The 54272-nt window shown below is 64.1% G+C and carries 58 protein-coding genes, 2 tRNA genes and 1 pseudogene (2 of these 61 only partly in view); 21 read left to right on the top strand and 40 right to left on the bottom strand.

The features are described 5' to 3' along the window. Positions 1-779, bottom strand: partial view of a TAXI family TRAP transporter solute-binding subunit gene (locus ACNJX8_RS03920; RefSeq protein WP_091895128.1) — the 5' portion only. The gene continues 169 nt to the left of window position 1, outside the view; only the first 779 of its 948 coding nucleotides appear in the window; the start codon lies at positions 777-779; its stop codon lies off the left edge, out of view. Between the two features lie 295 nt (positions 780-1074). Beyond that, positions 1075-1554, bottom strand: a complete 480-nt coding sequence (locus tag ACNJX8_RS03915) for a hypothetical protein (protein WP_091895130.1) — start codon at positions 1552-1554, stop codon at positions 1075-1077. Positions 1555-1747: 193 nt separating this feature from the next. On the opposite strand from ACNJX8_RS03915, the gene ACNJX8_RS03910 reads away from it, so the two are divergent. Then, positions 1748-2065 (top strand): hypothetical protein, encoded by a 318-nt coding sequence (locus tag ACNJX8_RS03910; RefSeq protein WP_439361805.1) that lies wholly within the window; start codon positions 1748-1750, stop codon positions 2063-2065. A gap of 141 nt (positions 2066-2206) precedes the next feature. Here the strand turns inward: ACNJX8_RS03910 and ACNJX8_RS03905 are convergent, their stop codons facing one another. Both ACNJX8_RS03905 and ACNJX8_RS03900 read right to left on the bottom strand, forming a co-directional pair. Continuing rightward, entirely contained in the window at positions 2207-3457 is a 1251-nt protein-coding gene (locus ACNJX8_RS03905; protein WP_439359683.1) for a hypothetical protein, read from the bottom strand. Between the two features lie 56 nt (positions 3458-3513). Then, positions 3514-4142: pseudogene (locus ACNJX8_RS03900) on the bottom strand (NUDIX hydrolase). A 67-nt stretch (positions 4143-4209) separates the two neighbouring features. Here ACNJX8_RS03900 and ACNJX8_RS03895 point away from each other — a divergent pair. The 5 genes from ACNJX8_RS03895 (at position 4210) to ACNJX8_RS03875 (ending at position 8595) form a co-directional block, all read left to right on the top strand. Next, positions 4210-4635: a PaaI family thioesterase gene (locus ACNJX8_RS03895; RefSeq protein ID WP_439361804.1), complete on the top strand. Its 426-nt coding sequence runs from the start codon at positions 4210-4212 to the stop codon at positions 4633-4635. A gap of 299 nt (positions 4636-4934) precedes the next feature. After that, positions 4935-5957, top strand: coding sequence for an aldo/keto reductase (locus ACNJX8_RS03890; RefSeq protein WP_439359682.1), 1023 nt, complete (start codon positions 4935-4937; stop codon positions 5955-5957). A 15-nt stretch (positions 5958-5972) separates the two neighbouring features. Continuing rightward, positions 5973-7286 carry a tetratricopeptide repeat protein gene (locus ACNJX8_RS03885; protein ID WP_439359681.1) on the top strand — a complete coding sequence of 438 codons (1314 nt, stop codon included), beginning with the start codon at positions 5973-5975 and terminating at the stop codon, positions 7284-7286. A 195-nt stretch (positions 7287-7481) separates the two neighbouring features. Beyond that, on the top strand, positions 7482-8060 hold the full coding sequence (locus tag ACNJX8_RS03880) for a hypothetical protein (protein ID WP_249759374.1): 579 nt from the start codon (positions 7482-7484) through the stop codon (positions 8058-8060). Between the two features lie 229 nt (positions 8061-8289). After that, positions 8290-8595 (top strand): hypothetical protein, encoded by a 306-nt coding sequence (locus ACNJX8_RS03875; protein WP_164935144.1) that lies wholly within the window; start codon positions 8290-8292, stop codon positions 8593-8595. Between the two features lie 33 nt (positions 8596-8628). Here ACNJX8_RS03875 and ACNJX8_RS03870 read toward each other — a convergent pair whose 3' ends face one another. The 6 genes from ACNJX8_RS03870 to ACNJX8_RS03845 all read right to left on the bottom strand — a co-directional run bounded on the left by ACNJX8_RS03870 (position 8629) and on the right by ACNJX8_RS03845 (position 15895). Then, positions 8629-9900 (bottom strand): flavin monoamine oxidase family protein, encoded by a 1272-nt coding sequence (locus ACNJX8_RS03870; RefSeq protein WP_439359680.1) that lies wholly within the window; start codon positions 9898-9900, stop codon positions 8629-8631. A gap of 9 nt (positions 9901-9909) precedes the next feature. Beyond that, complete coding sequence (locus ACNJX8_RS03865) at positions 9910-10620, bottom strand: RibD family protein (RefSeq protein WP_439359679.1); 711 nt, start codon at positions 10618-10620, stop codon at positions 9910-9912. 14 nt (positions 10621-10634) lie between these two features. Continuing rightward, a complete protein-coding gene (locus tag ACNJX8_RS03860) occupies positions 10635-11297 on the bottom strand; it encodes an FABP family protein (protein ID WP_128931135.1) in 663 nt (220 codons plus the stop codon). Between the two features lie 212 nt (positions 11298-11509). Next, positions 11510-14080 (bottom strand): bifunctional diguanylate cyclase/phosphodiesterase, encoded by a 2571-nt coding sequence (locus ACNJX8_RS03855; protein ID WP_439359678.1) that lies wholly within the window; start codon positions 14078-14080, stop codon positions 11510-11512. Positions 14081-14419: 339 nt separating this feature from the next. After that, positions 14420-15184 carry a DUF2182 domain-containing protein gene (locus ACNJX8_RS03850; protein WP_439359676.1) on the bottom strand — a complete coding sequence of 255 codons (765 nt, stop codon included), beginning with the start codon at positions 15182-15184 and terminating at the stop codon, positions 14420-14422. A gap of 78 nt (positions 15185-15262) precedes the next feature. After that, positions 15263-15895, bottom strand: a complete 633-nt coding sequence (locus ACNJX8_RS03845; RefSeq protein ID WP_128942358.1) for a DUF1326 domain-containing protein — start codon at positions 15893-15895, stop codon at positions 15263-15265. A 627-nt stretch (positions 15896-16522) separates the two neighbouring features. Between ACNJX8_RS03845 and ACNJX8_RS03840 the strand changes: the two genes are divergently transcribed. From ACNJX8_RS03840 to ACNJX8_RS03820, 5 genes are all read left to right on the top strand, one after another. Continuing rightward, positions 16523-16993, top strand: coding sequence for an aminoacyl-tRNA deacylase (locus ACNJX8_RS03840; RefSeq protein WP_128947201.1), 471 nt, complete (start codon positions 16523-16525; stop codon positions 16991-16993). 114 nt (positions 16994-17107) lie between these two features. Next, positions 17108-17530: a CBS domain-containing protein gene (locus ACNJX8_RS03835; protein ID WP_439359675.1), complete on the top strand. Its 423-nt coding sequence runs from the start codon at positions 17108-17110 to the stop codon at positions 17528-17530. A 277-nt stretch (positions 17531-17807) separates the two neighbouring features. Continuing rightward, a complete protein-coding gene (locus tag ACNJX8_RS03830; protein WP_128931130.1) occupies positions 17808-18947 on the top strand; it encodes a TRAP transporter substrate-binding protein in 1140 nt (379 codons plus the stop codon). Positions 18948-19042: 95 nt separating this feature from the next. Continuing rightward, complete coding sequence (locus tag ACNJX8_RS03825; RefSeq protein ID WP_128931129.1) at positions 19043-19711, top strand: TRAP transporter small permease subunit; 669 nt, start codon at positions 19043-19045, stop codon at positions 19709-19711. Continuing rightward, entirely contained in the window at positions 19708-21456 is a 1749-nt protein-coding gene (locus ACNJX8_RS03820; protein ID WP_439359674.1) for a TRAP transporter large permease, read from the top strand. Before ACNJX8_RS03825 ends, ACNJX8_RS03820 begins: the two co-directional genes overlap by 4 nt. 64 nt (positions 21457-21520) lie before the next feature. On the opposite strand, the gene ACNJX8_RS03815 is transcribed toward ACNJX8_RS03820, so the two are convergent. The 7 genes from ACNJX8_RS03815 to ACNJX8_RS03785 form a co-directional block, all read right to left on the bottom strand. Further along, positions 21521-22276 (bottom strand): alpha/beta fold hydrolase, encoded by a 756-nt coding sequence (locus ACNJX8_RS03815; protein ID WP_439361803.1) that lies wholly within the window; start codon positions 22274-22276, stop codon positions 21521-21523. A gap of 298 nt (positions 22277-22574) precedes the next feature. Continuing rightward, a complete protein-coding gene (locus ACNJX8_RS03810) occupies positions 22575-23039 on the bottom strand; it encodes a nuclear transport factor 2 family protein (RefSeq protein WP_439359673.1) in 465 nt (154 codons plus the stop codon). Positions 23040-23078: 39 nt separating this feature from the next. After that, positions 23079-24518 (bottom strand): MFS transporter, encoded by a 1440-nt coding sequence (locus tag ACNJX8_RS03805; RefSeq protein ID WP_439359672.1) that lies wholly within the window; start codon positions 24516-24518, stop codon positions 23079-23081. A 52-nt stretch (positions 24519-24570) separates the two neighbouring features. Beyond that, complete coding sequence (locus ACNJX8_RS03800) at positions 24571-25104, bottom strand: TetR/AcrR family transcriptional regulator (RefSeq protein WP_439359671.1); 534 nt, start codon at positions 25102-25104, stop codon at positions 24571-24573. A 369-nt stretch (positions 25105-25473) separates the two neighbouring features. Beyond that, entirely contained in the window at positions 25474-25875 is a 402-nt protein-coding gene (locus tag ACNJX8_RS03795) for a nuclear transport factor 2 family protein (protein WP_439359670.1), read from the bottom strand. A gap of 16 nt (positions 25876-25891) precedes the next feature. Next, the gene (locus ACNJX8_RS03790; RefSeq protein WP_206734367.1) at positions 25892-26608 is read right to left on the bottom strand and encodes a glutathione S-transferase family protein; all 717 of its coding nucleotides are present in this window, start codon (positions 26606-26608) and stop codon (positions 25892-25894) included. A gap of 57 nt (positions 26609-26665) precedes the next feature. Further along, on the bottom strand, positions 26666-27511 hold the full coding sequence (locus ACNJX8_RS03785) for an NIPSNAP family protein (protein WP_439359669.1): 846 nt from the start codon (positions 27509-27511) through the stop codon (positions 26666-26668). A 95-nt stretch (positions 27512-27606) separates the two neighbouring features. Here ACNJX8_RS03785 and ACNJX8_RS03780 point away from each other — a divergent pair, with 95 nt between their 5' ends. Then, entirely contained in the window at positions 27607-28197 is a 591-nt protein-coding gene (locus tag ACNJX8_RS03780) for a TetR/AcrR family transcriptional regulator (RefSeq protein WP_245508756.1), read from the top strand. A 177-nt stretch (positions 28198-28374) separates the two neighbouring features. On the opposite strand, the gene ACNJX8_RS03775 is transcribed toward ACNJX8_RS03780, so the two are convergent. From ACNJX8_RS03775 to ACNJX8_RS03720, 12 genes are all read right to left on the bottom strand, one after another. After that, a tRNA-Phe gene (locus ACNJX8_RS03775) sits at positions 28375-28450 on the bottom strand. A 184-nt stretch (positions 28451-28634) separates the two neighbouring features. Next, positions 28635-28817 (bottom strand): DNA gyrase inhibitor YacG, encoded by a 183-nt coding sequence (yacG, locus tag ACNJX8_RS03770; protein ID WP_130215572.1) that lies wholly within the window; start codon positions 28815-28817, stop codon positions 28635-28637. Positions 28818-28971: 154 nt separating this feature from the next. Next, positions 28972-29601 carry a Maf-like protein gene (locus tag ACNJX8_RS03765; protein ID WP_128931120.1) on the bottom strand — a complete coding sequence of 210 codons (630 nt, stop codon included), beginning with the start codon at positions 29599-29601 and terminating at the stop codon, positions 28972-28974. Between the two features lie 155 nt (positions 29602-29756). Then, a complete protein-coding gene (locus tag ACNJX8_RS03760) occupies positions 29757-30224 on the bottom strand; it encodes an arsenate-mycothiol transferase ArsC (RefSeq protein WP_128942888.1) in 468 nt (155 codons plus the stop codon). 6 nt (positions 30225-30230) lie between these two features. After that, on the bottom strand, positions 30231-30728 hold the full coding sequence (locus tag ACNJX8_RS03755; protein ID WP_091895172.1) for a UPF0262 family protein: 498 nt from the start codon (positions 30726-30728) through the stop codon (positions 30231-30233). Continuing rightward, the gene (gene hisD, locus ACNJX8_RS03750; RefSeq protein WP_439359668.1) at positions 30725-32020 is read right to left on the bottom strand and encodes a histidinol dehydrogenase; all 1296 of its coding nucleotides are present in this window, start codon (positions 32018-32020) and stop codon (positions 30725-30727) included. Before hisD ends, ACNJX8_RS03755 begins: the two co-directional genes overlap by 4 nt. Positions 32021-32283: 263 nt before the next feature. Beyond that, on the bottom strand, positions 32284-32733 hold the full coding sequence (locus ACNJX8_RS03745) for a DUF2948 family protein (protein ID WP_439359667.1): 450 nt from the start codon (positions 32731-32733) through the stop codon (positions 32284-32286). Between the two features lie 269 nt (positions 32734-33002). Then, on the bottom strand, positions 33003-33827 hold the full coding sequence (locus tag ACNJX8_RS03740) for an alpha/beta fold hydrolase (RefSeq protein ID WP_128947211.1): 825 nt from the start codon (positions 33825-33827) through the stop codon (positions 33003-33005). Positions 33828-33956: 129 nt separating this feature from the next. After that, positions 33957-34466, bottom strand: a complete 510-nt coding sequence (locus ACNJX8_RS03735; protein WP_439359666.1) for a hypothetical protein — start codon at positions 34464-34466, stop codon at positions 33957-33959. A gap of 313 nt (positions 34467-34779) precedes the next feature. After that, positions 34780-35088 carry an EthD family reductase gene (locus ACNJX8_RS03730; protein ID WP_128947213.1) on the bottom strand — a complete coding sequence of 103 codons (309 nt, stop codon included), beginning with the start codon at positions 35086-35088 and terminating at the stop codon, positions 34780-34782. Positions 35089-35324: 236 nt separating this feature from the next. Then, positions 35325-37031 carry an FAD-dependent oxidoreductase gene (locus ACNJX8_RS03725; RefSeq protein ID WP_439359665.1) on the bottom strand — a complete coding sequence of 569 codons (1707 nt, stop codon included), beginning with the start codon at positions 37029-37031 and terminating at the stop codon, positions 35325-35327. A 25-nt stretch (positions 37032-37056) separates the two neighbouring features. Beyond that, on the bottom strand, positions 37057-37245 hold the full coding sequence (locus ACNJX8_RS03720) for a hypothetical protein (RefSeq protein WP_091895228.1): 189 nt from the start codon (positions 37243-37245) through the stop codon (positions 37057-37059). Between the two features lie 328 nt (positions 37246-37573). Here ACNJX8_RS03720 and ACNJX8_RS03715 point away from each other — a divergent pair. Further along, a tRNA-Thr gene (locus ACNJX8_RS03715) sits at positions 37574-37648 on the top strand. A gap of 817 nt (positions 37649-38465) precedes the next feature. Continuing rightward, positions 38466-38933: a YybH family protein gene (locus tag ACNJX8_RS03710; RefSeq protein WP_439359664.1), complete on the top strand. Its 468-nt coding sequence runs from the start codon at positions 38466-38468 to the stop codon at positions 38931-38933. Positions 38934-39317: 384 nt separating this feature from the next. Here ACNJX8_RS03710 and ACNJX8_RS03705 read toward each other — a convergent pair whose 3' ends face one another. After that, positions 39318-39806: a Crp/Fnr family transcriptional regulator gene (locus tag ACNJX8_RS03705; RefSeq protein ID WP_439361802.1), complete on the bottom strand. Its 489-nt coding sequence runs from the start codon at positions 39804-39806 to the stop codon at positions 39318-39320. A 195-nt stretch (positions 39807-40001) separates the two neighbouring features. Between ACNJX8_RS03705 and ACNJX8_RS03700 the strand changes: the two genes are divergently transcribed. Together ACNJX8_RS03700 and ACNJX8_RS03695 are read left to right on the top strand one after the other, a co-directional pair. Further along, positions 40002-41009 (top strand): LLM class flavin-dependent oxidoreductase, encoded by a 1008-nt coding sequence (locus ACNJX8_RS03700; RefSeq protein WP_439359663.1) that lies wholly within the window; start codon positions 40002-40004, stop codon positions 41007-41009. Between the two features lie 123 nt (positions 41010-41132). Further along, positions 41133-41861, top strand: a complete 729-nt coding sequence (locus tag ACNJX8_RS03695; RefSeq protein ID WP_439359662.1) for a helix-turn-helix transcriptional regulator — start codon at positions 41133-41135, stop codon at positions 41859-41861. A gap of 73 nt (positions 41862-41934) precedes the next feature. On the opposite strand, the gene ACNJX8_RS03690 is transcribed toward ACNJX8_RS03695, so the two are convergent. From ACNJX8_RS03690 to ACNJX8_RS03665, 6 genes are read right to left on the bottom strand one after another with little or no spacing between them, the layout of a single operon-like run. After that, positions 41935-42810 (bottom strand): amidohydrolase family protein, encoded by an 876-nt coding sequence (locus ACNJX8_RS03690; RefSeq protein ID WP_439359661.1) that lies wholly within the window; start codon positions 42808-42810, stop codon positions 41935-41937. Between the two features lie 13 nt (positions 42811-42823). Then, positions 42824-43216, bottom strand: coding sequence for a RidA family protein (locus tag ACNJX8_RS03685; RefSeq protein ID WP_128947218.1), 393 nt, complete (start codon positions 43214-43216; stop codon positions 42824-42826). Between the two features lie 25 nt (positions 43217-43241). Further along, entirely contained in the window at positions 43242-44045 is an 804-nt protein-coding gene (hpaH, locus tag ACNJX8_RS03680; protein WP_439359660.1) for a 2-oxo-hept-4-ene-1,7-dioate hydratase, read from the bottom strand. A 3-nt stretch (positions 44046-44048) separates the two neighbouring features. Continuing rightward, on the bottom strand, positions 44049-44909 hold the full coding sequence (locus tag ACNJX8_RS03675) for a fumarylacetoacetate hydrolase family protein (RefSeq protein WP_439359659.1): 861 nt from the start codon (positions 44907-44909) through the stop codon (positions 44049-44051). A gap of 45 nt (positions 44910-44954) precedes the next feature. Further along, positions 44955-45572 carry a flavin reductase family protein gene (locus tag ACNJX8_RS03670; RefSeq protein WP_128931105.1) on the bottom strand — a complete coding sequence of 206 codons (618 nt, stop codon included), beginning with the start codon at positions 45570-45572 and terminating at the stop codon, positions 44955-44957. Positions 45573-45575: 3 nt separating this feature from the next. Then, on the bottom strand, positions 45576-46541 hold the full coding sequence (locus tag ACNJX8_RS03665; RefSeq protein WP_439359658.1) for a Bug family tripartite tricarboxylate transporter substrate binding protein: 966 nt from the start codon (positions 46539-46541) through the stop codon (positions 45576-45578). Positions 46542-46681: 140 nt separating this feature from the next. Here ACNJX8_RS03665 and ACNJX8_RS03660 point away from each other — a divergent pair, with 140 nt between their 5' ends. From ACNJX8_RS03660 to ACNJX8_RS03645, 4 genes are all read left to right on the top strand, one after another. Beyond that, positions 46682-47473 (top strand): IclR family transcriptional regulator, encoded by a 792-nt coding sequence (locus tag ACNJX8_RS03660; RefSeq protein WP_439359657.1) that lies wholly within the window; start codon positions 46682-46684, stop codon positions 47471-47473. A 294-nt stretch (positions 47474-47767) separates the two neighbouring features. Beyond that, the gene (locus ACNJX8_RS03655; protein ID WP_439359656.1) at positions 47768-49063 is read left to right on the top strand and encodes an O-acetylhomoserine aminocarboxypropyltransferase; all 1296 of its coding nucleotides are present in this window, start codon (positions 47768-47770) and stop codon (positions 49061-49063) included. Positions 49064-49067: 4 nt separating this feature from the next. Continuing rightward, positions 49068-49850 (top strand): alpha/beta fold hydrolase, encoded by a 783-nt coding sequence (locus ACNJX8_RS03650; RefSeq protein ID WP_128931102.1) that lies wholly within the window; start codon positions 49068-49070, stop codon positions 49848-49850. Between the two features lie 61 nt (positions 49851-49911). Next, positions 49912-50412: a DUF6496 domain-containing protein gene (locus ACNJX8_RS03645; protein ID WP_128931101.1), complete on the top strand. Its 501-nt coding sequence runs from the start codon at positions 49912-49914 to the stop codon at positions 50410-50412. Here the strand turns inward: ACNJX8_RS03645 and ACNJX8_RS03640 are convergent, their stop codons facing one another. Then, a complete protein-coding gene (locus ACNJX8_RS03640; protein WP_439359655.1) occupies positions 50413-50616 on the bottom strand; it encodes a hypothetical protein in 204 nt (67 codons plus the stop codon). 387 nt (positions 50617-51003) lie between these two features. Between ACNJX8_RS03640 and ACNJX8_RS03635 the strand changes: the two genes are divergently transcribed. Then, complete coding sequence (locus ACNJX8_RS03635) at positions 51004-51735, top strand: SDR family NAD(P)-dependent oxidoreductase (protein ID WP_439359654.1); 732 nt, start codon at positions 51004-51006, stop codon at positions 51733-51735. A 171-nt stretch (positions 51736-51906) separates the two neighbouring features. Here the strand turns inward: ACNJX8_RS03635 and ACNJX8_RS03630 are convergent, their stop codons facing one another. The 3 genes in view from ACNJX8_RS03630 to ACNJX8_RS03620 are tightly spaced (at most 22 nt apart) and all read right to left on the bottom strand, a layout consistent with a single transcriptional unit that may run on beyond the window. After that, a complete protein-coding gene (locus ACNJX8_RS03630) occupies positions 51907-52518 on the bottom strand; it encodes a pyridoxamine 5'-phosphate oxidase family protein (RefSeq protein WP_128931098.1) in 612 nt (203 codons plus the stop codon). A gap of 22 nt (positions 52519-52540) precedes the next feature. Further along, on the bottom strand, positions 52541-53137 hold the full coding sequence (gene phnN, locus ACNJX8_RS03625; RefSeq protein ID WP_249759259.1) for a phosphonate metabolism protein/1,5-bisphosphokinase (PRPP-forming) PhnN: 597 nt from the start codon (positions 53135-53137) through the stop codon (positions 52541-52543). Then, positions 53134-54272 carry the 3' portion of an alpha-D-ribose 1-methylphosphonate 5-triphosphate diphosphatase gene (locus tag ACNJX8_RS03620; RefSeq protein ID WP_439359653.1) on the bottom strand. The gene runs 19 nt beyond the window's last position, so 1139 of the gene's 1158 nt are visible here — the last part of the coding sequence; its start codon lies beyond the right edge, outside the window; the stop codon is at positions 53134-53136. Before ACNJX8_RS03620 ends, phnN begins: the two co-directional genes overlap by 4 nt.

Below are 54272 nucleotides of genomic sequence, written 5' to 3'. Positions count from 1 at the left end.
TCAGATACAGCGGAACTCGTGACGAGATAATTGACCACGGCAGCCGTCGGCACGTCCTTGTCCTGCCCAGTATAGGTGTTGGCTGGAATGATCGCGGAGATGAAGGGCGGGCCGATCTTGTCGACGGTCTCCTTCGGCACCGACACCACCGTGATCGGGCTCGAGGTCGACAGGTCCTTCAGCGAGGCGACGCCGAGGCCCGCCGATTGCAGCGTGGCGGCGAGCTGGCGGTTCTTCATGAGATCGACGGATTCGGCGAAGGGCAGATATTCGACCTTGCCGAGATCCTTGTAGCTCATGCCGGCCGCCGCGAGGATCGCGCGGGAATTCAGCTCGGTGCCCGACTTCGGCGCCCCGACCGACAGGCTCTTGCCCTTGAGGTCGGCGAGCGTCTTGATGCCGGACTCAGTGGTCGCGACGATCTGGATGTAGTTCGGATAGATCGCGCCGATGGTCCTGAGCTTGTCGAGCTTGGTCTTGAAGCCCGCCTCCTCCTCGCCATTCCAGGCCGCTTTCAGCGAGTCACCCAGCGTGAACGCCAGTTCGCCGCGGCCCTGCTGCAGCAGGATGAGATTCTCGACCGACGCCTTGGTGGCCTGCACCTGCGTCTTCACGTTCGGGATCTTGTCGCCGTAGATCTTCCCGATCGCGACCCCGAGCGGATAGTAGACGCCGGAGGTGCCGCCGGTCAGCACGTTGATGAAGGATTGCGCATGTGCGCAAGGCGCCGACGCCGCCAGAGCAAGAGCCGCGGCCACGCCGAAGAACGTCCGTTTCATGGTTGTTGTACTCCCCAAACCGGCGGCGAAATTGGCCGGATGAGGGCAGCGGGTCAACCCATCCAAAAGGCAAAACAGGACTGCGGTAAATGGCCGTTCCGGCTGGATTTTTGGGAACCCGGCGGTGCGGCGAGGTGGCGCAGCGCTCACCTCTCCCGCTTGCGGGAGAGGTCGCGCCGAAGGCGCGGGTGAGAGCTTTCTCCTCTAGGGGATTATCCCGTTGTGGGAACACCCTCTCCCCGACCCTCCCCCGCAAGCGGGGGAGGGAGCGCAGCTTCTACGAGACGACGCCCCCTCACTGGAACGTCATGTCCAGGCATTTGGAGATGTCGGAGCCGAGGCCTGAGGAGATGATGATGCAGCCGCGCACCTTTTGCGCGCTGACGTCGGTGGCCCAGACCGAGTAGCCGCCGGGGCCGAAGAACGAGTTGGTGTTCGGCGGCTCGGTCTCGGTGGCGTCGAAATCGTATTTGCCATCGGTCTCGAAGATGCGCGGCTTCTTGGTGCAGCCGCCGTCGGTCTGCACGTTGATGACTTCCTTGTTGTCGCGGGTCAGCGCCAGCGAGACCTGGCAGCGGAAATATTCCGAGGTCTTGGTGTTGAAGAGATAGGTGTAGGACTTGCAGGTGGCCGTGTTCAGCTTGCCGGGGGCAAGGCCGCGGCTGCACGAAATGCGCTGGTTGTGGCTGAGCTGGTAGTCATCTGCCCGCGCGGCCGGCGCCAGCGCCGTCAACGACAATGCAGCAGCCCAGCAAAGTTTGATCACATGGCGCATCCGAATCATCCCCACCAATAATTTTGTCGAGTTGCGTTCTAGACGGAAAGCGGAACATAGTCGCGAGGGGACGAAGGGAAAATCACAAACTGCTGGGCAGGACGTGATGCGCTGCGGCGCTTTCGCAAATTGACCCGGAAATGCCGTTCGTGATTTGTTCAAGCCGGTACCCCAGCGACGGGGAGGATGGATGATGGCATTTTCAACGAAGACATTTGCACTTGCTTCAGCAGCACTCGTCACGGTGATCGGCGCGTTTGCCGTGCCCGCATTGGCGCAAGTCCCGGCAACGCCGTGGGAGCTCAAGCCCGACATGGGCTACGCCTATGACAGGGACGGCAAGACCTATTCCTACAAGATGGGTACCAGCAATGCCGGCGAGCTGCTCAAGGGCGCCAAGAAAGTGCCGAAGGGCACGCTGTTCTTCATCGGCCACAACGGCCAGCTCTACATGCGCACCGGGCCGTATCTCGAAGGCGACGGCAAGTTCAAGTTCGGGCCGGATCAGTAGGCGCAGAGCCGAGAAACTGTAGGGTGGGCAAAGGCGCGGCAGCGCCGTGCCCACCATCGGTCAGCGCATTCCGATCGAGAATGGTGGGCACGCTTCCGCCTTCGCTCTTCGAGCTACGGCGGACAAGTCGCTTTGCCCACCCTACGGCAGCTTCGCCGGGACGACATCTGATATCCAAAACACCCCTGCCAGCTCCCGCGCGCCGGCTTTGCTGCCGTTCGAATCCATGCGCTCATCCGTCACGGCCAGCAGCTTCGCCACCGTGTTGTGGCGGATGGCTACCGGGTTGCGCTCGTAGCCGCCGCGCTGGAAGAAGTTCGAAGTCGGCACCTGCTCGCGCATCGCCTGCGGCATCGTCACCATGTCGAGGCCGGTGCCGTCGCCGGTGAGGTTCATCATCTCGAGCTCGGCTGCGGTGAGCGGCCGTGTATAGCCCTTGGCGCGCGCGAACAGCACCGAGGTCAGCAGCTTGTGGGTCTGCAGCATCGGGCCGACGTCGACGTCGAGCACCATCGCATGCATGGCCCAGCCCTGCGCGGTGTTGCCGATCTTCTCGTGCTCCGACCAGGTGTCGGGCACCGACTTCGCATGCGCGACCATTTTCTTCAGAACAGCGAGCTTGTGCTCGAGCGACTGGCGCGCCGGCCCTGAGCTGCGCGCCACCTTGTCCGAAAGCGCGCGGACGAATTCATGGCCCTGCTCAGCCAGCAGCTCGACGCTGTTGGTGGTCAAGAGCTGATTGTAGCCCATCGCAGTCGAGATGGCGCGCTTGCCGCCGTGCTCGATGCCCGCCTGCACGTCGTAACTGCCGGTGCCGCCGGTCTCGAACGAATAGACCCGCACCGCTTGCTCGCGCGTCAGCCCCGAGGCGAGCGCGTAGCGCGCATAGGCGCGCTTGAACTCGACCTCACTGGTCGGGCGCTGCGGCGTGAACTGATAGAGCTCCTGCGCCGCGCGCAGGAAATCAGCGACCACCGGGATGGGTTTTCGGGGCGGACGCTCCGGCGCTTCCTCCGGCTCCGGGTTCACCGGCCGCTTCGGACCGGTATAAAGCGGCGGATGCTCCAGCACGTAATCATCGAGGGTCACCTGCTGCCCGCTGCGCCGCTTGGCGTTGCGGGTTTTCCGCTTCTCGGAGATCTGGCTCCAATAGGCGCCCGCCTCGGCGTCGAAGGCGGCGCGCGCCGCCTGGTATTCCGCGAGCTTGCGGCGATATTCGAGCACGGCCGGCGAGGCCCCGCCTTGCGCAAAAAACTGCGACAACAGCTGAGCATTGGCATTGCTGACGGCGGGCGGCAGCGCGTCGGCCTCACCGCCGCGCGCGGCGGGCGCGAGCAGCACGAGCGCGAATGGAACCAGCGTCAGGGCGCGTCGAATCGGTGTGTGATGCATGCTGCCCTCTTAGCAGGCATCCGGTAACCGTCACGTTAACGCGCCGTTTACCATCGTCACTTCCAGGCGAACACCGGCTGTTCCAGCTCGGTCACGCGGGTGTGCCGCCCCGCCAGCACCTCTCGGAACTGGTAGATCAGCGCCGCCGTCGGCGCGTGGATCAGGCTCATCTGATGATGGAAGCGGATCACGCGGCGCGCGCTTTCGGGGATCGCGATGAAATCGAAGGCGTCATCGCGCTCGATCGTGGTGAGCGTTATGCGATGGACGGACGCGACCTCGTCCGGGTTCGGCCTGATCGCGGCGCTCTCGGCGGCCCAGACCACGACCGGCGTGATCAGATAGCCGGAGCGTGTCGGATAGTCGTCGAGCGTGCCGAGCACGTCCGCGCCGGTGAGGCGGAGCCAAGCTCCTCGTCGAGCTCGCGCAGCGCCGCCTCGACCGGCGTCTCGCCGGCGTCGCAGCGTCCGCCCGGCAAGGCCCATTGGCCGCGATGGGCGCGTAAGTGCGATGCGCGCAGCGTGAGCAGCAGCGCAGTCTCGTCGCCCTCGCCTGCTGCGGTCAGCGCAACCGCCACAGCGGCACGCTTCAATGCCGGCTGCGCTTCTTCCTCAGGCAGGCGCGCGAAGGCCGCGCAGGCATCCGCGATATTCCGCCGTGTGGCATCGTCGAACGGTCTCATGATGCTTGACTACACCACGTCCGGCCTCGATGAAATGAGATCGAAGGTCCGCACAGGAATGGACGACGACATGACCAACAAGGCCGCCGCGAGGCTGAAATCAGACGGCTGGACCATCCTCGAGACCACGGGCTTCATGCACCTGATCGGCCCGTTGTGGGAGCGCAAGATCGACGGCCATTACGAGTTCGCCCTCGCGACCGAAGACAAGCACCACAACCGCCGCGGCATGATCCAGGGCGGCGTGATGATGACCTTCGCCGACCGCACCTGCGGCATGACCGCCCGCTACCTCTCCGGCAAGGAGTTCATGGCGACGGTGCAGCTCGACACCCATTTCGTCGAGGCCGGCCAGATCGGCGACATCCTGATCTCCCGCCCGCGCGTGGTGCGTTCGACCCGCAGCCTCATCTTCATGAGCACCGAGGTCACGGTAGACGATCGCTGCATCGTGATGGCCAATGGCGTGTTCAAGATTTTGAAGGGGCCGGGGTAGGGCGCGTCTCGTCGGACCGCCGCTGCGCACCACACCCGCCGCTGTCATTCCCCGCGAAAGCGGGGAATCCAGTACGCCGCGGCGTCTCGATCAATTGCAGGCGCCTCGGCGTACCGGATCGCCCGATCAAGTCGGGCGATGACAGCTGAGGTGTAGGGGGCAGTTTCCTCGTCATTGCGAGCGCAGCGAAGCAATCCAGCATGTTTCCGCGGACGCAGTTCTGGATTGCTTCGCTGCGCTCGCAATGACTGACGTAGCTGGCTATGCTGGCACCAACGCAAGCGTTGAGGAAGCAGCCCATGCAATACCGCCAGCTCGGCCGCAGCGGCCTGAAAGTGTCGCCGATTTGTCTCGGCACCATGATGTTCGGCGGGCCGACGGATGAAGCCGCATCCAAACGGATCATCGCGAAAGCGTTCGATGCCGGGATCAACTTCATCGACACGGCGGATGCCTATTCGAAGGGCGCGTCTGAAGAGGTCGTGGGCCGCGCCATTACCGGCAATCGTCACGCCTGGGTGCTCGCCACAAAGCTCGCTAACCCCATGAACAACGAAATGAGCGACGATCCCAATCGCGGCGGCCTGTCGCGGCGCTGGGTGCTGCAGGCCGCCGACGAAAGCTTGACGCGGCTCGGCACCGACCACATCGACATCTACTACCTGCACAAGGAAGATCATGCGACGCCGCTGGAGGAGACGGTACGCGCGATGGGCGACCTGATCCGCGCGGGCAAGGTGCGCTATTTCGGCGTCTCGAACTACCGCGCCTGGCGCGTCGCCGAGATCTGCAACATCTGCGACCGGCTTGGCATCGACCGGCCCGCGGTGAGCCAGCCCTATTACAACGCCATGAACCGCATGCCGGAGGTCGAGCATTTTCCGGCCTGCGCCTATTACGGCCTCGGCATCGTGCCCTACAGCCCGCTCGCGCGCGGCGTCCTCACCGGCAAGTACAAGCCCGATGCTGCGCCGGACAAGGAGACGCGCGCGGGCCGCAACGACACCCGCATGATGCAGACCGAATGGCGGCCGGAATCACTCCAGCTCGCGCAGGAGATCAAAGCCCATGCCGAGAAGAAAGGCATCACCGCCGGCCAGTTCGCGGTCGCCTGGGTGCTGAACTCCGCTTTCGTGACCTCCATCATCGCCGGCCCCCGCACCGAGCAGCAATGGGACGACTACATCCGCGCGCTCGACTATCGCTTCACCACGGAGGACGAGGCGCTGATCGACCGGCTGGTCGTGCCGGGCCATCCCTCGACGCCCGGATACAACGATCCGGCCTATCCGATCGAAGGACGCCGCGCGCGGACGGCTTGAACTCCGGAGACGACCATGGCGCTTGAAGACCGCTACGGCCTGCCGCTCTCCACCACATCCGATGCGGCAGCATCCGCTTATCGCGAGGGCGTCGACCTCATGCTCGCGGGGTGGACCGGCACGGCGGAGGCGCTGGAGCGCGCGATTGCGGCCGATCCGGATTTTGCGTTGGCCCATATCGCCCGCGCCCGCGTGCATGCCTTCTATCAGCAGGGCGATCTCGCGCGCAGCAAGGCGGCGGCCGCGCGCGAACGCGTTGCGAAACGCGGCACGGAGCGCGAGCGCTCCCATGTCGAGACGCTGGCGCTGGCGATCGAGGGCCGGCTGCCCGAGGCGATCGCAGCGATGCGCAAGCACATCGAGACATGGCCGCGCGATGCATTGGTGCTGTCGCTGCCGCTCGGCGCGTTCGGTCTGTTCGCATTCTCCGGCATGGCCGATCACGATCGCGCCCGGCATGAGCTCTGCGAGCGCGTCGCGCAGCACTATGGCGAGGATTGGTGGTTCCTCACCATGTATGGCTGGGCGATGACGGAGAACGGCGATGTCGCCCACGGCCGCGGCGTCACCGAGCGCGGATTCAATCTGCGCCGCGCCAACGCCCATGCCGCGCACGCCGTGCTGCATGCGATGTTCGAGGACGGCTCGATCGACGACGCCGATCGCCTCGTCGACGACTGGATCCCCGCTTACGACCGCGCCGGAATTCTGCACGGCCACATCCGCTGGCACCAGGCCCCCGGCGCGCTCGAGCACGGCGATGCAGCGCGGGCGCTGTCGATCTATGCCGACGTGCTTCAGCCGTCAGTCGCGCAGGCGCCTCCGCTCAACGCCGTCACCGACGGCGCCTCGCTGCTGTGGCGCCTGTCGGCCTACGGCCATGCCGTGCCCGAGGCGCTCTGGCGCGATGCCGACGCGGCCGCGCAAAAACTATTCCCGAAATCCGGCCTGCCGTTCGCCGACGTCCACATGGCGCTGTTCGCCGCCGCAACGCAGAACCGCGAGGCGCTTGCCGCGCGCCTTGCGGTGATCGAGCAGCGGCTCGCGGACGGCAAGCTGCCGGCCGGCCCGGTGGTGCCCGCGATCTGCCGCGCGCTTCTGGCCTTTGCGGATGAGAATTACAGGGCCTGCGTGCAAACGCTCGCGCCGGTTCTCGCCGACGTCGTGCGCATCGGCGGCAGTCACGCCCAGCGCGAATTGATCGAGGACACCTATATTGTCGCGCTCATGCGCAGCGGAGAGCTGCCGCGTGCCCGCGCCCTGCTCGAGGCTCGCCTGCACCGCCGCCCGTCCCTGCGCGACAGGGCCTGCCAGGCGGCGATGGGCTAGCGCTGCCACGAAAAAAACACCGGCCTGACGGCAAGTGCCACAGGATGGATTTGGGGCGATCTCGCGAATCGCCGTTGGGGTGGCGCGGTGGTATTCCGGTCGGGTTCGGCAAGACAAACGGGATCGCAACCAATTTGTGGTTCGATGGTTATCGGACGGAACTTCTCCGTGGTTCCCTGGCATGTGAGCCTTCCGATGCGCCTCCGCCGACCTGCCCTCGGTGCCGCTCTCATTGCCCTGGCAAGCCCTTGTTTTGCTGAGACTTCCGCCCCCGTCCCGGTCAACAATCCGCTGGTGCAGCAGAATTCCTTTATCGACCTGCTGGCGCTGATGTCGGGCAAGTGCAAGACGCTCAAGGTCGCCGGGCGCACCTATGCCTGCAAGACGGTGGCCTACGCCCATGGCGACAAGGGCCGGGTCAATTTCGCGGTCGCGGTCGACGATCCCGCCGACGCAAATCACGTGGTGTCGTTCTCTGGCGAGAACGGCAAGCGCGCCGACGACAATTCCTACGAATTGCCGATCGATCGCATGCTGCTCAACTCCAAGGACCGTCCGAAGGTCGATGGCCTGCCGGTGCCGGCCGAGCAGACCTCCACCGGGGTCTGCCGCCAGACCGGCAATTTCGCCGCCAGGAAGGTGAACGACGTCACCTGCTCCGCCACCGACAGCGAAGGCCGCAAATACGAGCTCCTGTTCGTCTCCGACGGCACGCCGGTCAGCGTGCGCCGCATCCGGCAGTCAGCGCCGTCGATCCAGGATCCGTTCAAGTAGCGGCAGCCTTGCCGCCCGCGCATCGTCATCAAAGATGTCGCCAATGCGTCAATCGAGGCGAGGTGATGGCAGCATCGCGATCGACGTCGGTGCTGCGGCGATAAATCTCACAACATGCGATCATTCGCGCGAACCGGACGTCGCATGCTGCGTCGTTTCGACGCCTGCGCTGGCCGGAACGCGCCGGATGCTCATCTGTTGTCACACGACGTTCAACTGGAGTGATGACATGAAGTATCTCATTGTCGCGATGGCCGTTAGTGCTGCGGCACTTGCCGGCGGATCGGCGGCGAACGCGGCCGGTGGTTCAAGCGCGGGGCAGACCGCGCACGAAAGCCAGTCCACCGACATTAGCGCGCACCGCAGGTACCACCGCTGGCATGGTCACCATCATTGGCGGCATCACGGCTACTATCGGCCCTACTATAGAAGCTACGGCTATTACCCCCGGCACAGCTATTATGGTGGTAGCCCCTACGGATATTACGGCGGCGGTCCCGGCGTGACATTCAGCTTCGGCGGCGGACGCTGGTGAGACAAAAGGCCCGCAGAGATGCGGGCCTTCTTCTTAGCTCCGCAAGATCGTCCTCGCCGTCTCCAGGCCGCTAGCCAGTGCCGCCTCGACCGTGCCCATGTCGCGGCCGCGATAGAGCGCTTCGCCGGACAACAGCACCAAGCCGTCGGCGCGGGCGAGAATCGCTTGCGCCTCGCGCGTCCGCGGCGTCGCCCAGGAATAGGCGCCGCGGGCGAAGGGGTCGTGCGCCCAATTGGTTGCAGCCGCCGCCACGAGATCGCGCGCGATATCATCGCGCGACCGCTTGAAGATGGCGGCGAGCGAATCGAGCCCGGCCTCGATCAGTCCTTGCGGCTCGAGATGCGACAGCTCCGCTGTCCGCGGGCCGCCGAACCAGCCGGTGAGCAGCGGATGCTGGTCCGGATATCGCGTCCACCACACCGGAATCACTTCGTTCGACAGCAGGAAGATCATGTCGGCGAGGTCGTCCTGTCGGTCGCGCCACCAGGTCCGCGCGAAGCGGAGCAGGATCTTGATGACGTTGCCGAAGCCGATGTCGTCGGCGGCAGCAAGCCTCGCGCCGACGTGTGCTGGCAGCGCGATCTTGCGCAGCAGCGGCAGCGGTACGGTGAGGATCGCCCGGTCGCAGGCAAGTCCATCGCCGCTGGCGCAGCGAACCACCACGGCGCCGCCCTCCTCCTCGATCGCCGATACGGCGCAACCGAGCCGGATCGCAACGCCGCGGGCGCGGCACTCGGCCGCTAGACAATCGATCAGCGCGCCATAGCCACCATTGATGCGCGCCTGCGGAGAGTGGCCGCCATCCATCCACTCCTCACGCAGCGCCAGCGTCGAGGCGCGCGCGGGGTCCGCCGCATCATAGCCCTCGACCATTCGCTCGATGGAATGGCGCAGCCGCGCATAGTCCGCTCCGGCAAAATGACGGCGCAGGAAGTCGGCGACAGCGAGATCGTCCTTCAAGTCCCGCAGCGCAGCTTGCAGCTTCGCCTCGTGCGGATCGTGGCGGTCCTCACGCGAGAGGCTTGCACCGTCAAAGCTCCATTGCGTGCCTCCGATCGCCTGAAGCGACAGCCCGGCCTCGCGCAGCAAAGCCCGCGTGACCGGCGCCTCACCATGGACGAACTCGGCGCCGCCATCGGCGGGGTAGCCGAACTGCGCCGCCGGCAGCGGATGGATGCGCCCGCCGCAGCGCTCGCGCGCCTCCAGGATGGTCACGCGTCTACCCGCACGCGCCAGCTCCCGCGCCGCCATCAGGCCGGCGGCGCCGGCACCGACGATGACGATGTGCTCCGATGGTCCCGACATGCCGGCGCGCTACTTTACCGCGGCCTGCGGATCGTTCTTGATCAGATAGCGCAGCAGCAGGACGCCGCCGCCGAGTTCCCGCGTGCTCTCCAGCGTCATCGCCGTGATCGGCGCGCGCTTGTCGCTGTCCGCTGCCGTCGAATCGAATACGAACGGTGCGCCGCTCGCGCCATCCACCGCGGGGCTAAGGATCAGGTTGAATTCGTCGATGAGGCCGGCGCGCAGGAACGCGCCATTGGCAACGCCGCCGCCCTCAACCAGCAGACGCTTCACGCCGAGCTCACGGCTGAGAATGTCCAGCGTCAGCGCCAGATCGATCTCGGACTTGCCGGCGAAGATGTAGGACACGCCTTCGCCGCGCAGCCCTGCGAGATGCGAATCCGGCACGCTCTCGGTCAGCACGACGACAATTGGATCGCCGCCGATATCGGAGCGGCCCCAGCCGATCTTGCCCTGCGCGTCGAGCACGACACCGTAGGTTTTTGCATCGCGTCGTGCGAACCAGTTCTCGCGCGGCAATTTCTCGCTCGTCCCGGTCGGGTACGACTTGCCCTTGGCGAATTCCGAGCCGGTGACGCGGCCGATCACCCAGGCATCGCCGCCGAGTTCGTCATGGATTTTCTCGAACCAGTCCGTGCCCGCGCCCTTCGGGCGCCAGCGGCTGGGATGCGTGCGGCCATCCAGGCTGGCGTGCATCAGGCAGATGACATAAGGCTTCATGTGATTCTCCGGTCTCAGGCCGCCGATCCGCCGCCCTTGGCGCGATCGTTCACGATCACCGCAAGCGGATTGAGCTTTGGCGGCGCGACGAGCTTGAGCGTGTTGGTGTCGTGGTGATTGAACGGCGCGCCGCGCACGAACAACTCGGTCTGGATCAGATAGGTCCAGCTGCCGTCGTCGTTGAAGCTGATGTCGCAGCGATAGGAATCGGTGCGGAAGGCCTGCTCCAGGAAGTCGGTCGAGCAGATCCCGTAAGCGGTATCGCCGCGCTTTGCCGTGACGGAGATCTTGCTGTCGTCCGGCCCGGCCTTGCCTGAGGCGAGCAGCACCTGCCCGCGCGGGATCGCCAGCGTCTGCATGATCAACCCGGTCGCGGGCTCCCACAGCCAGTAGCCGACCTGGTCGTGGAAGGTGATGTCCTCCTCGGGCGTGTTGATGTGGATGTGATAGCGCAGCCCGTAGAACAGCTGCGGCCCGTTGGCCTGCGGATCGATGGGATCCATGCGGATGCGCTCGATGAAGGTGCGCCGCTCCGGCCCCTCCGCCTTCGGATTGACGTCGATGCCCTTGTCCGCCTGCCAGCTGCCGGCGAGACGGCGGAGCGGACCGAGATTGGCAAGACCGTCGGGCGAGACGTCCTCGGGCTCGGTGAAGATGTCGGCAGGAAGGGGAAGCATGGGTGTCCTCGCGCAGATTGCGAGGGCAGCAATAGCACGGAGGCGGGAACGCGGCTCGTGCTCAAGTCTCACAATTGCGAATGGACATAGGCGCCACGCGCAGACGGTTGTGGGAAGGAGCTTGCCAAGTGAGCGAAGCCGGGAGGGTCAATTCCATCCCCGACGGGGAGGATAGCACGCGCGAATTTAAGATCCGCGCCCTGCCCTTCTCCTCACGCCGCCGCTCGCCGCCTCCGCCGCGTGGCGGGAGCTTGCCACGACAAGCCGGCGAGCGGCACGGGCTTGCTGAAGTAGTAGCCCTGGCCGAGCGGAATTCCGAGCGAATGGAGCTGTCTGACCTGTTCGGAGGTCTCGACACCCTCGGCGACGATCGAGAGCTTCAGGGTCTCGGCAAGCTGCACGATGGATTTCAGCACGGCGACGGTCTCGCGGCGGTCAATCCTGTCGATGAAGGATTTGTCGATCTTGACCTTGTCGAACGGAAAAGCCGTCAGATAGGACAATGACGAGTAACCGACACCGAAGTCGTCAAGCGCAATGGAGACGCCGAGCGCCTTGAGGCGCTGGAGCGTCTTGAGATTTTCCTGGGTATCGGCGAGGAAAACGCTCTCGGTGATCTCGAGCTCGAGCCGGGTTTGCGGAAGTCCACTCTGCGCCAGTGCGAACGTCACGGTGTCGACGAGGTTGGTGCTGGCGAACTGCAGGGCGGACAGGTTGATCGCGACCTTGACGTCGTCCGGCATGGTCATCGCATCCCGGCACGCCTTGGTCAGCACCTGATTGCCGAGTTCAACGATCAATCCACCCGCCTCTGCAACCGCAATGAACTCGGCGGGGGAAATGAAGCCCCTGGTGCCGTGATGCCAACGCGCGAGAGCCTCGACCGATTTCACACGGCCGGTGCCGAGCTCGGTCACAGGCTGATAGAACACTTCGATTTCCTCGCGCCAGATCGCCTCACGAAGCTCGATCTCGAGCACGTTGCGCTGATCCGCTTCGGCCTTGAGCTCCACCGAGTAGGTATGGAAGCAGTTCCGGCCGGCGTTCTTCGACTTGTAGAGTGCAAGGTCGGCGTTACGAAGAATCTCATCGACGCGGCTGCCATGCTCGGGAGCCACGGCGATGCCGATGCTGCAGCCGATCACGATGGGATGATCGTCGATCTGATAGGGCTCGGCAATGGCCTGAACCAGCCGCGCGGCGAGGCTGGCGGCGCCGTCGTGCATCGCGCCCCGGCCCGGCGCAACGATCACGGCAAACTCGTCGCCGCCGATCCGCGCCGCCGTGTCGGCGTCACGGATCTGCGCCTTGATCCGGCCCGCGACCTGCTTCAGCAAGGCATCGCCACATTGGTGACCAAGCACGTCGTTGACGGACTTGAACTTGTCGAGATCCAGCAGGAGTACGGCGAAGGGAGCTCCCGAGGCACCGGACGTCGCGAGTGCCTCGTCGATGCGCTCCTTGAACAGATTGCGATTGGCCAATCCGGTCAGACTGTCGTAATGCGCGAGTCTTTCGATCCGGTCCTCGGATGCCTTGCGTTCGGTGATGTCCTCATGGGTGGCGACCCAGCCACCGCCCTCGCGCCGTCCGTAGGAGACATAGACAACCCGCCCATCCGGAAACTGCACGGTGTTCGAGGTGTGCTCCGACTTGGCGAGCCGATTCTTCAGATCGACCAGGTAAGCCTCGACGTCGAGAACGGCGGTCTGTTTTGCAAACACCTCGCGGAAGTCCATGCCGATCCGAATCTCCTCCGGCACGAGACCATAGAGTTCGAGCCATTGTTGATTGAATGCGATCAGGCGGTCGCTGCCGTCGAACATGCTCAAGCCCTGGGGAAGGTTTCTGAGCGCGTCTTCGAACTTGCTGGCGAATTCGCGCAGCTCGCGCTGGGCGCGATCCAGCGCCTGTCGGCGCCGCCAGTGGAACATCGTCGCAGTCAGGATGATGAACGTGAGCAGCAGTGCGCCACCGAGATAGACCTTCTGCCTGGTATCCGCGCGCGAATAGATCTCGCGCTCCGAGATTCCTACGGTGAAGATGAGTGGAAACAGCCGCGATCTGCGCGCGGTCACCAGCCGGTCATCGCGGTTGGGATGGTTCTCGTTCCAATATTGGGCGTAGAAGCCGTCCCGAAGCTCGCCTTCGACGCGATTCGGCGCACGCTGCCCCAACACCGCGTCCTGGTTTATGCCCCGCGCGGCGAGCACGACCTGGTTTGCATTTCTGAGGACCAGCGTTCCTCCTGCGCCGAGCTTTGCGGTGTCGTAGAATCGACCGACGACATCGACGCTGATCGAGCCGACGACCACGCCCACGGGATTCCTGGCAAGATCGAAGAGCTTTCTTGCGAGCTGTATGGTCCATTTGTTGGACGCGCGGCCCAGAACCGGTTTCGCCACGTAGAGGCGATCGTCGGCCTGCGACATGGTTTGAATGAAGTGCTCGCGATCGCCGAGATAGAGCGGCGGACCGGAATAGCCCGTCGTCGTATCCGTCATGTAGCCATCCGCCCCGATCAGGGCGAACTGGACCACGTCGCCGGTGGCGATGCGAGCCTTCTCGGACCAGAACTTCAGGCTGAAGGTCAACGGATCCTGGGCGTAGAGCGCTCGCACCACCAGCAGCGACTGATCCACGCGCTCGAAGATGCGCTCGGTGTTCTCCTCGAACAATTCGGCGACGCTGTTGCCGTGCGACCGCGCCTGCTCGACCGCATCGGTCCGTTCCGATGACGTGATCGCGAAATAGCCGATCCAGACCAGGGGCAGGAAGAACAATGCGATCTGCAGCGGAGCATTCCGCAGGATCGTTCTTCCGGCTTTGCGGACGGAACTTGCGGGAATCACGACACGCGCCCTCGCCTCAGCCGCCAGGGCAGAACTGCGCTCGCCGCCAGTGATGGCATCGCCTGTCTCCGCCTCGATTGAGACCACCGCGGCCGAAAGTGGCGCGGGTGCTGTTCATAGCCCGAAGCTAGGCGGGACAGCCTTAAGTTTCTGTTTGGATAATGCTCAATTCTTTAGCTTACAACATCCGTATGACCACGGATGTCGGCTGTTTTTGAGCAACCACGCGGTATTGGCAGGGCGATACCTTTGGTCGTCTGTACCGGCCGCTCAGATCGCGCGCGCAAGAACGATCGTGCCGGACAGGATGAGGACCGCGCCTGCCGCATGACTCAATCGTTGGCCGAACGGCAGCAGCTTCTCAGCGGCGACATAGAGCGCGATGCCGATGATCCAGGCCAGATTCATCACGCCGCCGACGAACAGCAATACCATCAGAAACCAGCAGCAGCCGACGCAGTAGCTGCCATGGCGAAGTCCCATCCGGAATGCTCCGCGCGTGCCGGGCCGCCAATGCTGGCTGAGAAACAGCAGCGGGCTCTCGCAGTAGCGCAAGCAGGCATGTTTGAGCGGCGTGAACTGATAGAGGCCGGCGGCAAGCAGGATGATGCCGCCCAAAACCGCGCTGGTGCTGGCCATTGCCATCGACAACAACCCGAAATATTCGAGCGCCCATTGCGCCAGGACCGCAACGACACTGAACCCCGCCCATGTCATGAGATAGCCGGCGAGAAAGATCCAGGCATCGATTGCCGCCCGGGACGCAGTCTCCTGCTTGCGCTTGACGGTCGCATACAAAAGAACGGTCGGCGCCGCGCTCGGCGCCATCATCGCGATCATCATCACCCACCACATCACGAACAGCAGCGCGGCATAGAGCGGCGTCCACGGCATCGGCGCCATGTCCGGCATGTCGGCCATCATCTCGGTGTCCATGCCGGCGCCGCTGGCGAGATAGGCCCAGGCGAGTGCTACCACTGCGGCGGTCCCGATCGCGACGATCAGCCGGTCGCGATGGAGCAGGTGTTCCAGCATCAAGCGCCCCTGCATGGACTTGCCCAGGATAGTGATGAGGAGCTGACACCGAGATCTTGTCTCGATGTCAGCGCCGCATCATGCCGCAACGCCCTCGGGCGTCTGCACGACATTGGCGAGCGAGCTGTGCGTGCCCTTGGTCTCGAACGGGATCGCACCGGTCGAGCGGATGTTCGCGGACGCGACCTCGGCACCCCTGTGCTCGAACCCCTCGGGCATCACCACCTGGATGCGGTGCGGCTGACCCGTCACCGGATTCTTGATCGGCTCGACGTCGGTTTCGAGCACGCCCCTGACGACGAGTTTTGCGACGCGTCCGTCCTTGTCGAAGGAAAATTCGAAGGGCGCAAAAATCGGATCGTGAATGGTGGTCACGATCAGGCTGAAGATGTGGAATAGCGTGCCCTCGGCCGAATGCTTGCCCGACAGAATGTTGAACAGCGCCTGCTGTTGCTCCGGCGTGGCGCGCTCGTCGACGATGGGCTGCATCTTGCCGTTGCCTTCATGCAGCGCGCCGGGGAAATCTACGACCACGGCGAAACAGAGGCCATCGAGCTTGACGCCCTCAAAATGTCCCGCGGTGATCCGCATGCCGACCATGCCCTTGCAGTATCCGTGGGTGGGGGGAGCATTGAAATCGCAGGGGCAGCCAAACGCGCAGTTGCAATTCTTCATCCATTCGCCTTCGAGACGCCAGTCCGGTGCAGCCATGGCACATCTCCCAATGTGAGCGGGGAACGCGGCAGCCGTAGAGGATTTTGTTCAGCGTTATGTCGAGGCAATGCGAAAAAGCGCGAGCGGGATCGAGTCCGATCAGAAGGCCGGCATCGCGGGAAAGTCTGTGGCCAGCTGCCATTCACTGTCCCTATGGCCAAGAGCATATCAGCGGCAGCCGGGCGCGTACAGCGAACGGACGCGGCAGAGCAGCCGGGCTTTCAGGACGTCCGAAATCAGAAGAATGGAAAATAAAGCTGCGGACTCCCTATACGATTGAAATATCTATATAATTCCAACCCGCCGCTTTCCCGCTCATGGCCGTAGCGACGGCGAGTGCTTTCCATGAAGGCGGGATTGGCCTCGTCTTGCCATCACACCGAACCGTCCCTGGCAAAAAAGTCCGTGCAGCGGCGGCGTGCATGGATAGCGCTAGCCTAGCGCGTGCGTTGCGGCCGCCGCGCCTGGGATCACGGATGAGGTGAGCGTGCGCTTCGAACGTCCAACTCAGTTGCGGCATGCGAGGGCAAGGCCTATGCTGAAGGCCGGCAATCACGCAGCCGCCCATCGTGCGGCGGGGGCAGCCTCACGGTGGATGGTTGTATCCATCCGAAAGGCGAAGCCATGTCCATCGCCCCCACACTGCATCGGTATCTGGCTGCCGAGAACATCCAGTATGCCGAGATCCCGCACGATCTCACCATGTCATCCACGCGCACGGCGCAGGCTTGCCACGTCTCGGGCGATCGCCTCGCCAAGGCCGTCGTGCTGCGGCACGACGGCGGCTATATGCTCGCGGTCGTGCCAGCATCGCACCATCTCAACCTGCCGGACTTGAAGGAGAGGCTTGGCGAGGATCTCGCCATGGCCAACGAAACCGAGATCAACCAGCTGTTCATGGACTGCGCGCACGGAGCCATTCCGGCGGTCGGCCGGTGCTACGGGCTCGATCTCATCGTCGATGACAGCATCCGGGCCCAGCCCGAGGTCTATATCGAAGCCGGCGATCACGAGACGCTGCTCCAGCTCACCCATGCGCAGTTCGAGCGCCTGACGGCCAGTGCACCGCATGGACGCTTCAGCATGCATGACTGACGCGACATGGCGGCGAGATGCTCCCGGTACGCACCGTCACGGCGTGCGTGCGGCCGCGCTCGGTTCGATGTATAGTTAATTCAGCGGGGGCTGCGTTCGCAACGGAGGTCCTCCATGAAAGTCAGAGACGTGATGCACAAGGGCGTCGATTGGGTCAGCCCCGACACCCCGATCATCGAGATCGCGAAGTTGATGCAAGGGCACGACATCGGCTGCATTCCGATCGGCGAAGGCGACCATTTGGTCGGGATGGTGACCGATCGCGACATTGTCTGCAAAGGTCTTGCGAGCAGGGACTTCAACGCCGCGCGCATGACGGCGCGGGACGTGATGACCGAAGGTATCCATTGCTGCCGGGAAGACGATGATCTGGCGAAAGCCGTGCATCACATGGAGACGCTGAAAATCCGCAGGCTACCCGTGATCAACAAGAGCAAGCGGATGGTCGGCATGATCAGTCTCGGTGATATCGGCCAATCCGCCACCCCTGATCTGTTGACGCAATGCGTCAAGAGCGTGTCGGCCCATCATCATTGAGGCAAGGCCGGCTCGATTCCGAACCTTCGTCGGATCGCCCGCAGCCCCCCGCGGGCGCGGAGTGCTCTTGAGCGTGCATTGAGCGCACTGTTCACCGCAGTTCGGCTTCGCCGCACTCGGCGGCGAGCGCTGCGGCGCGTCATCACCGCAGTCCGCGTCGTAGCGTCGCATCATTCCGAACATTCTTGCCAAACCCCTGCGCAAGACTTTGACTTGTTCCAATAAAAAAGCAGCCGATCCGCAAGGGATCGCTATTTCCAAAGGGGAGGAGGCAACCATGACCAAATCAAAGAAGGGCAGCACTTCGAGTCGCCGCAGCTTTCTCAAGGTCGCTGCTGCGGGGGCCGCCGCGACGGTCGCCGCGCCGAGCGTCGTCAGCGCCCAGGGGCCGATCAGCATGCGCTGGCAAAGCACCTGGCCATCAAAGGACATTTTCCACGAATACGCCCTCGACTACGCCAAGAAGGTCAACGACATGACCGGCGGCGATCTCAAGATCGAAGTGCTGCCGGCAGGCGCTGTCGTGCCCGCCTTCGGCCTGCTCGATGCCGTGTCCAAGGGCGTGCTCGACGGCGGCCATGGCGTGCTGGTCTATCACTACGGCAAGCAGACCGCGCTGGCGCTCTGGGGCTCGGGACCGGGCTTTGCGATGGACGCCAACATGTTGCTGGCCTGGCACCGCTATGGCGGCGGCAAGGAGCTCCTGGAAAAGCTCTACGCGTCGATCAACGCCAACGTCGTCTCGTTCCCCTACGGTCCGATGCCGACCCAGCCCTTCGGCTGGTTCAAGAAGCCGGTCGCAAAGGTCGAGGACGTCAAGGGCCTGAAATTCCGCACCGTCGGCATCTCGATCGACGTGTATTCGGGAATGGGTGCAGCCGTCAACGCGCTGCCCGGCGGCGAAATCGTAGCTGCCATGGACCGCGGCCTCCTTGACGCGGCCGAGTTCAACAACGCTACCTCCGACCGCGTGCTCGGCTTCCCCGACGTCTCGAAGGTCTGCATGCTGCAGAGCTTCCACCAGAACGCCGAGCAGCTCGAGATCATGTTCAACAAGGACAAGTACAACGCGCTGCCGGACAAGATGAAGGCGATCATCGCCAATGCGGTGGACGCGGCTTCGGCCGACATGTCGTGGAAGGCGATCGACCGCTACTCCAAGGACTATGTCGAGCTGCAGACCAAGGACAACGTCAAGTTCTACAAGACCCCCGACGCCATCCTGAAGCGGCAACTCGAGATCTATGACGATGTGGCGAAGAAGAAGGCGGCGGAGAACCCGTTGTTCAAGGAGATCGTGCAGTCGCAGATCGAGTTCGCCAAGCGTGCCACGCAGTGGGAGCAGGATACCGTAGTGAACCGCCGCATGGCCTACGATCATTATTTCGGGCCGAACGCCGCGGCCAAGAAGATCTGATGACGAAATAAAGCCGGCAAGGCGCCGTCCGGACCACCCGCCGGACGGTGCCTTGTGCTATATTGGGGGTCATATTTAATGCCGAACCTTATCACATGAGTGTACGGCGCTTACTGCACACGATCGACGGCATCTCCACCTGGGTCGGCAAGGCAACAGCCTGGCTGATGATCCTGCTGATGAGCGTGGTCTGCATCGAAGTGTTCAAGCGCTACGCCGTGAACATGCCGACGGCGTGGATCTTCGACGCCGAGAACATGATGTACGGGTCGCTGTTCATGCTGGCCGGCGCCTATACGCTGGCGCAGAACGCCCATGTCCGCGGTGACTTCCTGTACTCCTCGATGCGTCCGCGCACGCAGGCCGCGCTCGACCTCGTTCTCTACTTCGTGTTCTTCATCCCGGGCATCGCCGCGTTGATCTATGCCGGCTACTTCTACGCCGCGGATTCCTGGGCCATCAACGAGCATTCCAACGTCACGGCCGAGGGGCCGCCGGTCTACCATTTCAAGACCGTCATCCCGATCGCGGGCGCGCTGATCATGCTGCAGGGGATCGCCGAGATCATCCGCTGCATCGTGTGCCTGAAGACCGGCGAATGGCCGAGTCGACTTGCCGACGTCGCCGAGACCGACGTCATCGAGGAGCAGCTCGCGCACTCTGAATTCGTGGACGAGGAATCACGCAAGCTCGCCATCGAGGGCGCGCAGCGCATCGATGAAATGGCGCGGCAGCGCGGCATGGGCGGGGACCTGAACACATGAGCGATCCAGCACTCGGCCTGTTGATGCTGACGCTCATCGTCGTCGTCATCATGATGGGCTTCGCCACGGCCTTCACTCTGATGGGCCTTGGCATGTTCTTCGGCTTCATCGCCTTCTACGACCCGTCGCAGAACTGGACGCACAACAAGGTCTTCGAGCTGATGGTCCAGCGCAGCTACGGCGCGATGACCAACGACGTGCTGATCTCCATCCCGTTGTTCGTGCTGATGGGCTACGTGATGGAGCGCGGCGCGCTGGTCGACAAGATGTTCTATTCGATCCAGCTCGCCTTCCGCCGCCTGCCCGCCTCGCTCGCGGTCACGACCCTGATCGTGTGCACGTTCTGGGGCATCGCCTCCGGGCTCGTCGGCGCGGTGGTGGTGCTGATGGGCGTGATCGCCTTCAACCCGATGCTGCGCGCCGGTTATGACGTGAAGCTCGCCTCCGGCGTCATCACCGCGGGCGGCACGCTCGGCATCCTGATCCCGCCTTCGGTGATGATCATCGTCTATGCCGCGGTCGCCGGCCAGTCCGTGGTCAAGCTCTATGCGGCGGCGATGCTTCCCGGCTTCTTCCTGGCCTTCCTCTACCTCGTCTATATCGTGGCCTGGGCGATGATCAACCCGAAGATCGCCCCGGCGCTGCCGGAGGAACAGACCCGCGTCAAGGTGCCGGAATGGATCAGGAATTTCGCGACGCTGTATTCGCCGAACCTGTTCGTCGGCCTGTTCAAGGCGCTGCTCTCGCCCGCAAAGGCGAAGATGCTCCAGATCGACGGCAAGCCGATGGGCTATGGCGCGATCGTGCAGAACTTCGTCATTTCGCTGGTGCCGTTCCTGATGACCGCAGCCGCGCTCGGCACGGTCTGGTGGTACGTCGTGATCCACCAGCAGGCCGGCGCCCCGAGCGAAGCCGTCGAGGGCCTGCAGCAGCTCGGCAGCCCGGTTGAGCCGAGGGAGCTGTCGCCCGCCGAAAAGGGACCGGACACCCAATTCTACATCTGGTTCGCGTTATCAGCCGCCGTGCTGGCAGCGTGGACGGCGCGCTCCTACTTGCGCATGGACGGCGAGCGCTTCGAAGTGTTGAAGCTCTTGACGTCGTCGGTGATGCCGCTCGGCATCCTCACCGTCGTGGTGCTGGGGGTGATCCTGTTCGGCATCACGACCGCGACCGAGTCCGCCGGAGTCGGCGCCGCCGGCGCCTTCATCCTCGCTATCCACGCCCGGACGCTCGACTGGAAGCGCACCAAGGAAGCAGTGTTCCTGACCGCAAAGACGACCGCGATGGTGTGCTGGCTGTTCGTCGGCTCGGCGCTGTTCTCGGCGGTATTCGCCATTCTCGGCGGTCAGGCGCTGCTGGAAAGCTGGGTGCTGTCGCTCAACATGACGCCCGTGCAGTTCATGATCTTGTCGCAGGCGATCATCTTCGTGCTGGGCTGGCCGCTCGAATGGACCGAGATTATCATCATCTTCGTGCCGATCTTCCTGCCGATGCTGAAGCACTTCAACATCGATCCGATCCTTTGGGGCACGCTGGTGTTCGTGAACTTGCAGGCCGCGTTCCTGTCGCCGCCGGTCGCGATGTCGGCGTTCTATCTCAAGGGCGTCGCCCCGAAGCACGTTACGCTGAACCAGATCTTCGCCGGCATGATGCCCTACATGCTGATCGTGATCCTGTGCATGGTGATCATGTATCTCTGGCCCGGCATGACGCTGTGGCTGCCGAACTATCTGTACGCGAGTTGAGGCGCAGCGGGGCGCACCGGGCGCCCGAGAGGCGCGCTCCCTGAGCAACGAGCGAGAGCGTTGCTCAACGGTGCGGCCCCATGAAATCAATCAATCCGGCTGCAAAGCCTTCAGGATTCTCCTCGGCGATCCAATAGCCTGCACCGGGGAGCGGGAGGACCCTCGGATCGGTGCTGACCTCCTCCATCATGCCGCGCACAGGGGAGGCGGTCGGGCTCGTCGCGCCGACCGCAACCAGCACCGGAATTCTCAGCTTGCCCTTGTTGGCGAGAAGATCGCGATTGTCTTTCGAATCCTGGTCAAACGATCGATAGAGTTCGAACGCCGCGCGCATGGCGCCCGGCGCCGTGTAGGCCGTCAGATAATCCCGGAAATCCGCTTCGGTGATGGCTGCCGGATTCGATATCCGGAAGTTGAAGAACCATTGCAAGTATTCTCGTTCGCGACCCGACACCAGTAGCTCGGGCAAGTCCCGGACTTTGTGGAACGAAAACTGCCAGTTGCGCGAATTGCCGGACAGTTGGTCGAAGATCGCCGTTCCCGGTAGCGGAGCATCGACTGCGACGAGATGAGCGACGTCCTCGTGATAGGTCTGCGCGAACGCGTAGGCCACCATGAGTCCGATATCGTGGCCGACCATCGCCACCGGGCACGACAGCTTCAGGTGCTCGTAGAGCAGCCGATAGATGTCAGTGGCCATCGTGCGCTTGTCGTAGCCGGAAAGCGGCTTCGACGAATTGCCAGCGCCCCGATAGTCAGGGCAATGACGCGAAAGCCCGCATTGGCCAATCGCGGAATGATGTGACGCCAGGCTCGCCACGTCTGCGGAAACCCGTGCAGCAGCACAACCGTCCGCGGCCCGCTTCCGGCGACCACATAATGGATGCTGACGCCAGGTTCGATATCCGCGGTGGCATGTTGCAGCGATGGGCTGTCCGGTTTGCCGATACTGGATGAGGCAACGCGTTGTTCCACGTGGTTCTCCTCTCAATCTTCCTGCCTGAACTCGCCACTAACGCGCGCTGGTATTTGGCTGAATCGCCATCGCGCGCCAGCTCCTTGATTGAGCACGATCTTTCCGGAAACCTGCTGCATACTTTTGCGGATCATGCTCTGGACTAGAACATGCCGTTGGCGTTAGCCGCCGTTGCTTCGGTGAGGGGCTGGCGCACGTCCCAATGCTCGATGATCTTGCCGTTCTCGAGCCGGAAGATGTCCACGATCGCCAATCCCAATTCGCTCGGTTGGCGCTGCGCGTGAACGTGAAGGATGACGAAATCGCCATCGGCGAAGACGCGCTTGATGTCGCTGCGCAACTCGGGAAATTGCTTCTTGAGGTCATGGACGAAAGAGCGAAAGCCGTCGATGCCGTCCTTGATCATCGGATTGTGCTGGATGTAGCGCGGTCCGAAGTGGGTGGCGGCGGCATCAAAATCCGACTGCCTTAGTGCGGCATCGTAAAATGCCAGCACGGTCTGCTTGTTGGCTTCGCGGATGTCGTCTCGGGCCTGGGATGTTCCGGCATGAGCCGGCACAGCGCCGGCCGAAGCCAAAGTGAGTCCGAATGTTCGCCTGTCAATCATCTGGCTTCTCCTGGAATGCGGGGGGCTTGTCAGCCGGGATCATGCGGTCTCAATGACCTTGCTCGGAGCGTTGTCGATGCCCGGCTTGGCAACCGGCCGATGCGATCGGGCGGCGCTTGGCAATCGCGACGACACCAGCGCGGCGGTCGCCGAGAGTCCGGCCGTCAACAGCAAGACCGCGGAGTAGCCGGCCGCCATGGTCTTTGCCGTCGCGAGATTTCCAAAGCCGCTGAACACGGCGACGGCCGCGGCCGCGCCGCAGGCCCATCCCAATTGCCGCATCGTATTGTAGATGCCGGACGCTTTGCCCATGTCGGCGGGCGCAACGGAGCCGAGTACCGCGCTCTGCACCGCGGGCATCGCGATGGCTATTCCAACGCCCGCCAACACCAGTGGCGCGACCCAGGCGCCATAGTCATAGGCGCCAGCGCAAAGGGCTGACATCCACAGCAGCGCAGCGCTCTGCAGCAGCAGACCCGCCACGGCCGGGGCCTTCTCTCCGAAGCGACCGGCGGCGATGCCGCCAAGGGGCGCAACGGCGAACAGCGATATCGTCCAAGGCAGCATCCTTTCACCGGCGCCCGACGCCGTCGCCTGCTGGGCAATCGAAAAATACTGCGCCATGAACATCAACGTACCCATCATGCTCATGAACATCAGCAGACACGCGAGATTGCCGGCCCTGAACTGAACCGAGGCGAGCAGTCGGCCCGGCACCAGCGGATGCAAAGCCCTGCGCTGCCAAGCGAAGAAGGCAAGCGTTGCCGCGGTCCCGGCCGTCAGCGCCGTGACGACCGTCACCTCGGACCAGCCAGATACATTGCCTTCCGACACGCCCCAAACGGTAGCTGTCATCGCCGTCGTCAGCAGGGTGACGCCGAGCCAATCGATTTGAGCGGCGACACGATCGTTGCGCTCGATGCGCCAGCCCGCGAGGAGCGCCGTCACTGCGCAGAGCGGCAGATTGATCCAGAACACCCAGCGCCAGCCGAGAGCGTCGACCAGCAGGCCACCAATGACCGGTCCGGACAATACGGCAAGGCCCGTGATGCTGCTGAACAGGCCCATCGCGCGCGGCCGTTGCGCCGGCGTCACCGCCGTTCCGAGCATGGTCATCGCGACCGGTACAAGCAGCGCGGAAGCCGCGCCCTGCAGCGCCCGGGCTGCAATAAGCCATCCAATCGAAGTCGCGGCTGCGCAGCCTGCTGACGCAACGGCGAAAGCGGACAGACCAAGAATAAACATCGTACGGCGCCCGATCCGATCGCCAAGCGCTGCGCCCGCCATCAAGAGCGCGGCGAAGCTCAGGCTATAGGCCGTCATCGTCCAGTGCAGATCTGACAGCGGCGGCGACAGGTCGCGGCGGATGGCATCCAGTGCCGTGGTGACGACCATGCCGTCCATCACGGCGATGAACGAGGCCGCCGCGATCAAGCCCAGCACCCAGCGCTGCTGGCCGGTGAATCTTTCGACACTCACGTCTGCTCCTCATCATTATGGACTGATCGGTCCGCATTAGATCAAAAAATTTTTATGTCAGTGCATTCAGCACCAGCGCGAGCGTCTTCCTCCGGCCGTCGGTTTCGAAACCGGCACGTCCCAGCACCTGAAGGCCGTAAAGATTAGTGATGAGAAAGCCCGAGAGCGCATCTGCATCGACCCCGGATGCGAACTCTCCTCTCGCCTGCCCCCGCAGGATGGCGTCACGGTACGCCCGCTGCAGCCGCTCGAGTCCGCGACGAACGCGCGTGCGGACGAGTGGGTCGTGCCCTGCCAGCTCCGTCGCGCAAACTTGCAGGAAACAAATCTTGGAGGAAGGCACAAAGCCCAGGATCTTCTCGAAGCTGCGCATGATCGCCACTCGCGCGGGTCCGCGTTGCAAGTCTTCGATGTTCGCCTGCAGCACGGTATCAATGTAACGGTCAAGTGATGCCAACAGCATTTCGTGCTTGCTACCGAATACTCCGTAGAGGCTGCTTTTGCTCAAACCAGTCTTTTCGAGCAGATCGTCGAGTGACGTCGCCTCGTAACCGGCGCGCCAGAACTGCTGGAGCCCGCTGTCCAAGACCTTCTCGTAATCGAATTCTCTAGGTCGCGCCATTTTTTTGGACCGATTGGTCTGAAATTGATATTCCCCCAAATCGATCTAGTCAGTCCCCCACGGATGTCCAAGCTATCCACCGATGGAGGCCCGCGAATGTGTATTTCCGCCCACGATTTTTGATCTCTGCGAAATGGTTCCCAAAACGCGAAAAGTGATCCTTCCAGGTCGCCTGCGCCGATATCGCAAGAATCGGTGGTTGCGGGGGCTCGCAACACCCGATTCCTGCGATTGATCGAGCGGGCCATTCCAAAGCTCGCTGCATAATCATCGCTGCAAGACGGATGCGAAACCTCGTCTCAGCTGCAGCGGCTCCGCCGAAGCAATTGATCGCTAACCTTCCTGCTCCAAGCGTTTCGATTGCCATGTCGATACCGCGGCCGACCATTCGACGAATAGCCCATCGCGCACCCGCAGGATTTCGATCCCAAACACCTCCATCCGTATCCCGGAAACGCTGTCGATCCACGTTCCCGTCCATGACGAAGCGATTTGGGAATCTCGGATGAATTCCAGCTTCTTGGAAAGCCGGTAGTCGCGCATCGCCGAGAATCTCCGGAGCAGCAGTTCTCGCAGCGCGTCCTTGCCTGCAAACGGAGGATTGGCGCCGTAGCGAACGCACACATCGTCGGCAAATCCTTGCAGGATTCCATCGACGTCACCGGCCGCGAACAGCTTTTCATATTCTCGCAATGCGGCCTGGACGGCGTTGTCGGTTGGCTCAAGAAGCTGCATGTCATTCTCCTGTCGATCAAACCGGACGTTGCCCTTCGCGGCCCGCCGCCGCGTCGCCGGCAAGGTCGGCAAGGAAATCCGGAACCGGTCGCTTGCTTGAATAGAGAAATTTCACCATTGGCCTGACTACGCTGCGTACCGCCGGTCGGGCGCTCATCGCGTCGCGCCAGCGAAGCAGGGCCGGCGTCGTCGCATCCAGCGGCGCACCCATTCGTTCAGCGAACAGCTGCGCCATGTAGAAAGCGATATCGGCGTAGGAGAAGCTTCCCGCGAGGAACCGGCGGTCGGAGAGAATCGCTTCCATTTCCCTGTAATACGCCAAAGCAACTTGCTTCGCTGCGGCGGCGGCAGCTGCATCTGGGTTCTTTCGCAAATTCATCAGCCGGATAATGTGCGCAAAAAACACCTCGTCCGATTTCAACTCGAGAATCCTCGCCCACGCTCGCGCCGCAGGTCCCGACGGCCAGAGCGCCGGCACCGGCTTGAGATCTTCGAGATATTCGAAGATTTGGGTCGAATCGAAGATTTCGAGATCACCGTGCACCAGCACCGGCACTTGCTGCTTTGGATTGATCCTCACGACCTCGGGATGCTTGGGCTCGTAGTCCGAAACGAAAGGGACCATGATTAGCTCGAAATTGAGCCCCTTCTCCCGGGCCGCGATTTCGGCCTTGGCTCCAAACATGCTGAGCGGGCCGGAATAGATGCGCATGGTCGGCTCGACGCTGGTCATCGCAGTCTGCCTTCACTTTGGGAGAGCGTGAATGCTGCGGGTGACTTCCGCTCTCGGCTACGGCCGCAGTAGTGAGCGCGAGGTCGGCGACAGCCGCAAGACTTGCGGCCTCCCGTACAGCCTGCGGACCAAATCGGGGTAGACGTCCGACCGCCAGCCCCCATCATGGCCGATGGCCGTCAGATATCGATGATACGCATCAATGCTATCGAGGGCGGCGAATGACACCACCACATGCTCGTTCTCACGCAATGGCAACCGCGGGAAATTGTTGGCGCTGTATTCGCGCGTGAAAAGGCCGAAGGATCTGGCGCCGGCCCGCGCCTGCAGCGGCTCTACGGCATTGAAGAAGAACTCGAAGAAATCCGGCTCTGGACGATCCGGGAGGTAATACAGCGTCACCACGATCAGGCCGCAGGGAGGCGGCGATTCGAGCGCCGGGCGCAGCGCCGGATCGTGCAAGCGGAAACCGCGCTCTCCGCTTACCGGCTTCAGCATCAGCGCATCGGTACTGTCTATCATGCTCGTCCGGGCCTTCTCGCCGTAACGCGCCCATGCCTCGCTGTGAAGATAGAATGCATTCAGCGCCCGCGCCCTCGACGGCATGTCATCGAAGCCGCGCATCCATACGAACTTGTTGGGATCGCCGAGATCCCTGAACTGACCGATCAACCTCATGTCGCAGGCTTCCTGCGTCTCCACGAACTGGCCATCGAACAGGTTGATGAACTCGTCGCGCGTTCCCGGATAGAGCGTGTATTGCCGGAGATCAATGATCGGACTGGCGAACGCCCCGGCATGTATTGGGCTCGCTGATGCCTGCGCTGTGTCAGTTGCCACGGATATCTCCAAACAGACCGATTGACCTGTTTGTAATACAGACCGGTTGACCTGTTTTGTCAAGTTGCTATTTTCTGGGAATCGAAGCCTTGAGGATTCTATTGATGCCAATAGCAGCACGCAGCCGATCGAACGCCCCTGACGAGACCAAGCGTCGCGTGCTCGACGCTGCTGCCGCGGCCTTCCAGTCGCGCGGCTATCATTCGACCACGACTCACGAGATCATGCGCGACGCGGCGGTCACGGCCGGCGCCATGCATCACCATTTTCCATCCAAGAAGAGCATTGGGCTCGCGGTCATCCGCGAACGAGTGTCGCTCGCGGTAGAGCAAACCTGGATCGAGCCCGTGCGGTTGGCTCGAAGCGGGGCGGAAGGCGTCAGGCAGGCATTCGCCGCGATCGCGAACACACTGGACAGGCGCGGGAGCGTGCTCGGATGCCCGCTTGGCAACTTGGCCATCGAGCTGTCGCTGGCGGACCCTGATTTCCGTAGAGAGCTCCAGGACGTCTTTGACAGCTGGCAGCGGGCAATCGCCGACAAATTCAGGGCCGATCACAAATCTGGCGAACTGAGGCATGGCAGCCCCGACGAGCTTGCTACCTTTGTCGTGGCTTCTTACTCGGGTGCGATGGCGATCGCGAAAGCCCGGCAGGATTCACTGCCGCTCAAGAGCTGCGCAAAGCAACTCGCCGCCTTGTTCGAGGATCACGCGAACCGGCGGCCAACTAAGGTAAAGCCGTCAAAATGAAAAAGCCCGCCAAAGGCGGGCTTGCTTTACTTGATGTCGGCGGATTGGTTGCGGGGGCTCGACTTGAACGTACGTGAACTTGGCGACCCCTAGGGAGAGAAATCCGCGAACGTTCCGCCGATCATCTAGCGAACGCAATCGTGCAAGATCGTACTTGCTGGTGGAAAAGCGTAGTTTTGGTGCCCAGGGGCGGAATCGAACCACCGACACTGCGATTTTCAGTCGCATGCTCTACCAACTGAGCTACCTGGGCGTGCTCCAAGAGAGGGGCCAAAGCCCATCGAGCGGGCGGTTTATAGTGGGCTAGAAGCGGCCTGTCCACCCGGCTTCGCCTGAAGGCTGCGCCGGGCGCGGCGCGGCTGTGTACAAGGTGGGGCGGGCTCGCCGCGGCTGGCGCGCGGCGCCTCCCGATCCGAACAAATCCTTGATATCACTTGCTATTCCACGTCATCGGTCTCGTCGTCGCGGCCCGGGATGACGTAGGAGCCTTTCAGCCAACGGTTCAAATCGACGTCGCGGCAGCGCGAGGAGCAGAACGGGCGGGTGGCCTCTGACTGCGGCTTGCCGCAGATCGGGCAGGTCTTGAGGGGGGCGGCGGGCGTTTTGACGTGATCGTTCATGGTCGAGACAGCTTACACGAGGTGAGGCAGGTCAAGCGCCTGCCGGCAAACGAGTTCCTCGGGCGAGGGCGCAGGCGCCCCGCCCAGGGCCCGCGGGCCAATTCTACTGTGCATGGGGTTGTTTTCGCGTTTTTTGTCGGCGGCGCTGTCAGGCTCACACCGCGATGGCGTTGAGCCAGCCGAAGCGGGTCGGAAAGCCCTCGCCGCCGAGCAGGGCCGTGGTCTCGTACAGCGGCAGGCCGACCACATTGGTGTAGGAGCCGACCATCTTGACCACGAACGAGCCGGCGATGCCCTGCACGGCATAGCCACCGGCTTTGCCGCGCCATTCGCCGGAGCCGATATAGGCCTGAATGTCGTCTTCCGAGAGGCGCTTGAAGCGGACGCGGGTCTCGACCAGGCGCTGGCGGAAGGCCTCGCGCGGCGTCACGAGGCAGATCGCGGTGTAGACCCGGTGGTTGCGGCCCGACAGCAGCCGCAGGCACTGCGCGGCTTCGTCGACGAGGTTGGCCTTGGGCAGGATGCGGCGGCCGACCGCCACCACGGTGTCGGCAGAGAGGATGAAGGCGCCGCGCAGCTCGTCATCCAGCTGCACCGATTTCAGCGCCGCATCGGCCTTGGCCCGGGCGAGGCGGTTGGCGCAGGCGCGCGGCAGCTCGCCCCGCTTCGGCGTCTCGTCGACGTCGGCCGGCCGGAGTGCATCCGGCTCGATGCCGGCCTGGTTGAGCAGCGACAGGCGTCGCGGCGAACCGGAGGCAAGTACGAATTTGGGGCGGCCGAGCATCAGGTGATTTGGGGGATGAAGCAGGAGTGAATTGCGCGCGGAACCTATCGGAAGGGGGCCGGTTTCACAACCCGGGAACCGGAGGTTTGCTGATTCGAAGTTGCCAACACGCGTGTGCCTGCGCTCTGTGACGCGGGTGTTACGGTTGCCGCATCCTACCCGCTCGCCGCACCCGCCTTCGCGAATCGCCGGCGGATGCGCATCAAGAGCTGATCGCAGACCTCGCGATAGGCAGCGAGCTTCTGGTCACGGCTGCCTTCGATGGTGGTGGGATCCTGCGTCGGCCAGTATTCGACGTCGGCGGCGAGCGTGCGGGTCAGCTCCAGCGCCCTGTGGTGCGCCTCCGGCGACAGCGTGATGATGAGGTCGAAGTTCAATCCCTCCCAGTCCTCCAGCTCCTCGAAGGTCTGCGGCCTGTGGGCGGAGATATCCTGGCCGAGCTCGGCCATCACCGACACCGCAAACGGATCGAGGTCGCCCTTCCTGGTGCCCGCCGACCTCACGTAAAGACCCTGCGGAAACATGTGCTGCAACAGGCTCTCAGCCATCGGCGAGCGCACGCTGTTCATCGCGCAGGCGAATAGCACCGATTGCGGATCGCGTGCGCGTGGGGGCGCAGCCATCCGCTTTTATCCTTTCCAATGCAGGACGGTAATGAGCGTGAACAGCCGGCGCGAGGTCTCGAAGTCGACCCGCACCTTGCCCTTCAGCCGCTCCTGGAGCGTGCGCGATCCCTCGTCGTGGATGCCGCGGCGGCCCATGTCGATGGCCTCGATCTTGTCCGGCGTCGCGGTCCGGATCGCCTGATAGTAGCTGTCGCAGATCATGAAATAGTCCTTCACGATCCGCCGGAACGGCGTCAGCGACAACAGATGCGCGACGACTGGCGTCCCGTCCTCGCGGCGGATGTCGAACATCAACCGGTTGCCGGTGATGCCGATATGCAGCGTGAACGGTCCCTGCCCGTCGGCGCCGTCGGGCGCGAACAAATTCTGCTCGATCAGGTCGTAGATCGCGATCGCGCGCTCATGCTCGATGTCCGGCCCGGAACGGCCGATCGAGTCCTCGTCGAGCGTGACGCCGACGATGCGATTGTTGGAGTCGTCCTGTTCGGGCGGCTTTGTCATGACAGATTGAGGCGCAATCCAATCGAGCGCGAATGGGCGTCCAGCCCCTCCGCCTGTCCGAGCGTCATCGCGGCCGGGCCCAGCGCACGCAGCTGATCCGGGCCGCATTTCAGGATCGAGGTGCGCTTCATGAAGTCGTGCACCGACAGCCCTGAGGAGAATCGCGCCGAACGCGCAGTCGGCAGCACGTGGTTGGAGCCACCGACATAGTCGCCGATCGCCTCCGGCGTATGCGCCCCCAGGAACACCGCACCGGCGTTGCGGATCTTCGCGGCGAGCGCATCGGGATCAACAGTCATGATCTCGAGATGTTCGGCCGCGATCGCGTCCGCGAGCGGGATGGCGTCAGCAAGATCCTTCACCATGATGATGGCGCCGAAATCGGCCCACGAGCTGCCTGCGATCGCGGCGCGCGGCAGCGTCTTCAGCTGCGCCGCGACCGCCTTCTCGACGTCGGCGGCAAGCCGCGCGGAATCGGTGATCAGGATCGATTGCGCGCTGGCATCGTGCTCGGCCTGCGCCAGCAGGTCCGCGGCGATCCAGTCGGCATTGCCGGTGTCATCGGCGATGACCAGCACCTCGGAGGGACCGGCGATCATGTCGATTCCGACCTTGCCGAACACCAGCCGCTTGGCGGCGGCGACATAGGCGTTGCCGGGGCCGACGATCTTGGCGACCGGCGCGATCGTCGCGGTGCCGTGCGCGAGCGCGGCCACGGCCTGGGCGCCGCCGACGCGATAGATCTCGGTGACGCCACCGAGCGATGCCGCCGCCAGCACCAGCGGATTGAGCTTGCCGTCGGGCGAGGGCACCACCATGACGAGGCGCGCAACGCCGGCGACCTTCGCGGGCACGGCGTTCATCAACACCGAGGACGGATAGGCCGCGGTGCCGCCGGGCACGTAGAGGCCGGCGGATTCGATCGCGGTGTAGCGCCAGCCGAGCTCGACGCCGAGCGGGTCGGTGAAATGTTCGTCCGTCGGGAGCTGGCGGCGGTGATAGGTCTCGATGCGGTCGCGCGCGAGCTTCAGCGCGTCCAGCGTCGCGGCATCGCAGGCCTTAGTCGCCGCTTCGATCTCGGCGGCTGTGACGCGCAGCCCCGATGCATCCAGCGTCAGCCGGTCGAACTTTGCGGTGGCCTCGAGCAGGGCCGCATCGCCCCGCTTGGCAACATCGTCGACGATCGCGCGCGCGGCGGCCTCGACGTCGGCCGAGACCTCGCGCTTGGCGGCGAGGAAGGCCGCGAATCGCTGGTCAAAGTCGGCGCTGCTGCGGTCGAGACGAACGGGCATATTGGCTTGGCTTCTGGCTGGTCTTTTGGGGCGGATTGGCTCACCCGACCCCCTGCTCAATGGCGCGGCCGGGAAGCGGCGTCAACCCTTGGGCCCGGCCGTTCCTCTCCAGCGCCGTCCTGGCGACGGCCAGGGCCCATTACCACCAGCGGATGTGTGGAGGCGCAATTGGGCCACATCTCGTTTCAACAACGAGGCCTTAGGGTTGTGGGTCCTGGCTTTCGCCAGGACGACAGCGGAATGCGTGGCCTTGGCATGCCACCTCACCCCTCCCCCGCGATCCCCGGTCCCGTTCCCAGCGCGTCCGCCCCGAGGTCGGTCAGCTCGCATTCCAGGCATTCGACGTCGAGGCGGATGGCGCCGCCCTGGGCGAACAAAAGCAGGGCGCTGCCACTCGGCTCCTCGTTGCGGCCATCCTGGGGGTGAAACTCGATGCCGATGAGGTCCAGGATCTCGTCCGGCGCGGCGAGGTCGATGTTGCGCGATTTGCAGGCAAGCACGCGGTCGAAGCGGAGCGCGGCGACCAGCCGGCGCGGCTCGGCCTCGCCTTCCAGCGTCTGCTCCCAGTCCAGCCGGCTCATGCCGATGACAAGCCGTTTCTCGCTCTGCCGCCAGATGATGTCGGAGGCCTGGACACGGGCGTCCTGGACATGGGTCGAGATCACCGCGAGATCGTCAGCATCGAGTGCGATCAGCTTGAGCTGGGGAGACATCGCCGGCGCTTCTCCTTCAGGGCGGACAGGACTCAACGCGCGCGGGCGCCGAAATTTCCGCGGCAAGCTAACTGTCCCGCACACTTGAGGCTATTGATATCCTCCATCTCCAGCACGTTCCGCGGATACCCCTCCCAGGCGACGCACCCCCTCACCCGTCTCGCCGCCGCGCCATAGCCGATGCGAAGCATCGGCGTTCTAAGGACGGCGGCCGAAGGCCGCCTATGCCACCCTCTCCCGCAAGGGGAGAGGGAGGGTAATCGTGAAGCTCACTCCTTGAAGAACGCCAGGAGGTCCGCGTTGATGGTCTCGGCGTGCGTGGTCGGCATGCCGTGCGGGAAGCCCTTGTAGGTTTTCAGGATGCCCTTCTTCAGCAGCTTGGCCGACAGCGGTGCGGAATCGGCGTAAGGCACGATCTGATCGTCATCGCCGTGCATCACCAGCACCGGCACGGTGATCTTCTTCAAATCCTCGGTGAAGTCGGTCTGCGAGAACGCGACGATGCCGTCGTAATGCGCCTTCGCGCCGCCCATCATGCCCTGGCGCCACCAGTTCTGGATCACGGCTTCCGACGGCTTGGCGCCGGGACGGTTGTAGCCATAGAAAGGACCCGCGGGGAGGTCGCGATAGAATTGCGTACGGCTGGCGGCGAGTTGCGCCTGGAGACCGTCGAACACGCTCTTCGGCAGGCCGCCGGGATTGGCAGGGGTCTGCACCATCAGCGGCGGCACGGCGGACAGGATCGCCGCCTTCGCGACGCGGCTCTCGCCGTGACGCGCGATGTAGTGCACGACCTCGCCGCCGCCGGTGGAGTGGCCGACATGGATGGCGTTCTTGAGGTCGAGATGTGCGGTGAGCGCGGCAAGGTCGTCGGCGTAGTGATCCATGTCGTGGCCGTCGGCGACCTGCGTCGAGCGACCGTGGCCGCGGCGGTCATGGGCGATGACCCGATAGCCGTGCGTGACGAAGAACAACATCTGCGCGTCCCAGTCGTCGGCCGAGAGCGGCCAGCCATGGCTGAACACGATCGGCTGGCCCGAGCCCCAATCCTTGTAGAAAATCTCGACGCCGTCTTTGGTGGTGATGGTGGGCATGGATTGCTCTCTTTCGGTGAAATCATCTGCGCGACGCGCGAACCAGCACGCGCCGATGATCCGCAGATAGTTGCGCGAGACCCCGAATGCGATGCATCGCGTCAACTGGGAACGTTGAGAATCGTGTGATCAGGCAAACGCCATCGGCCTGAAGCGGCGCCAGGCGCCGATGGTCAGTAGCACGAAGAACACCAGCACGATGCCCTGCACCACGGCGAACACCGGCCCCGACGGCGGCGCCGGCGGCACGGCGGGTGCAAGCGCGGCGAGCGCCGGCACCTTCAGGAACGACTGGATCACCAGCACGAAGACGTTGAAGTAGAGCGAGACCATCGCGGTCACGATGTAGACCGGGCGCCAGACGCCTTGGAGCTTCATGCCGTAGAGCGCGATGCAGGCGATCGCCAGCAGCACCAGCGAGATGATGCCGATGATGTGCGAGGGCAGCAGCTCTTTGAAGGGAAACAGGAAGCCGGTTGCGCTGGTGAGGATCGTGAACAGCAGGAAGATCGCGGTGATGCCCGGCATCGACTTCGAGCCGAGCAGGCCGAACATCACGACGAGGCCGGCGGCGATGGCGATCAGGCTGATGATGACATGGATCAGCGTCAGCGCGGGCAGGCTCAACCCAAGCACCATGGCATCTCTCCTACTCTCCGCATTGAGACGATCAGAGTAGTATGACGGTCCTCATGGGATTGTCACCTGCGTTGGTGTCCCACATGTGCGCGCAGCCATGCGTCATCGTGCGAATTGACAAACGCATGCTCGGATTTCTTGCAGCGCTGTCACCAACGACGGCAGTTTGTAGCCCGGATGGAGCGCAGCGAAATCCGGGGATCTCGCTTGTAGATGCTGCTGTCCCGGATTACGCTTCGCTCCATCCGGGCTACGAGCTTTCAATCGATCGTTGCAACATCGGCCCGCGATCGGCGGGCCGATGCGACGCGGCTCACACTTCCTTGGTGTCGAAGATCAGGAGGTCGGCACCGCCGCTGGCGAATTTCGGTACGTCGCCAGCTGCCGCCTTGCCTTCCGCGCTGCCGAATGCCGACTGGATGGCGGCCACGCTGTCAAAGGTGAGGATGGCGACGAGGTGGATTCCGGAAGGCCCAGCGGGGGAGCCGACCGTGCCCGTGCTGACCGCGTACTTCTTCAAGCCGGGAAGTTTCTTCGCGAGCGGAATGTGCGTCTCGGCATAATGCTTGTCGAAAGCCGCAGCATCCTTGGGCGTCTTGTAGAGCACGACGAGTTCAGCCATTTAGTCCTCCCTTGAACAGATTGTGTTTAGACCCCATGGTGAGGAGCGTGCGAAGCACGCCTGCGGACGATGCTTTCGCATCGCCGCGCGAACCATGAAGGCCCGGGTCGTCGTTCCGGGCCTGCATCCTTCGAGACGCGCGCTTAGGCGCGCTCCTCAGGATGAGGGGATAGTCTGTAGTTGCCGACAAGATGGCAAGCCACATTCCGCTTGCCATCCGCTTGTCTTCTGCTTGCCTAAAGCGCCGGTTTTGCGGCGTCGCCGAGATAGCCGTGCAGGGAGGCCACGACCTGCGCGCCTTCGCCGATGGCGCCGCCGACGCGCTTGACCGAGCCGGAGCGGACGTCGCCGACGGCGTAGACACCCGGCACCGAGGTCTCGAGCGGCGCCACCAGCTTGCCCTGGTTCTGCTCGGACTGCGCACCTGTCACGACGAAGCCGCCGCGATCGAGCGTGACGCCGCAACCGTCGAGCCAGGAGGTCGCGGGATCGGCACCGACGAACAAAAAGAGATTGCGGATGTCGGCAGAATCCTCGTCGCTCGACAAGCGGCTCTTCCAGCGGATCCGCCGCAGCAGCGCGGCCTCATCGCCTTCGAGCGCCGTGATCTCGGTGTTGAACATCAATTCGATGTTCGGCGTCGCTTCGATGCGCTCGATGAGATAGCGCGACATGCTGGCGCCCAAACCGCCGCCACGGATGATCATCAAGACTTTCTTCGCATGACCCGACAGGAACACGGCGGCCTGGCCAGCCGAATTGCCGGCGCCGACCAGCGCCACCTCCTCGCCGGCGCAGAGCCGCGCCTCGACCGGCGAGGCCCAGTACCAGACGCCGCGTCCCTCGAACTTGTCGAGGTTGTCGATCTCCGGCCGGCGATAACGCGCGCCGCTCGCGACCACCACCGCGCGTGAGCGCAAGGGATCGGCGCCGTCGAGTGCCACCGAAAATGCGCCGTCCTTGCGGGTGCAGTCGAGCGACTTCACCGTCACAGGGATCATGATGTCGGCGCCGAACTTCTGGGCCTGGGTGAAGGCGCGCGCGGTCAGCGCCTGGCCGGAAATGCCGGTCGGAAAGCCCAGGTAGTTTTCGATGCGCGCGCTGGCGCCGGCCTGGCCGCCGAAGGCGCGGGTGTCGAGCACGGCGACGGACAGCCCTTCGGACGCCGCATACACCGCCGTGGCGAGCCCGGCCGGTCCGCAGCCGACGACCGCAACGTCGTAGATGCGATCACCCTTCGCCCCGCCGATCATGCCGATGGCGCGCGCAAGCTCGGTCTCATTGGGGTTGCGCAGCACCGCGCCGCTCGCGGCGACGACCAGCGGCCAGTCTTCCGGCTTGGGCGAATAGCGCGCGATCAATTCGGCCGCATCGCGATCATTTTCGGGATCGAGCAGATGATGCGGCTGGCCGTTGCGGGTGAGAAAGCCCTGCAGGCGCACCACGCCGGCCGAATGCGACGGACCGATCAGCACGGGACCGCCGATGCCGCCCTGGATCAGATTGACCCGGCGCAGGATCAACGCGCGCATGATGCGCTCGCCAAGCTCGGCCTCGGCGACCAGCAGCGCGCGCAGCCGGTCCGGCGCCAGCAGCAGCGTCTCGACATCGCCCTCGGCGCGGCCGTCGACCAGCGCCGGCTGTCCCGAGAGCTGGCTGAGCTCGGCCAGAAATTGCCCCGGCCCCTGGTCGATCACCGGGGTGACATGGCCAAGACCATCGCGCTGGGTGATGGCGACATGGCCCTTCAGCACGACGAACATGCCGGGTCCCGGCTTGCCGGTCTCGAACAGGAACTCGCCGTCGGCATAGCGGCGGACCTCGCCGAAATGCCTGATGCGCTCGATCTCGGCAGGCATCAGCGCCGGAAAGGTCTGCTCGGGGCGGGTGAACCGCGACATCAGCGCGTCGCGATCGGTTCGTTGCTGTTCGTCCTGCCCCATGGCCACTGTCGTGCACTCCAAAATGTTAGTCGTCGGCCTTGCCGGCGGGCCCCTCATTTAGGGACTCATCGTCGTTGTGCGAGGGCTCGGCCATTGCGGCGCGTTCGCGCGCCTGCACCTTCCGCCGCTTCAGGTTTTCGCGCAGGGCGGATTTCAGCCGGTCCTGTCGCCCGTCATGGCCGCGTGCTGCGGCTTTATCGGTCTCGTCGATCATCATCCGGGCTCGTCAAGAAAGGGCCGCGTCGCGGTTTAGCATGCCCAAGGAATACGACAGCTCAAGAGGCCCGCGCGATCCGATCGTGCGAACTTCAAAATGGGCCGAATCCGACCGCACAGCCAACTGGCCAATTGGCTGGGGGACATCACTGGGACCAAAATCGTCCAAAATCGGTCATTTCGGGGCAAAAAGGCCATCTCCGGTCGGCAACGGCGCTGATTTTCTCGATTTGGCGGGGCCGGCAAGCTTGCACATGAGGGGGCCTTGTGGCATCCATCGCCCCGCTTGGCGGGCCCAGTCGCGGCCCGATTCTGTGCCAGCATTTGCTGCCGTAGCTCAGTGGTAGAGCACTCCCTTGGTAAGGGAGAGGTCGACAGTTCAATCCTGTCCGGCAGCACCAGTGTTCCACACATGACGAGGCGTTCTCGCGGCGTGAAGTGCCCGAGTTTTGCTCTATTCCGTGCCCCTCTTCGGTGAAGAGGGCGCAGGGAAGGCCGGGTGCCGGCTGGCACCCATGGTCCGCTGCGCGAAGAATTTGCACACGCAAATGCGCAGGCGGAGAACAGGTGGGCCGGAAAACACCCGGCCTTCCCTGCGCGATGGTTTGACGGCTTATGCCTGCTCTCCCCGGAGCCGAGTTCCTTCTGGCCTCCGTCACCTCGCGAATTGACGATGCCTCGCGACCCGGTTGAGCCTCAAAGCATCTCCGCAAGGCTTGACCGTAGCAACGACGGTCAGGACCACATGGTTTTGCCGTACGCAGCGATCCGGCTTCGCCCATAAGGCTCCGCCGGACACGGGCGCCGTCCGTCCGCACGCAGCACGACCTCACGAGGTTCATCTCGCCCTGGCCCCCACCTTCGCGTGCCCGACGCTGCCGCGTCCACCGCACCCCGGCCCACGTTTCGTTACGACGTACGATCGTCCCTCTCCCCGGACCGGGATGGCAGGGAGAATGCCGCAATTCCGAATTTCGGTAAAGTGGAATATTTTTGCGGCGGGGGATTGACGGGATTTTGCGGGAGGCGGGGGTGTGTTGCCCGACGGGATCAAAATCGTCGCGACCGACATCAGCTATTGACTCGAAGCGGGAGTTCTACTGAACGGCCATCTCGCCTGAAATCGCGTAGTCTTTGGACGCTCGTTGGGGTAATTTCTTGTTGCAACTGATAACCGCGAGCGCATCATTTCCGCCGCGACATCAAGGGAGGACGATCATGACCTTCCGCGCACGAAGCCGTTTTGCTTTCTTCGTCTTATTCTCGCTACTGACTACGGCTGACGTAGTTCGCGCGGGCAGTGAGGACGAAGTGAAGGCTCTTTTTGCAAGATTTGTCGCGGCACAAAACGCTCACGACCTCAAGGAGGTTGGCGAGGTTTTGCACGATTCGGCTCAGTTTTTGTGGATCACGCGTGGCGCGGCTATCTGGGGCCACGACGCAGCACTCAAGCGTTTCGAGGCCTTGTATCAAGGCACTTGGTCCCTCGACCCGAAGATGGACGAACTGAAGGTGATCGAATTGCAGACGGGAGTCGCGCAACTCTACGTGCCGGTGACCTTCATGATTTCACCGTCTGGGCAGACTGCGCAGCCTACACGATTCTTGTTGAATCAAGTGCTGGTGAAGACGGGTGACGGTTGGAAGATAACGAGCATTCTTCCAATTCCTGCGCCTCAGCCATAGACTAAATTTTTTCGAATGGGCTACGGACGATGTGGCGCGAGCTTTTCGAAAAGATGCAATCGCACTGTCCGTTTGCCTCCCGAATTCGTGGTGATAGTGTCACAATCCGCGGTCTGTCCGGGAGGACACAATGGGATGGTTTGACCGGCTGTTTGGAAGGACGTTGGCGCCTGCGACCCCACTCCTTGCGAGATTTAGGCGGAAATCACGGGCAGCGACTGATCCTGATCTTCTGAAGATTGCCAAAGACCGAAAAGGGCATGTCTCGCGGAGAGCCGTGAGAGATGAATATAATCGGCAGCTTCTGGAGAAGTACGCGCACGATAAGTCGTGACGTCTAAAGCGCGATGAGATGAGTGCGTAGCCCGCATCGCAGATAGAGTTTCATCTCGCAGGGGTTTGCTCTTCGCCCACCTGCTGTGCGGCGAAGCGATCGTCGGCACGGCGTAGCCGTCGGCAGAGCTCGCGATTGATGTTCTGCAGGACGATCACATAGGCGTGGATGTCGGCCTTGTAGCAAGCGTAGAGCTTTTGGGCGGTCAGCTCGTACAGCACGGTCGGACTCTCCGCGACCACAGTGGCGGAGCGATTTTGCATTTCGATCAGCGTCATCTCGCCGAAGAAGTCGCCACGCTCCAGACCGGAAATCGGGATGACGCTCCCCTTATTCGTCCGTTTGCTCACCGAGAGCCGACCGGATTCGACGATGAACATCGAGCGTCCCGGCTCACCCTCCGCCACGACGGTTGCTCCGGCATCGAAGCGGCGCTCGACCAGCATCGAAATCAGGAGATCGAGACCTGGGTCCGGAAGACCGCCGAAGAACGGCGTCGCGAGCAGGAACGCCTTCAGATCGGGAGCGCTGACAGCCATCACGCGAGGATACGCTCCATCGCCATCTGCAGCAAGCAGAGCTCGTAGGATGAGCAGACGCGAAACCCATCAGCAGTTCGATGGCGAAACATGATGGGTGGTTTCGCAACTGCTCTACCCATCCTACGCGCTGCCACTACATGTGTTGCTTGCAGACGCGCATGATCGCGCAGCCCTCCTCACCGGTACCCTCACATGATCCCCTTCTCCATCCTCGACCTCGCGCCCATCCGCCAAGGGGGCGACGCCGCGCAGGCGTTTCGCAATTCGCTCGATCTCGCCCAGCATGCGGAGGCCTGGGGTTACAAGCGATTCTGGCTGGCCGAGCATCACAACATGACGGGGATCGCGAGCGCGGCGACGTCGGTGGTGATCGCCCATGTCGCGGGCGGGACCAGGACGATCCGGGTCGGCTCCGGCGGGATCATGCTGCCGAACCATTCGCCGCTGGTCATCGCCGAGCAGTTCGGCACGCTGGAGTCGCTTTATCCCGGGCGGATCGATCTCGGGCTCGGCCGCGCGCCGGGCACCGACCAGTTCACGGCGCGGGCGCTGCGGCGCGATCTTGCCACGGCTGCCGAGAACTTTCCGCATGACGTGCTGGAATTGCAGGCGCTGCTCGGCGATGTGCAGCCGAACCAGGCGATCCGCGCCGTGCCCGGCATCGGGACCAAGGTGCCGCTGTGGATCCTGGGATCGAGCACCTTTGGCGCGCAGCTGGCGGCGATGCTCGGGCTACCGTTCGCGTTCGCGTCGCATTTCGCGCCGCAGATGATGCTGCCGGCGCTGCGCGAATATCGCGCGCGCTTCGAGCCATCAGTGCAGCTCGACAAGCCCTATGCGATGATCTGCGTCAATGTGTTCGCCGCCGACAGCGATGCGGAGGCGCAGCGGATGTTCTCATCGCTGCAGCAGCAGTTCATCAATCTGCGCCGCGGCACGCCGGGGCCGCTCCCGCCACCGGTCGATGACATGGACGCGCTGTGGTCGCCGGCGGAGAAGGCCGGCGTCGGCCAGGCGCTGTCTTGCTCCGCGGTCGGCTCGCCTGCCGTGGTCGAAGAGAAGCTGAAGGCGCTGATCGCCGAGACCGGTGCGGACGAGCTGATGACCACCGGGCAGATCTACGACCACGCCGCACGGCTGCGCTCGTTCGAGATCGCGGCGGAGGTGCGGGATCGGCTGGCGGCCTCGCTCAATCGCTGAACCGGCGCGCCATCCTGGCTGACAAACAGGCGTGAGATTGCAGGCCCCGCAATGCTGTCCTAAACTCGGACTTGGAAGGGTAGCGTAGCGCCGATCCCTCAAGGCCTGATCGTAGGATCGACGATGGATATGATCCGCAGCCGCGCATTCGAGTTCATCGAGACGGTGAAAGAGCTTTCCGACTCGGCGAGTGTCCTGGACGCCACGGGACGCATGCTCGGCCAGTACGGCCCCGACCAGTTCTGTTGCGCCTATGTCGCCCCGCTCTCGACCGAAGCCCCGCGCGAGGCCATTCTCGCCCATCGGCTGCCGCCTGGCTTTCTGGATATGTATTCCGCCGAGCAGTTCGTCTGGGACGATCCGGCGCTGCGCCACTGCAAGACGACGCTGCGCCCGTTCCGATGGTTCAGGGAAGCGCCATTCGATCCGGCCCGCGAGCCGCGCGCGGTCGAACTGGTCCACCGCGCCCGCGACTTCGGGCTGCTCGACGGCGTCATGGTCCCGATCGCTTCACCTTCGAATCGCATCGGTCATGTGTTCTTCGGCGGCCGCGAAATCGATCTGCCGGAGCGTGATTTGCCGGCCCTGCATCTCATGGCGCTCTATGCCTTCGACTGCGCGCTGGCGCTGCGCGGCCGGCCCGAGCCACGGACACTCGCGCTGTCCCTGCGCGAGTGCGAGGTGCTGACACTGGCCGCGATCGGACGATCCACCGACGAGATCGCCGACGCGCTGATGATCACGCCGCGCACCGTGAAGGCCCACGTCAAGAGCTGCTGCAAGAAGCTCGGCGCGACCACCCGCACGCAGGCGGTGATGATCGCCATGCGCGACCGGATCATCTCGCCCTGATGCGTCGCGCTACGAGTTGTTGTTTGCGCATGATCTTTTCGGAAAACCGCTTCGCACTTTTCCGGATCATGCGCTAATCCGGAAAGCCGAACAGCTTCGCCGGATTGTGGACGAGGATTTTTTCCAGCTCCGCCTGGTCGGGCGCGTAACGGTACATCAGCTCGAGCAGATCGGCATCATTCGGCGGCTGCTTCACCGAGACCGGGTGCGGCCAGTCGCTGGCCCAGACACAGCGGTCGACCGCTGCCTCGATATAGGCGCGCGCGATCGGGATCACGTCGTCGTAGGGGGCCCCAGTCTTCGAGGTCTTCTCGCCAAGCGATAGCATGACCCAGAAATTGCCCTTGCCGAGCAGCTCCAGCATCTTGCGCAGATTCGGATCGTCCTTGCCGGCTGCGGGATCGGGGCGCGCCATGTGGTCGATCAGCACGGGCACGTCGAGATTCTCGTACTTGGCGACGCTGGACATGATGCCGTCCTTCTCGGGCTGGATCTTGACGTACCAGCCGAGCTCGCGGATGCGGGCGATGGCGCGGGCGAAATCGGCATCCGACAGCACGGCGCCGAGCTCCTGGCGGAAGCTGAAGCGCGCGCCGCGCACGCCGGCGTCGTGCAGCTTGGCCAGATAAGCATCGCTCGCCTCCGCGAACACCAGCGCGTTGGCGCAGCCGCGATAGTTCGGGCCCATCGCCGCGAGGCCGTCGAGCACGACGGCATGGTCCGCGCCGTAAGTCGTGGTCTGCACGATGATGCCGCGATCGATGCCGAGCGCCTTGTGCATGCGCAGCGCCGCCTCCCAGGTCGCGGTCGGCATCCGATAGGCCGCGCCGGGACGCTCCGGATATTTGTCGATCGGCCCGAGCACGTGAAACTGACTGTCCACGGTCTTCGGTGGCGGCGCCTTCACCGGGCGGCGCGGATTGGGATCGAACGGCAGATAGGTCGGCATGCGCAAGACTCCTTCAGTCGATCACGGCGGTGAAGTCGCACTGCACCAGCGCGCCGCCGTCCATGTTGTCCATCGGCAGCGCGTGGCGCGCCGGGCGCGAATGCTCGTCCGGAAACATTTTCAGCCACTCGACATTGACAGGACCGCGCTGCGTGCGGTCCTTCAGCCATACCGTCATCTTGATGATGTCGTCCGTGGTGCCGCCGGCGGCCTCCACCGTCGCCTTCATGTGCGCGAACATATTGGCGCATTGCGCATCGAGGCTCTCGGGCATGACGCCAGCCGCATCGCGGCCGAGGATGACACCCGACATCACGAGATTGCCGATGCGGCAGGCATTCGGAATCGGGTTGGCATGCTTGAAGCCGCCGATGTGGATGCTCTTGCGCCGCGTGTGATCACTCATGATGCGCTCCCTGCTTGTTGTTGGTTCAGACGAACTGGCACGACACCGAGCCGAAGGTGCCGTAATCGGCATGGAAGGTGTCGCCGCGGCGGATGTCGACGGGACGCGTGAACGATCCCGCCAGCACCACCTCGCCGGCGGCGAGATGTTCGTCATGCGGCGCGAGGCGGTTGGCGAGCCAGGCGATGCCGTTTGCGGGATGATTGAGCACGCCGGCGGCGAGCCCGGTTTCCTCGACCTCGCCGTTGCGGAACAGGAGCGCGCCGATCCAGCGCAGATCCGCATCGAGAGGGCGGAACGGCCGGCCGCCGAGCACCAGCGCCGCGTTGGCCGCATTGTCCGAGATCGTATCCATCACCTTGCGGGTCTTGCCGGTCTCGGGATCGACGCGGTGCATGCGCGTCTCCAGGATCTCGAGCGCTGGCGTCACATAGTCGGTGGCGTTGAGCACGTCGAAGATGGTGCAATCGGGCCCGCGCAGCGGGGCCTTCAACACGAAGGCGAGCTCGACCTCGATGCGCGGCGCGTGGAAGCGGTCGAACGGAATCGGCGTGGCGTCGGCATAGAACATGTCGGCGAACAGCACTCCGTAATCGGGCTCATTGATGCCGACCGCGTTCTGCATCGCCTTCGAGGTCAGGCCGATCTTGTGACCCTTGATGACGCGGCCGCGGCCGAGCTGGAGCTTGGTCCAGGCGCGCTGGACCGCGTAGGCATTCTCGATGCTGAAGTCCGGATATTCTTTCGTGAACATCGGGATCAGCGCCTTGGTGCGCTCGGCTTCATCGAGCCGCGCGGCGAGGCGTTCGATCGTCGCAGCATCCAGCATGATCTATTGCTCCGCGACGACGGTGTTGCGCAGCACGCCGATGCGGCTCGACTCGACCTCGACGACGTCGCCCACCTTGAGCCAGCGCGGCGGATCGAAGCGGGCGCCCGCCCCGGTCGGCGTGCCGGTCACGATCATGTCGCCAGGCTTCAATGTGGCAAAGGTCGAGAGATAGGAGATCAGGAAATCAAACGGGAACATCAGCCGCTCGGTCGTGTCCTGCTGCCGCACCTCGCCGTTGACGCGCGTGATGATGTCGTGTGGCCCGCGCGGGTCGAGCTCGTCGGCGGTGACGATCCACGGGCCGATGCTGCCGGAGCGGTCGAAATTCTTGCCTTGCGTGACGTTGAACTTGCCGTGGCGCAGCCAGTCGCGGATCGTGCCCTCGTTGCACAGGGTCATGCCGAAGATGTGGCCCCAGGCCTTCTCGCGCGGGATGTGACGGCCGCCCTGCCCGATCACGATGACCAGCTCGCCTTCATAGTCGAGCTGGTCCGAAATCTTGGGCTTCTCGATCGGCTGGCCGGAGCCTGATATCGAGGACATGCTGCGCACGAACAGGCTGGGATATTTGGGCAGGTCCGAATTGTCCTTGTATTCGGCGTTGCGCTCGGCGTAGTTGACGCCGATGCACCAGAGCTTTTCCGGCGCCAGCACCGGCGGAAGCAGGACCAGTTTTCCCAGCGCGTAGTCTGGCTTTTGCCCGGCGACCGCCTCCTGCGCATCGGCAAGCGCGTTGGCAGCGATCAGCGCCTTCACGTCGGAGAAATCACGGCCGATCCGCTTGGTCAGATCGACGACGCCGCCTTCGACGGCCGCACCGTAGCGCGGCTCTCCGTCCACGAGATAGCTTACGAGTCGCATCGTCGTTCTCCAATGATGTCGCGGGCGCGGCCGAGGGCAGCGCGCTCAGTCGGTCGATTTGGGAGTCTGGAAGACGGTGTTCAGCGTCACGATCTCGCCGAGGCGGGCGTAGCGCGGCCCGCCGATGCGCGCGATCGGATCGAGCGCCTTTGTCTCGACCTTGCCGTCCTTCACGAGGCCGTCGCGAATGTGGAACATGACGACCTCGCCGACGATGAGCCGGCTGCGGGCCTCGCCGAATTCCAGGCACTGTCGAAAGCGGCATTCCATCGCAACCGGCGCGGCGGCGAGCCGACGCACCTTGATGAGCTCGCAGGGCAGCGTTTCGAGCCCGAGATGCTCGACCTCGCTGATTTCAGGTGGATGCTCGATCGAGCTGTCGTGCACCGCGGACATCAGCGGGGTATCGGCGATGTGGATCACATATTCCTCGGTATCGAGGATGTTGTGCGCGGTGTCCTTGTAATCGGCACCCTTGCGGCCGACGCTGATGGCGAGCATCGGCGGCTTCTGCGAGACGAAGGTGAAGGCGCTGAACGGCGCGAGGTTGAGCACACCGGAGCGCGACAGGCTCGTCACCCAGGCGATCGGGCGCGGCACCACGATGCCGGTCATCAGGCGGTAGATGCGCTCGGCGCCGAGCTCGGTGGGATCGATTCGCATTGATCAATCCGCCCTGATGTTGGCCTTGCGCACCACCGGAATCCACTTGGCGTCCTCGCGCGCGAGATAGGCCTTGAACTCGTCAGGCGTCATCGTCGTCGCCTCCCCACCGAGCTTCTCGAACTTGTCGACCACGGCCGGATCCTTGAGGATCGCGACCAGCGTCTCGTGCAGCTTGTCGACGATGGGCGCCGGCGTGCCCGCAGGGGCGAACAGGCCGGTGAAGGTCTGGCCGTCAAAGTCCTTGTAGCCGAGCTCGGCAAAGGTCGGGACGTCAGGCAGCGACTTCAGGCGGTGCGGGCTGGTGACGGCGAGCGCGCGGAACAGGCCGGCCTTGATGTGCTGGAGGCTGACCGTGAGCTGGTCGAATGCAAACTGCACCTGGCCGCCGAGCAGATCGTTGATCGCAGGCGCATTGCCGCGATAGTGCGCGGTGACCCATTGCAGCTCGAGATTGGATTGCATCAGCTCGCTGAGCAGGTGATTGGTGGTGCCGGGACCGGGCGAGGCCATGGTCAGCTTGCCGGGCTCGCGCTTGGCGAGATCGATGAATTCCTTGAACGTCGTGGCCTGCACGGACGGATGCACCTCGAGCACCAGCGGCGTCATCGAAATGGTCGAGATCGGCAGGAAGTCCTTTTTCCAATTATAGGCCTCGCGCTTGTTGATCTCGGTCGCGAACAGCACCGGGCCATTGGCGCCGACGAACAGCGTGTAGCCGTCGGGCGCGGATTTCGCGAAGGCTTCGCCCGCGATCATGCCGCCGGCGCCGGCCTTGTTCTCGATGATGAAGGGCTGGCCGAGCTTTTCCTGGAGCTTGTCGGCGATGATGCGCGCCGCGCTGTCGACATTGCCGCCGGCCGGATAGGGCACGATCAGCTTGACGTTGCGCGCCGGCCATTCCTGGCTTGATGCGGGGCCTGCCAGCATCGCGACTGCAGCAGCGATGGCAATCCAGATTAATCTCATGTTAACCTCCCGGCGGCGCTTCAACTCACTTCGGATGCCGCGACGTTGCGCATGGCAATTCGAAAAGCATCTCAATCGGAGCGAAATCTCCAGATGCGCGCTTGTCCTGTCGAGTGAATTGTGGCGTTCTTGTCCATATTATGGACAGAACCAGATTCGCCCGCAACGTCGGGGAACCGCGACAGGGCGCGCAGGCAATCCGGCGCGCCCTCGCAGTGCTGCGCATTCTGGCCGCAGGCCGCGAAGACGGTGTGCCATTGGCCGAGGTGATCCGTGCAACCGGGCTCACCCGCCCGACCGTGCATCGCATCGTCCACGTGCTGATCGAGGAAGGCATCGTCGAGCGACACGAGCGGACCGGCCGCTATGCGATCGGCAACCAGGTGCCGGAGCTGGCGCTCGCGCGGCCGCGGCCGTCACGGCTGCTGGTCGCCGCCAATGCATCGCTGCGGCGCGCCTCCGCTGAAATCGGCGACACACTGTTCCTGACGGTGCGGACCGGCAACGACACGCTGTGCGTCGATCGCAGGATCGGCGTCTATCCGATTCAGGTGCTGTCGATCGAGGTCGGCGCGCGCCGGCCGCTCGGCGTCTCTAGCGCCGGCGTCGCCATCCTCGCCGCGATGCCGGCGCAGGACGCGCGGAAAATCGTCGCGGCCAACGAGAAGAGGTTCGAGGCCTACCAGACCGACGTCGCAACCGTGATGGGCGAGATCACCACGGCGCGGCGGCGCGGCTACTACATGCGGGAGATTGGCCTCGTGCAGGGCACGAAATCGATCTCGACCTGGATCAAGAGCCCGGACGGACAGCCGGCTGCTGCGATGACGGTCTCCGCCGTGCGGACGAGGCTCGGTCCCCGCCGCGAGCAGGAGGTCGCGGAGATTTTGCTGCGCGAGACTGGGATCATCGAGCAGGCCATTCGCGGCTAAGGCGCCGGCGGCGCGACTTCGCCTCTCCCCGCCTGCGGGGAGAGGCCGACGCGCGAAGCGCGGCGGGTGAGGGCGAGTCTCCGCGAATTCAACTGCCACCGTGAATGCGGAAGCAGCCCCTCACCCCAACCCTCTCCCCGTAAGAACGGGGCGAGGGAGCGCAATGCCGTCGCGCCGCGGCTCGCATCACGTGTCGTCGCTGCATGCAGGCAACCATCACTGTCAATGGGCTGACGCCGCGCTTCGTTTTGTGGCACAAGAGCCGCCTCCGCCGATCGACCAACGAGGCCACGCATGCCCGCGCCGAAACCGCCTGCCTTCGAGACCCTGAGCCTGCATGCGGGCCAGCATCCGGATCCCGTAACCGGCGCCCGCGCCGTGCCGATCTACCAGACCACGTCCTACGTGTTCCAGGATTCCGACCATGCCGCCGCGCTGTTCAACCTGGAGCGCGCCGGCCACATCTACACCCGCATCTCCAATCCGACCACCGGCGTGCTGGAGGAGCGGCTGGCGGCGCTCGAAGGCGGCGTCGGCGCGATCTGCACCGCCAGCGGCATGGCCGCGCTGCATCTGGCCATCGCGACGCTTTTGAACGCCGGCGACCACATCGTGGCGTCGAGCTCGCTCTATGGCGGCACCATCAACCTGCTGGCACACACGCTGCCACGCTTCGGCATCACCACCACCTTCGTCAAGCCGCGCGATCTCGACGCGTTCCGCGCTGCGATCAAGCCGAACACGAGGCTGGTGATCGGCGAGACCATCGGCAATCCCGGGCTGGAAGTGCTCGACATCCCTGAGGTCGCGGCGATCGCACATGATGCGAAAATTCCGCTGCTGATCGACAACACCTTCGCGACGCCCTATCTCAGCCGCCCCATCGAACTCGGGGCCGACATCGTCATGCATTCGGCGACCAAGTGGATCGGCGGCCACGGCATCGCGATCGGCGGCGCCATCGTCGACGGCGGCCGCTTCGACTGGCGAGGCTCGGGCAAGTTCGGCGTGCTGACCGAGCCCTATGGCGGCTATCATGGCATCGTCTTCGACGAGCAGTTCGGCACCGCCGCCTTCATCATGCGCGCGCGCACCGAGGGCCTGCGCGATTTCGGCGCCTGCCTGTCTCCGACCAACGCGTTCCAGCTATTGCAGGGCGTGGAGACGCTCGGCGTGCGCATGGACCGGCATATGCAGAACACGCACCTCGTGCTGGACGCGCTGAAGGCCAGCAAGGCGGTCGACTGGGTGCTGCATCCCTCGCTGGAGGACCACCCGGACTATCAGCTTGCAAAGACGCTGCTGCCGCGCGGCGCCGGCTCCATCGTCTCCTTCGGCATCAAGGGCGGGCGGCCCGCCGGGCGCAAGTTCATCGAATCCCTGCGCATGATCAGCCATCTCGCCAATGTCGGCGACGCCAAGACCTTGGTGATCCACCCCGCCTCGACCACGCATCAGCAGATGGACGCCGAACAGCTCAAGGCCGCCGGCATCGGCGAGGAGCTGGTGCGGCTCTCGGTCGGCATCGAGACGGCAAGCGACATCATCGACGATCTCAATCAAGCGCTGCGCATCTCGCAAAAGGTCTGACGCCATGAAGCTCTCCGTCAACGGCACTGATGTGTTTGTCGCAACCGGCGGCCGCGACTTCGACAAGTCGCTGCCAGCGGTCGTCTTCATCCACGGCGCCGGCTTCGACCATTCGACCTGGGCGCTGCACACGCGCTGGTTCGCCCATCACGGCTTTTCGGTGCTGGCGCCTGACCTGCCCGGCCACGGCCGCTCGGCCGGGCCGTCGCTGTCGACCATCGCCGAGATGGCCGACTGGACGGCGGCGCTGCTGGATGCGGCAGAAGCCGCGAAGGCGCACCTGATCGGCCATTCCATGGGTTCGCTGATCTCGCTGGAGGCGGCGGCGCGGCATCCGGACAAGGTCTCCGCGCTGAGCCTGATCGGCACCGCCGCGACCATGACGGTCGGCCCGGATCTGCTCAGGGCCGCCGAAGCCAACGACCAGGATGCCGTCGACATGGTCTCGATCTGGGGCCTCGGCTTCAAGGCCGAGCTCGGCGGCAGCCTGGCGCCGGGCCTTTGGATGCATGGCGGCGCACAGGCCGTGTTGAAGCATTGCGAGCCGGGCGTGCTGTTCAGGGATCTGTCGGCCTGCAATGCCTATGCGAATGCTCTTCAAGCCGCCGCGAGCGTGAAGGTGCCGACCACGCTCATTCTCGGCGAGCGGGACATGATGACTCCGGCGAAAGCCGGCAAGGCGCTGGCGGCGGCGATCCCGCAGGCGAAGACCGTCATCGTGCCGGGCGCAGGACACATGATCATGGCCGAGCGTCCGGATGAATTGCTGGCGGCGCTGAGGAACTGAAAAAGGATCAATCGGCGGCCTTGCGCGTTGCATCCCTGTGATTTCAAAGGGAACTCGACCCATGCCAAGACAGGAAATCATCCGCAAAGCCAAGCAGGACAAGCGCGCCGGCAAATCGGCAAGCACGCAGGCCGGCGAATTCGTCAAGGACGAAATCGACAAGATCAGGAAAGGCAAGCATGGCGCGCGGTCGACAAAGCAAGCCATCGCCATCGGCCTGTCCGAGGCGCGCCGCGCCGGCGTCGATCTGCCGCCGCCGCGCAAGGGGCGTACCAAGAAGTCGACGCGCCGCAGCGCCAAATATGCCTATGAGGCCGGTCAGGGCAAACGCACCCCGAAGCGCCGACCGCGCGTATCGCGCGCCGTCGAGAACGTCCTGAAGAAGGAGCCGCGCTCCACAGCGTCGCGCAGCGCGCTGTCGAAGCAGGCCAAGCGCGCCGCGAGCGGGCGAACCGCGGCGTCGCGTTCGGCCGCCGCGCGGAAAGCGAGCCGCACCAAGGGCGCCAAGGCCCGCTCCGCTGCCGCCAAGAAGGCGGCACGCACCAGGACGCGCCGGCGCTGATCAGCTCAGACGCCGGCTCCGCTCGGAGAGCACCGCGTGGGCGGCGCGCTCGGCCTCGCGCGCCGAACGAAACTGACGGCCTTCGAGACTGTCGAACAGGCGCTCCGAGGAGAAGAAGCGGAAGCCACGCGCGTGTCTGGTGATGATCCCGGCGGCGCGGTCTTGGATCTCGATGATGTAGGCGTTCGACTGGGTTTGGGACATGACTGCTCGTTCGCCGAGTTTTCGGCGTTCCTGTCTTGAGATTTGCGGGATGCTGCTAGGAGTCGGTCAGCAACAACAACAGGCGCCGGTGGCCGCCGAGAAACAGCGACGCGTCATGCAAGCGTGCATGTCGCCTGGATTTCGCTGGTGATCGGTTCTCATATCGCAGCTTCGGCTCAAGGAGCAGTTTCGATGCTGCGAATATCGAGCGATTGCCGCGATTGGTCAATGAAATGGCTATCCATATTTGATAGCGGCACGCCGGGGCGCTTCTCCCGCAGAAAGCGCTGGCAGGCGGATTCATCTCGCGATGAGTTCAACACCCGCGCGCGGCCGGCATGATACGCTCCCAGCAACCGCAAAGCAGACGATTTGGGAGATCCGGAGATGGCGGATGATCTGAAGGGGCGCACGGCGCTCGTCACCGGCGGCTCGCGCGGAATTGGCGCCGCCGTATGTCGCGCGTTAGCTGAAGCAGGCGCCGCGGTGGCGATCAACTGCCGCGAGCAGATCGGCCAGGCCGAGCAGCTCGCAGGTGAGATCGGCAAGCAGGGCGGCCGCGCGATCGTGATCGCCGCCGACGTCTCGCAGCGCGAGGCCGTAGCCGCAATGGTCGAGCGTGTCACTGGTGGGCTCGGGCCGATCGACATCCTCGTCAACAATGCCGGCATCGCCATCACGCGCGGCGTCGATGATCTCACCGAAGACGATTTCGACCGCACCATCCTGGTCAATCTGAAATCCGTCTTCCTGTGCACGCAGGCAGTGCTGCCGTCGATGCGCGCGAGGAAGTGGGGGCGCATCGTCAACATCTCCTCGGGCGCTGCGCGCGGTGCCGGCGCCATCGGGCCGCATTACAATGCGTCCAAGGCCGGTCTGGAAGGCCTGACGCGAGGGTATGCGGCGCGCCTCGTGAAGGACGGCATCACGGTCAATGCGGTGGCGCCGTCATTGATCGAGACCGACATGATGAGCGGCCAGCAACAGCTCGTCAGCCGCATTCCGCTCGGCCGCTTCGGCACCGCGGATGAGGTGGCGAAGGCGGTGATGCTGCTGGTCGACAACGCCTACATGACCGGGCAGACCATCGCGCTGAGCGGCGGCATGGCGTTTAATTAGGGGGCGCCCTCTTCACCTCGCCCCACTTGCGGGGAGAGGTCGGATTGCATCGAAGATGCAATCCGGGTGAGGGGGTACAGGTCTTATCGACGATCTCATACGCGGAGCGAGCCCCTCACCCCGCCCTCTCCCCACAAGAGCGGGGCGAGGGAGACGAGAGAGAACGGAGACTCACCACATCGTCGCGGCGGCGCGCGCGGGCCAGGCGCGATCGTATTCGTCGCCGCCGACCTTGTTCTCGCTCATCTCGGCCAGGATCTGGCCGGGCGTCGGCAGGGTTTTCGGATCGACGCGCTTGTCTGGATTCCAGAGATCGGAGCGGACGATGGCGCGGGCGCACTGGAAATAGATCTCGTCCACGCTCATCACCATGACGCTGCGCGGTGCCTTGCCTTCGACCTTGAACGAGGCCAGCAGCTCGGGATCAATCGAGAGATGGGCGCGGCCGTTGGCACGAACCGCATTGCCGGAGCCGGGAATCAAGAACATCAGCGACACCCGGGGATCGCGCACGATGTTGCGCAGGGAATCGACCCGGTTGTTGCCGCGCCGGTCCGGCAGCATCAGCGTCTTGGGGTCATGGATGCGGACGAAGCCGGGCAGGTCGCCGCGCGGCGAGCAGTCGATACCCTCCGGTCCAATGGTGGCGAGCGCCGCGAACGGCGCCTTTTCGATGTAGATGCGGTAGAGCGGCGTGACATGGTCGGCGACTTTGACGGTCGAGGCATCGTTGGTGACGCCATAGATGGCCTCCAGCTGTTCGACCGTTTCGATCACCGACATTCCACTCTCCTGGTTGCGCTGGTTATTCCTGCCAGCCTTCGTTCCTGATCACCCGCAGGAGCTGACGGCCATGATAGTCCGCGCTGCCGGCGTTGAGGATGGTGACATCGGCCTGCGCCTGCGCATGATCGACGCTGCGCGACAGCCGTTCCGCGATGTTGCCGTCGCTATGTCGCGCCCGCGCGGCAAGCCGTTGCGCCAGCACGTCCGGCGGCGCCGTGATCGCGACCACCACGACATTGGCATAGGTTTGGCGCAACGCGCCGATCACCGTGCGCGAGACGTTGACGACCACCGTGCGTCCGGCACGGATATCGTCGTTGATCTCGAGCGGCAGCGCGTAGGAATGTCCGTGTGCCTCCCAGTGTACGGCGAAATCGCCATGCTGCTGCGCGCGGCGGAATTCGTCAGGGCCGAGCGCGACATTGTCTTCGTGACCGGAGGATTCCCGCGTCACGACGCGGCGTGGAAAGACGATATCGTGATCCTCACTACACGCTGCCTGCGCCAAGCGCAGCAGCGTATCCTTACCGGCGCCGCTGGGACCAACCACGAGCACCAGCCGCCCGGGACCAGTCCCGCCTGCCAAGCCCTGCGCCATGGCCGCGGTTTCGCTCATGCGACACGGCTCCCTTCGCGCCAGACGCTGCGGACGACGGGAACGCTGCCGGCAACATGCACGCGGATCAGGTCGGCGCGCTTGCCGATCGCGACCTCGCCGCGATCGGTGAGTCCAACCGCATCGGCAGGCGCCTTGGTCACGGTGCGGATCGCCGACGGCAGATCGATCGCAGGCACATGCTCGGGCAGCTGCAGCGCACCCATCAGCAGGCTCGACGGGATGTAATCCGACGACAGGATATCGAGCAGGCCTTCACGCGCGAGATCGACCGCGGCGATGTTGCCGGAGTGCGAGCCGCCGCGCACGACGTTAGGCGCGCCCATCAGGATGTCGATGCCGGCCTGGTGCAGGCCGCGCGCGGCCTCCAGCGTGGTGGGAAATTCCGCCACGGCGACGCCGTCGCGCACGGCGTCCGCGACGTTCTCCTCGGTGGTGTCGTCATGGCTCGCCAGCGCAATCTTGTACTGATGCGCCAGCGCCACGATCTCGCGCATGTTGGTCGCGGCATATTGCTTCTGGTACTCGAAGCGCTTTGCGAACAGCTCGTCGAGCTCGGCGTCGGTCTTGCCGCCGCCCTTGCCGCGATAATAGTCGCGCAGCTTGACCTCGTCGCGAAACTGGCGCTGGCCAGGCGTGTGATCCATCAGCGACATCAGCTTGACGTCGGGACGGTCGATCAGCTCCTTGGCCTCCTCGACCACGCTCGGCATCGGGATTTCGCAGCGCAGATGCAGGAAGTGATCGGCACGCAACAGGCTGGCATCGCGCGCGGTCGTGATTGCTGCGGCGAGCACGCCGGCGCGGCCGTCGACTTCCTCCGCGCCTTCCTCGCGCCAGACCCGGAGCGAATCGAACACCGTGGTGATGCCTGATGTGGCGAGCTGGCCGTCATAGGAGATGACGGCGGCGACCGGATTCCAGAACACTTTTGGCCGCGGCACATAGTGGGCTTCCAGATGGTCGGTGTGAAGCTCGATCAGGCCGGGCATGATGAGGTCGCCGCCGGCATCCTCGGCGCCGGCGGGCGCCCTGCCCTCGCCGATCTCGGCGATGCGTCCGCCCGCGAGAGCAAGCCAGCCCTGTTCGATCACCTGGTCGGCCAGCACGATCCTGCCGTTGGCGATGACGGTGT

This window comes from Bradyrhizobium sp. SPXBL-04 (assembly GCF_051853035.1).
GTDB classification, from domain to species: domain Bacteria; phylum Pseudomonadota; class Alphaproteobacteria; order Rhizobiales; family Xanthobacteraceae; genus Bradyrhizobium; species Bradyrhizobium zhanjiangense.
The sequence above is the reverse complement of the archived record's forward strand: the minus strand, read 5'-3'. Positions and strand labels throughout refer to the sequence as shown.

What these genes read in the sequence shown, in the direction of transcription:
- ACNJX8_RS03860 (WP_128931135.1), bottom strand. Translation starts at nt 11,297, where the DNA reads ATGCTTCCCCTTCCTGCCGACATCTTCACCGAGCCCGAGGACGTCTCG.
- ACNJX8_RS03875 (WP_164935144.1), top strand. Translation starts at nt 8,290, where the DNA reads ATGAAGTATCTCATTGTCGCGATGGCCGTTAGTGCTGCGGCACTTGCC.
- ACNJX8_RS03825 (WP_128931129.1), top strand. Translation starts at nt 19,043, where the DNA reads ATGAGTGTACGGCGCTTACTGCACACGATCGACGGCATCTCCACCTGG.
- hisD (WP_439359668.1), bottom strand. Translation starts at nt 32,020, where the DNA reads ATGCCCGTTCGTCTCGACCGCAGCAGCGCCGACTTTGACCAGCGATTC.
- ACNJX8_RS03725 (WP_439359665.1), bottom strand. Translation starts at nt 37,031, where the DNA reads ATGGGGCAGGACGAACAGCAACGAACCGATCGCGACGCGCTGATGTCG.
- ACNJX8_RS03675 (WP_439359659.1), bottom strand. Translation starts at nt 44,909, where the DNA reads ATGCGACTCGTAAGCTATCTCGTGGACGGAGAGCCGCGCTACGGTGCG.
- ACNJX8_RS03790 (WP_206734367.1), bottom strand. Translation starts at nt 26,608, where the DNA reads ATGACCAGCGTCGAGCCGACCATGCGCATCTATTCCGGCCCGCTCAGC.
- ACNJX8_RS03735 (WP_439359666.1), bottom strand. Translation starts at nt 34,466, where the DNA reads ATGGTGCTTGGGTTGAGCCTGCCCGCGCTGACGCTGATCCATGTCATC.
- ACNJX8_RS03640 (WP_439359655.1), bottom strand. Translation starts at nt 50,616, where the DNA reads ATGTCCCAAACCCAGTCGAACGCCTACATCATCGAGATCCAAGACCGC.
- ACNJX8_RS03760 (WP_128942888.1), bottom strand. Translation starts at nt 30,224, where the DNA reads ATGGCTGCGCCCCCACGCGCACGCGATCCGCAATCGGTGCTATTCGCC.
- ACNJX8_RS03630 (WP_128931098.1), bottom strand. Translation starts at nt 52,518, where the DNA reads ATGTCGGTGATCGAAACGGTCGAACAGCTGGAGGCCATCTATGGCGTC.
- ACNJX8_RS03820 (WP_439359674.1), top strand. Translation starts at nt 19,708, where the DNA reads ATGAGCGATCCAGCACTCGGCCTGTTGATGCTGACGCTCATCGTCGTC.
- ACNJX8_RS03650 (WP_128931102.1), top strand. Translation starts at nt 49,068, where the DNA reads ATGAAGCTCTCCGTCAACGGCACTGATGTGTTTGTCGCAACCGGCGGC.
- ACNJX8_RS03660 (WP_439359657.1), top strand. Translation starts at nt 46,682, where the DNA reads ATGGACAGAACCAGATTCGCCCGCAACGTCGGGGAACCGCGACAGGGC.
- ACNJX8_RS03880 (WP_249759374.1), top strand. Translation starts at nt 7,482, where the DNA reads ATGCGCCTCCGCCGACCTGCCCTCGGTGCCGCTCTCATTGCCCTGGCA.
- ACNJX8_RS03870 (WP_439359680.1), bottom strand. Translation starts at nt 9,900, where the DNA reads ATGTCGGGACCATCGGAGCACATCGTCATCGTCGGTGCCGGCGCCGCC.
- ACNJX8_RS03695 (WP_439359662.1), top strand. Translation starts at nt 41,133, where the DNA reads ATGGATATGATCCGCAGCCGCGCATTCGAGTTCATCGAGACGGTGAAA.
- ACNJX8_RS03835 (WP_439359675.1), top strand. Translation starts at nt 17,108, where the DNA reads ATGAAAGTCAGAGACGTGATGCACAAGGGCGTCGATTGGGTCAGCCCC.
- ACNJX8_RS03700 (WP_439359663.1), top strand. Translation starts at nt 40,002, where the DNA reads ATGATCCCCTTCTCCATCCTCGACCTCGCGCCCATCCGCCAAGGGGGC.
- ACNJX8_RS03845 (WP_128942358.1), bottom strand. Translation starts at nt 15,895, where the DNA reads ATGGCTGCACCGGACTGGCGTCTCGAAGGCGAATGGATGAAGAATTGC.
- hpaH (WP_439359660.1), bottom strand. Translation starts at nt 44,045, where the DNA reads ATGCTGGATGCTGCGACGATCGAACGCCTCGCCGCGCGGCTCGATGAA.
- ACNJX8_RS03655 (WP_439359656.1), top strand. Translation starts at nt 47,768, where the DNA reads ATGCCCGCGCCGAAACCGCCTGCCTTCGAGACCCTGAGCCTGCATGCG.
- ACNJX8_RS03755 (WP_091895172.1), bottom strand. Translation starts at nt 30,728, where the DNA reads ATGACAAAGCCGCCCGAACAGGACGACTCCAACAATCGCATCGTCGGC.
- ACNJX8_RS03720 (WP_091895228.1), bottom strand. Translation starts at nt 37,245, where the DNA reads ATGATCGACGAGACCGATAAAGCCGCAGCACGCGGCCATGACGGGCGA.
- ACNJX8_RS03895 (WP_439361804.1), top strand. Translation starts at nt 4,210, where the DNA reads ATGACCAACAAGGCCGCCGCGAGGCTGAAATCAGACGGCTGGACCATC.
- ACNJX8_RS03810 (WP_439359673.1), bottom strand. Translation starts at nt 23,039, where the DNA reads ATGATTGACAGGCGAACATTCGGACTCACTTTGGCTTCGGCCGGCGCT.
- ACNJX8_RS03665 (WP_439359658.1), bottom strand. Translation starts at nt 46,541, where the DNA reads ATGAGATTAATCTGGATTGCCATCGCTGCTGCAGTCGCGATGCTGGCA.
- phnN (WP_249759259.1), bottom strand. Translation starts at nt 53,137, where the DNA reads ATGAGCGAAACCGCGGCCATGGCGCAGGGCTTGGCAGGCGGGACTGGT.
- ACNJX8_RS03830 (WP_128931130.1), top strand. Translation starts at nt 17,808, where the DNA reads ATGACCAAATCAAAGAAGGGCAGCACTTCGAGTCGCCGCAGCTTTCTC.
- ACNJX8_RS03705 (WP_439361802.1), bottom strand. Translation starts at nt 39,806, where the DNA reads ATGGCTGTCAGCGCTCCCGATCTGAAGGCGTTCCTGCTCGCGACGCCG.
- ACNJX8_RS03910 (WP_439361805.1), top strand. Translation starts at nt 1,748, where the DNA reads ATGGCATTTTCAACGAAGACATTTGCACTTGCTTCAGCAGCACTCGTC.
- ACNJX8_RS03765 (WP_128931120.1), bottom strand. Translation starts at nt 29,601, where the DNA reads ATGCTCGGCCGCCCCAAATTCGTACTTGCCTCCGGTTCGCCGCGACGC.
- ACNJX8_RS03670 (WP_128931105.1), bottom strand. Translation starts at nt 45,572, where the DNA reads ATGCGAATCGATCCCACCGAGCTCGGCGCCGAGCGCATCTACCGCCTG.
- ACNJX8_RS03685 (WP_128947218.1), bottom strand. Translation starts at nt 43,216, where the DNA reads ATGAGTGATCACACGCGGCGCAAGAGCATCCACATCGGCGGCTTCAAG.
- ACNJX8_RS03730 (WP_128947213.1), bottom strand. Translation starts at nt 35,088, where the DNA reads ATGGCTGAACTCGTCGTGCTCTACAAGACGCCCAAGGATGCTGCGGCT.
- ACNJX8_RS03905 (WP_439359683.1), bottom strand. Translation starts at nt 3,457, where the DNA reads ATGCATCACACACCGATTCGACGCGCCCTGACGCTGGTTCCATTCGCG.
- ACNJX8_RS03745 (WP_439359667.1), bottom strand. Translation starts at nt 32,733, where the DNA reads ATGTCTCCCCAGCTCAAGCTGATCGCACTCGATGCTGACGATCTCGCG.
- ACNJX8_RS03850 (WP_439359676.1), bottom strand. Translation starts at nt 15,184, where the DNA reads ATGCTGGAACACCTGCTCCATCGCGACCGGCTGATCGTCGCGATCGGG.
- ACNJX8_RS03885 (WP_439359681.1), top strand. Translation starts at nt 5,973, where the DNA reads ATGGCGCTTGAAGACCGCTACGGCCTGCCGCTCTCCACCACATCCGAT.
- ACNJX8_RS03840 (WP_128947201.1), top strand. Translation starts at nt 16,523, where the DNA reads ATGTCCATCGCCCCCACACTGCATCGGTATCTGGCTGCCGAGAACATC.
- ACNJX8_RS03795 (WP_439359670.1), bottom strand. Translation starts at nt 25,875, where the DNA reads ATGCAGCTTCTTGAGCCAACCGACAACGCCGTCCAGGCCGCATTGCGA.
- yacG (WP_130215572.1), bottom strand. Translation starts at nt 28,817, where the DNA reads ATGAACGATCACGTCAAAACGCCCGCCGCCCCCCTCAAGACCTGCCCG.
- ACNJX8_RS03635 (WP_439359654.1), top strand. Translation starts at nt 51,004, where the DNA reads ATGGCGGATGATCTGAAGGGGCGCACGGCGCTCGTCACCGGCGGCTCG.
- ACNJX8_RS03915 (WP_091895130.1), bottom strand. Translation starts at nt 1,554, where the DNA reads ATGCGCCATGTGATCAAACTTTGCTGGGCTGCTGCATTGTCGTTGACG.
- ACNJX8_RS03710 (WP_439359664.1), top strand. Translation starts at nt 38,466, where the DNA reads ATGACCTTCCGCGCACGAAGCCGTTTTGCTTTCTTCGTCTTATTCTCG.
- ACNJX8_RS03865 (WP_439359679.1), bottom strand. Translation starts at nt 10,620, where the DNA reads ATGAAGCCTTATGTCATCTGCCTGATGCACGCCAGCCTGGATGGCCGC.
- ACNJX8_RS03645 (WP_128931101.1), top strand. Translation starts at nt 49,912, where the DNA reads ATGCCAAGACAGGAAATCATCCGCAAAGCCAAGCAGGACAAGCGCGCC.
- ACNJX8_RS03740 (WP_128947211.1), bottom strand. Translation starts at nt 33,827, where the DNA reads ATGCCCACCATCACCACCAAAGACGGCGTCGAGATTTTCTACAAGGAT.
- ACNJX8_RS03690 (WP_439359661.1), bottom strand. Translation starts at nt 42,810, where the DNA reads ATGCCGACCTATCTGCCGTTCGATCCCAATCCGCGCCGCCCGGTGAAG.
- ACNJX8_RS03890 (WP_439359682.1), top strand. Translation starts at nt 4,935, where the DNA reads ATGCAATACCGCCAGCTCGGCCGCAGCGGCCTGAAAGTGTCGCCGATT.